Source organism: Sulfurospirillum sp. HTRB-L1 (genome assembly GCF_059415125.1).
In genome coordinates, this window is sequence record NZ_JCAHZR010000001.1 from 459,245 (window position 1) to 516,915 (window position 57,671).

Here is a 57,671-nt window from a genome sequence, read left to right on the forward strand (position 1 = left end):
TCATGCAAAACCACCTCGACATTGGGTGCAAACAGTTTTCCGATGGCTTCGCATACGGGAAGGTAGGGTTTAAGTGCTGGATTCATGGGCAAATGATAACACATCTTCTCGCAAGTCGCACTGACGCAAGGTGACTTTGAGCGGATTTTCGAGGACATAAAGCACTCAGGAGAGTGCTGTCCGAGAACCCTCGGAGGTTTGCCAAGGATGGCAAACCGAGAATGAGCGAAAAGTCACCTTGCGCCAATACCGTTAAAGTGCGAGAGATAAATTGACAAAGTGTCTAATTTAGACTATCATTCTAAAAACTTACATGTAAGAAGGGGACACGATGATAGGATTTATCGGACTTGGAAATTTAGGCAGCGCGATTGCCAAGCGTTTGGCAAGCCAAGGGCATGAGGTGATGGTCTGGAACCGCACCCAAGGCAAAGCCACCGCCCTTGGATTACCCGTGGCAAGCTCACCCAAAGCGCTCATGGAAGCGTGCGATACGGTACTGTTGTGTTTGTTTGACTCACCCGCGGTCAAGGCGGTGCTGAGCATGAAAGAAGGGTTGCTTGAGGGCGCAAAAGAGGGCAAAACACTCATCGACCTGAGCACCAACCATTTTGAAGCGGTGCTTGAATTTCACGCCCTTGCCAAAGAGGCGGGTGTGGCGTACCTTGAGTGTCCAGTATTTGGAAGCGTGGTGCCAGCAAGCAAAGGCGAAGTGACATTGGTGAGTTCAGGTGAGGAAAAAACCTTCCTTACATGTAAGCCACTCTTAGAAAGCTTTGGGAAAAATATTTTCTTTTTACCCACTGCTGGAAGTGCCTCAAAAATGAAACTCATCAACAACCTTTGCCTAGGCTCTTTTATGGCCACACTGGCCGAATGCACCGCTCTAGGCGAAGCGTGTGGAATAGAAAAAAAAGCGTTGCTTGGCATCTTGGGCGTAGGCGGAGGACAGTCCTTGGTTTTGGCGGCTAAAACCCAAAAACTCATCGACGAAGATTTCTCGCCCCACTTTAGCAACGCCGCCATCAACAAAGACTTGCACTGCTTGCAAGACTTGGCCTACTCCCTAAACCGCCCTCTTTACAGTGCCAGCGTCACCAAAGAGCTGTACTCAAAAATGAAAATGCTCGGCCGTGGCGAGGAAGATTTTAGCTCTATCTACCACTTGTTTAAATAGCACTTTCCCGCCTTCTGGCGGGAAAGCTACCCTTAGGGATTGGCGGGCTTACAGCCCTCAAAGTTTTCGCGCACTTCTTTGGTGATGACATCCAAATCCACCACACCCCCTTTTGCGCTTATCTCTTTTACAAGACGAATCATTTCAAGCTCCAAGTTACGGATACAATCTTTTGCATCAATCGCTAACTGAGCGTCTTTTTGTTTAGCCTCTTCCTCGCTGCATTGTTGGTCAAAGGTACGGCTGATTTTTTTGGTGATTTTTTCCTCAGACTCCCCTTTCATTTGGCCCGCATAAATAATGCTAATCATCTCATTTTGCAAATTGTCAATACAGTCATTTGCCACCAACCCTTGGTGCGATACAAGAAGCAAAATAGCCCCCGCCAACACAGATGCTTTTACACGTTTCATTTTACCCTCCTTATAAAGGTTATTTGCTTTGATTATAGCATAACCAAAAGATATAAGTATAATAATTTTATCTTTTAAAGTATAAGGAAAAGTAAATTTAACTAAAAGTAGCACTCAAGAGGAGGACCAAAATCCTTTACATGTAAAAGGCTTACATGTAAGCAACTAAAACAAGTGTTTTGGGAAAAACAGGGGAATCAAAAGAAGAAGGGGGCCACACCCCTTGTGAAGTGTGGCTTTTAAAAAAATCTACCAGTCTGTAGGGTCAAGTGCATCGTTTGGCGTAATTTTACAATCACTGCCTGCACATTTAATGCCTGCATCCAAGAACACCACGTTGGTGAAACCACCATTTTTAGCTTTCATTTGAGCTTCCATCGCACGTCCACCTGCGGCGCAGTGGAAGATGATAACGCCCTCTTTAGGAAGTTTGGCCAAAAATGCTTCGGTGGAGTTTTCTTCCAAAGAAACATGAAGCGTTCCAGGGATTGCCCCAGCGGCACGCTCATCGCTTCGGCGCGCGTCTACTACGGTTACGCCAGCTGGAAGATTTTTGTACACTTCAAGGAACCATTGGCCATCCACTGAACCCTCATCCAAGCCTTTTTTCACAGGGCCCATGAAGGGTTTTGTAAGGGTCACGGCACCACCTGCAACTGCCTCATCACTACCTTTGGTGGTCTTTAGGCCTGCTTGTTTCCATGCTGGAAGACCCGCAGAGTAGTTCGCCACTTTGGTGTAGCCAAGAGAAACAAGTTTTTGCGCAACAGCGTGAGACTTGTGGCATTCCCATCCCGCACAAAAGGTGATAATAGGCGTTGTTTTATCCACAGGGAAACGTCCCATAAGCTGAGGCATTTCGGTGTCGTTCATAGAGATAGCACCAGGAATGGTTTCGGCTAGGAACATTTTGTAAGGGCGTGCATCAATAATGAAAGCGGCGTTATTGTCAAAGGCAGCCTTGAGCGTACCTGTGCCTACTTCTGCGTAGTCTTTGGTTGCCCACTCAGGGTAGCCTGCTTGGTAAAGTTTAACATTGGTGTAACCCATCTCTTTGAGCCAACCTGCTACCTTTGGACTCTTAGCGCAATCCCAACCTTGGCAGAACACGATAATTTCTTTGTCTTTAGGAACATCTTTAATGCGCACTACGTGCTCTTTAAAGTCTGTGTCGTGAATCTGAATACTCGAAGGAATCGTAGCCGCATTGTAAAGTCTGTCTGGACGTGAGTCGATGAAAACAGCCTTAGCGCCTGAACGCATCCCGTTGCCAAGTTTAGAACGGGTATATTCGTAATCAACCACTTCGAGTTTATACTGGTCGATAAACTTCTGAACAGATTCAGAAGGCTTGGTTAATACAGCCTGTGCAGCTGCGGGGGAAGTGCTGCTAGAAGTGGTAGCACAACCTGTAAAAAGTAGAGCCGTCGTAAGTGCTAATGCACCAACAAATGTAGAACGCATTGTATCTCCTTTTAGTGTGTGTGTGGTTCGTCGTCTAGTTTAAATACTTTACTGGCAACATAATACATCATCAAGGCAATCCCAATTCCTCCAAAGCCGATGGCGAACTCCGTGGCTGAGGGGAAATAACTTACCATGCCCGGAGGCAATTGGTACTCGCGTACCTTGAGGGTTTGCATGGGGTACACCAAGGTGTCATGGACAAGATTGTAGCGCATGAAAAAGATGCCGACCATTCCAGAAAGTGAGGCCCAAACCAAAGGCTTGATGGCTTCGCCGTTAGAAAAAAGAATGATAAAAAACGGAATGAGCATCCCTAAAATCACCTCGCCGATGATGAAACTCGGGCTTTGGATGGCGTAAAAAATCGTCTCAGCACGTTCAGGTAGGTTACCATAAAGTGCCGTAATAATCTTCCAAAATTCAAAGAAAATCAAAATCGCAAGCAACATTCCCAAAATCTTGGCAAGCTTTTTAAGCATCGCAGCCACTTCTTCAGGGAAATTCATTTTATAGCGGTACCCGTACATCAAGTAAATCAAATAACATCCCGTAATCATCGCAGAGAGGATGAAATACACCGGATAAAACACCCCATTGGCCGAAGGGCGCGAAATCAAGAAGCCAAACACCGCCCCAAGGTTACTGTGGGCCGCAAGGCCAAAAAGCAAGCCGCCGATGCCAAAGATTTTAGAATATTTGTGGTCATTGCGCACCAAAAAGAAAAACTCAATGCTAATAAACACAAGATACGCCCCATACAAGGTTCCCATCCACCAAATCGCCGAGGCAAGGTTAGGCGTAAGGATGTTGTAAATCACCATGCGTACAGGGTGGCCCACTTCAAGGGCAATCACCGCAAAGCCAGAAACCAACGCGATAATCGCTCCGACAATGGCCCGCTTACCGATTTGCTGAAACTCTTTCACGCCAAACACGTGGCCGATGGAAGAGATGATACAAAGCCCCGTAGAAGAAACAACAAAAAAGACGTACATCACGATGAGCAAGCCCCAAGGGTGTTGGCGCGAGACATTAAAGGCGTGATGCCCGTGCAAAATAAAACTCACAGCACCCGCTGCAAATGCACCTAAAAGCACCACTGTCGAGATAGCAATAAGCAAGTTTAGTGGCGTTTTCTCAAAATTGATCAAATGTTTTAATGAAATTGGATTCATGCCTCACCCCCTAGAGTAGATAAAAAAGTTTTGGTCTTGTTCCCAAATGGGCTTTAACCTGTTTGTATTCGCGCCGTGATAAAAGCTGCGAAATCTCACTCAAAGGATCGTCCATGTCACCAAAAACACGCACTTTTGTCGGGCATGTTGCCTGACATGCGGTAGTGGTTTCCCCGCTAGCTAAACGCGTAGGTGAACAGAAATTGCACTTATCTACCGTCCATGTGCGGTCATCGATAAAGCGCGCATCGTAAGGACACGCGTTGATGCAGTACGTACACAAAATACAGCGGTTTACATCCACACGCACCACGCCATTTTCATCATAATACGTCGCACTAGTAGGACACACTTCCTTGCACGGTGCGTTAGAGCACTGTTGGCATTGGCTAGGCTGGTACGCTTGAGAAGCGATGGAGATGTTTGGAAACTCTCCCTCTTCTTCCTTTACCCCTACCCAAATACGAAATTGGTCCGCACCAAGTTGGACACCGTTTTCTTTTTTACAAGCCACTTCACATGCCTTGCAGTTGATACAGTTTTTATAATCAAGGGCCATTCCATATGTTGCCATGACTTACACCTTTTTAATGCTAACGATTGTGTCGTGAAGACAGGTGGATCCGTGTACAGGCTCTACGCTATCTTCCAAAATAGCCGATCCATGACCACCATTGTTGTGCGCCAAACGCATGTTTTTAGACTGCACGCCAAACCCGTGTACGAAAAAGAGGGTTTGTGGTCCGATTTTTTCCGTTGGGTACGCAGGAAGGACGGTTGCACCCACCTTGCTTTTAACCTCTACCATGTCACCAAATTTAATCCCGCGGGCTTTGGCTACACGCCTGTTAATCCACAAATAGTTTGTCGGAATCAAATCCAACAACGCGGGATTGTTAGCCGTAGCAGATTGGGTAAATTGCGCATGGCGCCCCGTCACAAAGCGAAACGCATCTTGCGGGGTAACCAATTGGTTCTGAGCATGCCAAGTAGGCATCGCATCAATGCCCCGTGCTGTAAGGGAGTCAATCCTGCACTCTACCTTGCCTGAGGGCGTATTGAGCTTGCCATTGCGCACAGAATAAAACCGTTTGTGGTCAGGGTAGTACTCGTATTCGTTTGTGTTAACTTGCTTAAAGTACGTGTCCATATTGGGGTAAAAGACCCCTTTTTCGGCCAAAATTTCCGCCGCGCCTGGGTAATTTTCCACCGCATGGGTGTTAATCTCTTCTTGGCTTTCTTGGAAAGCTTGGGCTAGGTCGTATTCTTCAAACACATCCTCTTCACCCATCTCTTCAATCTCCATCTGCACCATTTCGTCGTACTTTTTGGTGATTTCAAACAACGGCTTGCTAGCCACTTGCGTAAACTCTTTCAAGATTTGAAGAACGGACTTGCTCTCAAACATCGGCTCAACGGCTTTGTTGCGCTGAATCACAGCCGGTTCGATGCCCCCAAAGGCCGCTGCTGGGTCAGTACGCTCAAGGTAGGTACACTCAGGAAGCACTACGTCGCTTAACATCACCGTGTCACTTGGCATGGTTTCAATGGTCACCACCAAGTCAAGTTTTTTCAAGAATTCTTCAGTTTTTTTGCTATCGGGCATGTTGTGCATGAGGTTATGCTTGTAGACAAAAAGCCCACGTACAGGGTAAGGCGCACGGTTTTCTAAAATCATGTTTCTAAAAGGAACCCATGCTCCAGAAGCTCCTACAATCGCCGCTTCGTCTCGCTCAATGCGTGGTTTGGCATTATCGTAAAGGGGTGCTGGTGCATCATGGCCTTTGATGGCAATGTTTGACCCAAAGCAAATCCCGCCTTTGACGTCGATTCCGCCACCAAGGGCTGAAAAGATAGCCTGAGCACGGCGAAGTTGGAAGTCATCTTGACTCCATGTAGAACGTCTGCCTTGGTAGTAGATAGCCTGAGGGGCGTGGGCCATAAAGTCTCTAGCGACTTCACGGATGTCGTCTGCTTTGATGCCTGTGATTTTTTCCGCCCATTCAGGGGTGTAGTTGTTGGAAAGAATGTGTTGCTTGTATTCATCAAAGTTATTAAAGTGGTTTTGCACGTAGGCTTTATTGTAGCGCTCTTCAGAAAGAGCCACATATGTCAGTGCAAGCACAAAGGCAAGGTCGGTACCGACGTTGATGCCAAGGAATTTATCGCTTTTAGCAGCCGTGTTGGTAAAACGTGGGTCCACACAGATAAGCTTTGCGCCCCGTCCGTTGGTGCGTTTGAAAAAGTCCATGGTGTCAGGTGTGACGATAGCTTCTGCGCGGTTAGCGCCCGCCATGATGACGTATTTGGCGTTTTGCAAATCCGCTTGGCCATAACCGCCGATGGTGACCGCGTAGCCCGAAACAGCCGTGGCAAGACAAAGGGTGGAGTGGTTGAGCCAGTGGCCTGAACCAAAGGCGCCAAAAAGGTTTTTAAAGTTATGTTCCCCCATGCCCTCACCCGCACAAAAAGCGATGCTAGAGCGGTTGTCTTTTTCTTCTTCTAAGATTTTTACCATTTTATCGGTGATGTATTGGTACGCTTCTTCCCAACTGACACGTCGGAATTTTCCGCTTCCTTTTTCACCATCACGAATCATCGGGTATTTTAATCTATCGGGGTCATACAGTGCGTCAATCCCTGCATTCCCGCGAGGACAGAGCATATTGCGGGATTTTGGAAAGAGGGGGTTGGGGTCTAGTTTGGTGACAACACCGTTTTCCACATGCGCTATCGCTGCGCATTTATTGACACAAATCTCGCATACCGTTGCAACTTTCTTCGTCACGCCTTTGCCGTTGACCGAGTTTTTCTCTTTGGCACTTGCAAAGACCTGAGAAGAGGTCATTGAAACACCTCCAGCTATACTCAGGGCCACACTGCCCTGAAGAAATCTCCGTCGTGAGATCTCAACACTCATCGTCTCTCCTTTTAGATTTAGGGCTTAAGGTTAACTCGTAGAGAACTATCAAAAACCATAAATTGATACCTTCATTGTAGAAGAGGAGGCTTATAAATAACTTATAAAAAAGTTTACCTTTTGGGTTTTTTAACGTCAATATTGGCCAAATGCCTACGGATTGGGCCTTTTTACTTTGGAATTTTTAGTAAAAAATTCTTTACAATTGGTATTTTTTTACTTTCAAAATAAAAATAATTTACCAAAAATACTGTTTTTTTATCTTTTTAGCCGCAGTAGGCCCTTTTTTGGGCTTTAAGAATAGCTCTTTATTAGATTATCTTATATTATAAAAATATTTCGTTTTACTTATTTTATCGTCAGCTTTTAGCTTCAGACTCTAAAATACGATTTTTAGAATTACTATCTTTAACAATGAAATCTAATTAAGAAGGTTAAGGGAGTTTTCTTTACATGTAAAGGCTTACATGTAAGAATCCTTTACATGTAAAGAAATAAAGCAAAGCGTTTTAGGAAGGAAACAAGGAAGTTAAAAAAGAAGGGGCCACACCCCTTGCGAAGTGTGGCTTTTAAAAAAATCTACCAGTCTGTAGGGTCAAGCGCTTCGTTGGGCGTAATTTTACAATCACTGCCTGCACATTTAATGCCCGCGTCCAAAAAGACTGCATTGGTCATGCCAGCACTTTTGGCTTTCATTTGTGCTTCCATCGCACGTCCACCTGCAGCGCAGTGGAAAATAATGTAACCCTCTTTTGGAAGTTTTGCTAAAAATTCTTCAGTAGAATTTTCTTCCAAAGACACATGAAGCGTTCCAGGGATAGCGCCAACAGCACGCTCACTCGCCTTACGTGCATCCACTACTGTAACGCCAGCAGGAAGGTTTTTGTACATTTCAAGGAACCATTGACCATCCACTGAACCTGCATCTAGCCCTTTTTTGATTGGGCCAAGGAACGGTTTGCTAAGCACCACGCCACCAACGCTAGCATCGCCGCCTTTGGTGGTTTTGTAGCCCGCTTCTTTCCAAGCAGGAAGACCCGCAGAATAATTAGCTACATCGGTGTAGCCCATTTTAATAAGCTCTTGCGCTACCCAATGAGACTTGTGACACTCCCATCCCGCACAAAAGGTGATGATAGTCGTAGTTTTATCTACTGGCAATCGTCCTTTGAGGGTTGCAAAATCCGTATCAGGAATGGCAATGGCGCCTGGAATCGTCTCACCGATAAATTTAGCATAAGGACGCGCATCAATAATAAACGCACCGTTTTTATCATACGCCGCTTTAACCAACGAGGTGCCAACTTCAGAATAATCCACTTTAAACCACTCTGGGTCGCCCGCTTGGTAGACTTTGACATTGGTGAAGCCCATCTCTTTGAGCCATCCCGCTACTTGTGGGCTTTTGCCACACTCCCAGCCGCCGCAGAAGGTAATGATTTCTTTGTCTTTAGCTACCTTATCCAGTTGTCCTACAAAGTCTTTAAAGTGCGTATCAGGGATGTTGATACTTGAAGGAATGGTGCGCGCTTTGTATTTTGCAGCAGGTCGCGTATCAACAAAGAGTGCTTTTGCCCCTGTGCGCATCCCATCACCTAGTTTAGAGCGGGTGTAGGTATAATCCACTACCTCCAACTTGTACTTGTCAATCAAACCTTGCACTGAGGCGGAAGGTTTGCCTTGAACCGCTTTGGCAGCAGCAGGGGAAGTAGTGCTAGAAGTAGTAGCACAACCTGTAAAGAGTAGAGCCGTCGTAAGTGCTAATGCACCAACAAATGTAGAACGCATGTGTGTCTCCTTTTTTATCTAAAATACGCTTTTAAAACAAAGCTCCAAAAGCTACGCTAACGCTGAGTTCTCCTCAGCGGAGGGCTCGCGCACCTTTGCTTTTACTTTGATAACGCCTTTGAAGCAAAGCTCCAAAAGCTACGCTAACGCTGAGTTCTCCTCAGCGGAGGGCTCGCGCACCTTTGGTGCTTTGACCAAACATAGAATTCGTCGTCTCGTTTAAATCTTTAGTGCGTGTCGCGCAAAGGGGTTACGGAAAACAAGCTATCAAAAAGCTTATACACCGCCAAGACCACGCCGATTGAGCCTATGACAATGAACACTTCGCCAAGATGCGGGTGGGCGTAGTTAAAGGTGCTCGCTATCTCATACACGTCGTATTTTTCATAGCCCATGCCAAAACGGTTGGTCATCGGGTTAGCATTGCCGCCGTACACAAACAAGTAACGTCCCGCGTACCCACCAACGATGGTAAACACGGAAGCAAGGACAACCTTCCATGTGGAATTTGTCGGGCGGAAGGTTAAAAAGAAAGGCAACACCAATGCCAACAAAATATATCCAAAGAAATAGAGGTATTTAAAGGGTCCAAACAAAATCAAAAAGGCCCAATCTTTATCCACCACCATGTACGCAATCACTTCGTATAAGGCAAGCACAAACACAAAGAACAAAATCCCCCGACGCACAAGATCCATCAACTGTTTGTATTCAGGCTTGTTTTTATGCACCAAGTAACTGTACACGCCCATAATCCCCAACGAAGAGACAAAGGCTGAGATGATGAAATAAAACATCAAAAAAGGAAACTCTGTCCACAGGTGTCGTGCTGTATTCATGGAAAATAATTTGGCTTGGATGTAGTATTCCACCAAGTCCACGCCGATGCTCATGATTAAAATAGGCAAGGCAAGGCGCTTGGCCCACTCGCGTTTCTTGGTCAAGATAAGGTAAATCTCAAACAAGACAAAAGGAATATACGTAAAATACAGTGGCAACATCATCCACATCCCTGCTCCCATATTTGGGTCCAAGAACATCCAGTGCAAGTTGAGCATGTTCATATCTACCGCGATGGTAAAAAGTCCTGCAAAGACCATAGAAAGGCCCACAACCAAAAACCCAGCCGCCGCTTTTTCTACTAATTTAAAGTTCATCAACTCCGCAAGGGCAACCAAAAAAATCACCCCACTGCCGGTGTAGATCATGTACATGTAATTGGCAATAAAGAGCGTCCACGGCACCTCACGGCTCACTTCGCCCACCGTCCCAAACACCGCAAGACGCATGGCATCCACAAGGGCAGGATTGGTCGGGTCAAGTCCCGCAGCGTGCGCGTTGGCGGCTTCACTAAAATAGCGAATCTCATAAATCTCATAAATCCCCACAAAAGCCAACACCAAAAAGAGGTAGGCAAGTATCATGACTTTGTTGAAAAAGAGCCCTGCAAAGGTGACTTTGTTAATATCCAAACTGGCAAATTCAAATGTTTTCATGGTTTACCCCTTTACCTGACACACGGTGTTGTAGCTCGCCATTAACGACTCCCACGTGTGGATAGTCGTATCGTGCGATACGCTCTGACGCAAATAAGCCTCATCATTGGGCACAATGTAAAAAAGCTTAGGAAAGGTTCCTGAGCGCTCTTTTTGGACAAAAAAGCGTTTGGTTTTAAGCAGTTTTACCAAGTCACTATCGGGATCATCTAAATCCCCAAAGGTACGCACCTTGGTCGGACACGTTTCTTGGCACGCCGTCGTTCCTCGCTCTTCAATGCGGTGGTCACAAAAGGTACACTTATCTACCGCGACCGTCGTGTCGTCCACAAACCGCGCATCATACGGACACGCTTCCATACAGCCTTTACACAAGATGCATTTATGGGCGTCCACTTTGACAATCCCGCCAGGGGCATAATGGCTTGCGTTGGTAGGGCACACACTTACACAAGGTGCGTCAATACAGTGGTTGCATTGCGCGGGGTAAAAGTTGGCATAAGGTTTTCCAAAAATCGTCCCTTCTACAATCCCTACCCAAATGCGCTGTTTGTTCACGCCCAGCTGCACGCCATTTTCTTCCTTGCACGCGGTTTCGCATGCTTTGCAATTAATGCAGTTTTGATAATCTAACGCCATTGCATAATTCATGATTACACCTTTCTCACAGTCACAATCGTGTCGTGCATGTTGGCTGAACCAAAGGTAGGCTCAATCCGATCTTCGATAATCTCATTATCACTCGCCCCATTGCGGTACCCAAAGGTCAACCCCGTTGATTTTGCACCAAACCCATGGACATAAAACACGGTTTGAGGAACAATTTTGGCGGTTGGATACGCCTTAATGCGCACTTGGCCCACAGAGCTTGTCACCTCAACCCAGTCTCCAAAGGCAATGCCTAACGCCTTGGCTTCTTTGTCGTTAATCCACACAAAATTTTCACGCATAAGCTCTAAAAGCATAATGTTGTTTTGCGTAGAGTTTTGGGTGGTTTGCGCATGGCGCCCTGTGATAAACTTGAACTTTCCTTTTGGCACCGCTTTGTAGTGGTCTTCCCGCCAGGTTGGCATCGCATCAATCCCACGATTTGTCATGCTAGCCAGATTACACTCGATTTTATTGCTTGGGGTTTTAAAGGTACGCTTTAAGCACGCAACGTCATTAACGTTGATACACAAATCGTGCATGTACTGCACGGGGTCGTAGTCTTCTTCTAATGCAAGCATGGAGTAATACCGCTTGTCTTGTGGGTAAGTTTCGTAAGTATTGTTTGAAATCTTCCTAAAATAGGTGTCCATATGGGGGTAATACACCCCTTTTTCACGCAAGGTTTTCCACGCTTCTTCGCCGTACAACGGAGCAACCATGTGGTGGTTGATCTTTTCTTGGTCTTCCATGAAAGCATCGCTCAAATCAAACCCGCTCATGGCGTAGTAATCCTCTTCTTCCTCTTCCTCTAGGTCAAGCTGCACATCTTCGTCGTACTTTTTGCTTATCTCCCACAACGGTTTAGAGAGCACTTGGGAAAGCCCACGCATAATCTCCATCACTGGCTTGGTTTCATACATAGGCTCAATGACTTTTTGACGCAAAATAAGGGCGGGTTCAGACCCACCAAAACTTTGCACAGGGTCTTCGCGCTCAAGGTATGTACACTCTGGCAAAATGACATCTGCGTACATCGCTGTGTCGCTTGGCATGGTATCAATCACGACCACCAAATCCATTTTTTCAAACATTTGTTTGGTTTTAGCGGTGTTTGGCACGGAGAGCATGGGGTTTTGTTTGTAGACAAACATCCCCCTAATTGGATAAGGGGTGCGCTCTTCCACAACCATGTTGCGCCACGCTACCCATGAGCCTGTCGCGCCGATAATCGCCGCTTCATTACGCTCAATGCGCCCTTGGGCGTTAGCGTACATAGGGGCGTTAACCACGTGGTCTTTTAAGGGCAGTTTCTTGCCAAATAAAATCCCGCCTTTGATGTCGATTCCTCCGCCTAGGGCTGAAAAAATCGCTTGTGCCCGACGCAACTGGAAATCATTGGTTTCCCATGTGGTGCGGCGTCCTTGGTAGTAGATAGCCTGAGGAGCATGGGCCATAAACTCCCGCGCGATTTTAGTTATCACACTCGCCGAAACACCCGTGATAGGCTCGGCCCACTCTGGCGTGTAGCCATTGCTGATGATATGGTTTTTATAGGTTTCAAACTCATGGAAGTTTTTAGCCACGTATTCGCGGTTAAAAATCTGTTCTGAAATCGCCACGTAGGTCAATGCTAACACAAAGGCAAGGTCGGTTCCTGGCTTGATGGCCACATAATCATCCGCATGGGCTGCAGTGTTGGTGAAGCGTGGGTCTACCACAACAAGCTTCACGCCCCGCCCCCTTGTGCGTTTAAACAAGTCCATGGTATCGGGCGTCAAAATAGCCTCAGCACGGTTAGCGCCCGCCATGATGACGTATTTGGCATTTTCCAAATCCGCTTGGCCGTACGCTCCGATGGTTGTGGCGTACCCCGCTACTGCGGTTTGCAAACAGATAGTGGAGTGGTTGAGAAAGTTACTAGAACCAAATTTGTCAGACATAAAGGTTTTAAAGGTATGTTCTGCCAAGCCCTCCCCTGCGCAGTAGCCAATACAGGAGCGGTTATCGTGCTCTTCATCCACAATAGGCACGAGTTTTTCTTTAATATACGCATAGGCTTCATCCCACGTGGCACGACGGTATTTGCCATCACCCCGTTCGCCTGCACGAATCAAAGGATACTTTAGCCTATCGGGATCATACAGTGCGTGCACTCCCGCCACCCCTCTTGCACACAACATGTTGCGCGATTTTGGAAACAAAGGATTGGGGGAAAGGCTTTTGACGATGCCGTTGCGCACATGGGCGATGGCAGCACATTTGTTGACACACATTTCACAGACAGTTGGGATTTCTTGCATCAAGGGACTCTGTGGTTGCGGTGCGGTATCGGCTAGGATACTAGAGGTCGCAAGCGACGTTCCCCCAATCACACTTAGCGCCACACTTCCTTGAAGGAATCTACGCCGTGATATCTCTACTTTCATAGTACCTCCTCTGGCACATTGACGAATGAATTTTCAAAAAATCAAGATTTTGTAGTCAAATTGTAGGGGGAGTTTCTTTATATAATTATTAAACTAATTTATACTTATAAGTTGATTTTATTATAATAGTGAGCAAAGCCCTAATTTTAGGAGCTTATGTAAATTATAATTTATATTTATGTGAGTCAAAAAAGGGGAGTTTTGTAAAGTTTTTTTTCCTTATTTTGGCAAAAACTGGCCATTTTTGCCTTTTTAGGTAAATTATTATTTTACTAATTGCGGTAATTTTGAAGAAAAAAGAAGTATTTTTGGCAGTAAAAGTGCGCTTAAGGATACAAAATTCCACCCAAGGCCGTAGCCTAAGCGCGAAAGAAGTCCATCATAACTCTTCGTATCGTTTTAAAACCTCTTCAAGGGAAAGCCCTTGGTATGTTGTCGTGATTTTTTCTACACGCATTCCCATTCCCTCAAGGTTGCGCACCATCCCCTCGCCAATGGAAACACACAGCACATGGGTCGCTTCTTTGAGAAGCTCAGGAATCACCCGCCCCGCACCAAAGCCCATAGAATCTTCATCATTTTTAGGAACAATGCCTTTAGCTTCAAGCTTCGCCACCAGAGGATTGGGCAGATAAACGACCTTGGAAGCCACACCAGATTCCATAAACATCAAGGCAAAATAACGTGCTACGTTAAAATGCGACGAGAGGGTACGTTGGTCATCGGTGGGCAATGCGTACACCAAATGGCTCAACCGTTCCTTTACATGTAAGGCTTTTTTGAGCAGCAACATTTGCACACATTTTTTACGACCACCCTTTAAAAGCTTGGCAAAGGTAGGGCGCGAAACACCTAGCCGCTGTGCGCACTCTTCGTGGTAAAACCCTTTATAATCCGCTAGATACAGGGCTTCTAGCTCTTCGTGCAAAAGAGGGATTCCCTCAAGGCCTTGCGTTTCAAGTGCGCCAAAACGCCCAGCACAAGGTTTACATGTAAGGCGATGTTTGGGAGCTTTTGGCATTTGTTTTCCTTGTATATAAGCTTCTTTTTCAATAGCAAAAAAGAAGGTTGTTGCATTAAAGTGAAAATATACCATAGTCCTTAAAAAGAAAAGAAGAATTTTAATCTGACGATAAAAATTACTATTGACTTATTTTTATCGTCGTGCTATACTTCCACCATCTTTTGTGTAGGAGGTATCCCATGGGATGCGATACAGGTGTCAAACAACGACCAGAACAAAACGCAGCACAAGCTGCCCAACCCCAACAAACAACCAAGGAGAAGAAAATGAGTTCAAGTATGGTACTAAAGAAAATGCCAGAGTTTACAATGGATGCATACGATGCAAAAAGCGGTCACTACACCAGTGTTAAGAGTGAAGATTATGCTGGAAAATGGACAGTTGTGTGCTTTTACCCTGCAGATTTTACCTTTGTGTGCCCCACAGAGATTGCAGCTATGAACGCTAAATACGACGAGTTTCAAGAACTTGGGGTAGAGATTTTAGCCGTCTCCACAGATACTAAATTTTCTCACAAACGTTTCGTAGAAACTGAGCCTATTTTAAAAGGCTTGAAACTTACCATTGGTGCAGACACCACCCGCGTGGTCAGTGAAGCCTTTGGTGTGCTCATCGAAGAAGAAGGCCTAGCACTTCGCGGACGTTTCTTGTTTAATCCCGATGGCGTGTGCGTCGCCCAAGAAGTCCAAGCCCCCATGGTAGGCCGCAACGTCAACGAATTCTTGCGCCAAGTCCGCGCATGGCAACACGCCACTAAAACAGGTGAAGTGTGCCCTGCTGGATGGGTTCCAGGTAAAAAAACCTTGCCAGTCAATACCGACGTAGAAAAAATGACAGGCCGCGTGGGCGATTATATAACCATCGAAGAGATTATGGCCTAATTCCCCATCAAGGAAAGGGTGTGTGGCCCTTTCCTTTTTGATAACGCCTTTGAAGCGAAGCTCCAAAAGCTACGCTAACGCTGAGTTCTGCTCAGCGCAGGGCTCGCGCACCCTTGGTGCTTTTGATAACGCTCTTAGAGTGAAGCTCCAAAGACTACGCTAACGCTGAGTTCTGCTCAGCGCAGGGCTCACGCACCTTTGGTGCTTTGGCTTTTGATTTTTTGTTGCGCTTACTTCAAGATGGCTAATGCCTTTTTTTGAGTTATACTTTCACCCATGAAAACATCCCTTTGTGGCTGGCTTTTGCTAGCAAGCTTACTCCTTAGCCTCACAGGCAATCCCTCCCTTTATACCCTCGCAGGGTTTTTAGCGTGGAGTGCTGGACTGGTGTTGTTTTTCACTATCCCCTCCCCCAAACGTCGCCTTAGCCTCACCCTTTTTGTCCTTGGCACTGCGTGTTTTACCTTTGCCTACGTGATGGGCTTTGAGGTTACGTTGTGGCGAGTGTTGAGTGTCAACCAACTCATGTTAAGCCTACTCATCAGCATCAGCTACTTAAGGCTTGTAGCCCTTCCGCTCCCAAGCGAACACCCACTTCCTAAAGGCCCCAAAAGCTTTGTTTCAACCTTTTTTGGCGTGCATCTTTTTGGCGCCATCATTAACCTCTCCGCCATCTTACTTGCAGGCGACAGACTCTCCCAAAAAGCATCTCTTACCAAAATGCAAATCATCACCCTCTCGCGCGCTTTTTCCGCAGACGCCCTATGGTCGCCTTTTTTCATCGCCTTTGCGGCGGCAAGCATTTACGCACCGGGGGCTTCCCTTTTATACCTGTGGCAAAGCGGCATGGTGCTTGTTGGTGTGGGCTTTGTGCTCACCTATTGGGAATTTAAAGGAAAGCCCATGGAAGACTTTGTGGGCTATCCCATCGGCCCTGAAGCCTTGGTGTTGCCTGCACTTTTGGCAGCGCTTGTGGGGGCAACCCATTGGTTGCTTCCTGAGGTGCGGGTGATTTTACTGGTCTCTTTTTATGCCCTTGGCTTGACACTATGGTTTCTTTTTTGGCGCCAAGGCTTGCCCCAAGGACTCAAACATTTTGCCACCCACACCACCTCCCAATTGCCTCTTTTAAAAAATGAGTTAGCACTTTTTTTGGTGGCGGGCTACTTTGGCTTAAGCATTAGTGCTCTCTTGGAGGGCTTTGCCCTTGCGTTTCCTGTGAGTCACTTTACCCCCACCGTAGCCGCGGTAATGCTCCTTGGGATGGTCCTTGTCTCCCTCGTGGGCGTTCACCCTATCATTTCTATCGCTATTTTAGGGGGTTGGCTTGGGAATATGGAAGTCGACCACACCTTGCTTGCCATGACCTTTTTGATGTCGTGGTCACTGAGCATTGGCACGAGTCCTGTTTCGGGGCTTAACCTTGCCCTCTCAGGGCGCTATGACATCCCCTCTAAAAAGTTGTTTTTATGGAACGCACGCTACGCTCTTAAACTTTACGTGGCGTGTGTTGTTGTCTTGTTGCTTTATCAAGTGCTCATTTAGCCGATGCTACCTTTACATGTAACGATTTTAAAAGGCAACCCAAACACACCATGATCACACTCTCAACCCAAGACCTTTTACACCTTGCCACCAGCAATCCCAAAGAAGCCAAGGCTTTAGTAAAAGCCTTAGTAAGTGCACCCAGTGCAGAAATAGCCGTTGACAAATCCACCCCCAACACCATCCAAACTTTGCTCCAATCCCTTGCCTCCAACGCCATCGCACCCGCGGCAGTCAAACACACCCTTGAAAACGCTTCGTGGTTTAAAAACGCTCCTTCCTTGCCAAACCAGCTCCAAACCCTTGTCACCCTCACCCAGAATGACCCTGCGCTTAAACCTCTCGCAGAAACCTTGCAAGGGTTTTTAAAAGACATTGCCACCACTAATGGTGCGGAGTTAAAACAACAACTCGTACGTTCAGGCACGGGATTTGAAGCGGCACTGCGCACGGAAAGTTTGCCCGTGGATGTGGCGCTACGCCAACCCGTGCGCCACATCCAAGAAACCTTGCAACAGCTTCCCTTACCCAAAACCACCCAAGCAACCCTAGGACGTCTTTTTCAAGAAGTGCTCTCGCCACCTGCACCCAAAACCACCCAAGAAGCGTTAAAAACCGCAGTAGCAGAGGTTGAAAAACACCTGCAAACCCTTTCCAAACGCCCCTTGCTTCCCTTAGCCCAAAACATTGCAAAGCTTGAAAATGCCCTAGTAGCACTCAAAACCATGGGGGCCAAAGAAGCACTCCACTCTCCTTTAAGCGTACGCCAAACACCCCAACTTCCCCTGCCCCAAGAGACCAAGGCTTTGCTTGTATCCTTGCTTAAAGAGCTCAAAGAAAACCCGCTTCCGCTGCCCAAAACCACCCAAAATGCACCCCAGATTCAACACCTTGCCGCACAAACAAAAACCCACACCATCGCCCTCCTAGAATCCATCCTAAAGCAATCTGGTTCCATTAAACACGATTTCACCCCCGCCTTTCAGACCAAAAACGCTCCCCTGCCACCTAGTGCCCCCGCCACCCTTGCCGCCCAAGCGCTGCAAAAAGCCCTACCCCAAGATATACCCTCCAACACAGGAGCACCAACCCTCTTACATGTAACGCCAAAATCGCCGCTTTTGGGCAATGAACTCGCCTTGCTTGCATGGTCGGCGCAAGCACCCACTAACTTTTCACCCCTTCTAGCAACCACTACCAACGACACAGGAGCGCAACTCAAACGTGCCGTGCATGCGCTAAAAACCATCATCAAATTGCTAGATAGCGCCTCCCTTGAACTCCCCAAGACTTTCATGCAACTCAAAGGCCACATAGCCACCCTTGGGCAACAGCTCTCGCGGGCCGCCTCACCAGAACTCCCCCAAGCGCTCATGCAAGATGTAAAAAAAGCCCTCTTAGAGTTGCAAAATACGACTAGCACTTCCCACAAAGAGGTTCATCAGCTAGCCACCAAATCCTTAGCGCAGATTGAAATGCATCAGCTTTACGGCCATGTCAGCAACAGCTCTCACACGTATTTTCCCTACCTTTGGAGCGGGCTAAAACACGGAAATCTCATGGTTCAAAAACGCGAAGAGACTACCTATTGTCAAATCGATTTGGAATTTGAGCATTACCGCAATGTGCACATCATGCTTGTGTTGTTTGACACCCAATACCTCAATGTGAGCATCGCCCTTGAGAGCCCTCAGCTTAAAGAGCGCATCAGTGAGCACATCCAAGAACTCAGGCTCATGCTCTATGCGGTTGGCCTTACGCCTTCAAACATCGCAATTTTGCCCTACGAAAAACGTGAATCCCTCGAAAAAAACACATTGGAGGGCGACTTTGGCATCAACCTTACCGCCTAGGGAAACCCGCAAAAAAGCCGTTTCGCTCAAATACAACCTTGACAAAAAAGGCGCGCCCAAAGTCACCTCCAAAGGCCAAGGCGAAGTGGCCAACACCATCATCCGCCTTGCCAAAGAGCACAACATCCCCATCCGTGAAGATGCAGACCTTGTGGAGTTGCTTTCTAAAGTGGAGCTTGATAGAGAAATCCCCCCAGCCCTTTACAAAGCGGTTGCGGAAGTGTTTAGTTTTCTCTACAAAATGACCAATAAAAAATCATAATTATTTAACGTTCTTTTAAGTAAGGTATGATAATATTGACCTTTGAAAACCTAAGTGAACCAATTCTACGCTTCTTGTCTGACAAGCACGCAGGGGAACACGGAGGGCAAATCACACACAGGAGAAAAAAATGAGAAAATTAACCGCACTTGCGTTCGCAATTATGGTAGGATTAGGGTTGAGCGTGAGTACAGCATCCGCTGACCCAGCACGTGGCCAAAAACTTTTTCTTAAGTTTATGAAAGCCCCAACAGGTGTTAATGGTGCACAATTTGCCGCACAACACAGTATCGCAGAATGGAAAGAGCTGTGTGCCAATGAAGGTGCTGGTTTTATTACAGAGTACTCCTCAAAATACCCTGATGCAGCCGATTTTCTAGGTGGTGCTCAGTTTAAAAGGTTCCAATCTGATATCTGTGACTTTGTTATCCACTACGCAAACGATAGCGGCAACGTACCTGCCTGCTAGTCTTACATTCTCAAGGGGCTTTTTTAGGCCCCTTGCCTTTCTTCTTTTTCCCTTTTTTCTTTTTGCACTCCCTTTAGAATCAACCATTAAAGCCCTAGACCTCACCCCCAAAGAAGTCCAATGGCTTGCTTCCAATCCCGTCATTCGCTTAGGCTTTGACCACGCGCGCCCTCCTTATGATTTTGCAGACGAACAAGGGCGACACCAAGGGATCCTCTCTTCTTATTTTCGCCACTTTGAAACCGTGCTTGGCATCACCTTTGTTCCTGTTCACGCGACTTCGTGGGAAGCCTTGCTAGAGGAAGCTAAACAAGGAAAGATAGACGTCCTTTCTGGCATCATCCATACCAAAGAGCGCGCGAACACCTTTCTTTTTTCTGACCCTTTGTTTGACATCTCCCTCTCCGTCGTCACCAAGCGTGACAAGGTTGTCTTTGAATCCCTACTGGAACTGCACGGACAACGGGTCGGAATGGTCAAGGGCCATGCCACCATCCCTTTGGTACAACACCACTACCCCACCCTTCACATCACTGAAGTTTCAGACCTGAAAAAAGGGCTCGACCTTTTGCAAAAAGGGGAGCTTGATGCTTTTATTGGGGAGGATGTTGCCCTACAGTACTACCTTGGGACCTATGAATTTCGTGCTCTTTACATCGCACACCCGCTTTCTATCCGTTTTTCCGCCCACATCGGCGTACACCATGACCATCCCATCCTTTTTTCCCTGTTGCAAAAAGCGCTCCGCAACATCACCCATGAACAAAAACAAGCCTTTTGGCTGCCGTGGATTAAAAAAGAAAGTGGCGGTTTTCATGTGACAGGGTTTTTGTTTGCCCTGTTGGTACTGTCTCTCTTTGCACTCGCGTGGGCCTTGGTTTTATTGCGACGCCAACGCGAGAAAATCATCGCCATTCTTCACCGCACCAACATGGCACGAAAGCACTTGCATATCGCTTCAAATTTCCTAGGAATGGGCACATGGACGTGGTCTATTAGCAAAAATGCCTACACCATCAACCCCGCTTATGCCCGTTTATTGGGGTATGGGAAAAATGAATTTAACGGAACCTTTGAGCATTTTACTAGCCTCATCTCCCCCGAAGATTTGCCCCTTATGTTTACCGCCCTCAAACGCCATCTTGATGGCACAGAACCTTATTACAACGTCCAAATGCGAATGCGCCATAAAAATGGGGAGTACCGCTGGATTCGTTCTTGCGGCAAAGTGTTAAAACGAGACGCCAGCGGCAACCCCGAACTCCTTAGCGGATGGCACCTTAGCATGGATGAGGCTAACCACCAAGAAGAGCCGCTCTCACAGCATCTTGACCCTACCACAAGCCTTTTTTCCAGCCAACTTTACAAAGTCTTGGTACCCCTACACATGCGTCGAGCGCGCAGAGAACACAGGGGTGTTGCCCTGTTTTTGTTTGAATTTTCAAACCTCCCCTCTATCCAAGAAACCTACGGCACACACCAAGCAGACGAGGCGCTAAAGGCGGTTTCCTTGGTGCTTCAAGGGCAGCTCACCCAATCAAGCGGGATGCTCTTTCGCATGAACAGCACCACCTTTTGCATCCTTTTTTGGTTTAGTGTTTACAAGGAAACCAAAGAGTGGCACCATAAAACCAAAGAGCGCCTACAAAGCATCGAACTTTTTGCAGACAAAACGCCTCTTTCCCTTAGCTTTCACAGTGGCGAGGCATTTATGTTTCCAGGGTCTTACCTCGAAGAGGCAGATTTATACCAAAACGCCTATTCTGATCTTAAAAAACACCAAAGTGAAACAAGGGGTGCTTCCTAACTTGTTTCTTTGTTTCAAGATAGGCTACAATGCTTACATGTAAGACTTTTTTTGGTGACAATTTGGTTATTTTCCTAGACTATACTTTTTCAACGTGTTTTCCAAAGGACAAGCATGAGGGTTTTGCTTTTTTTATTGGCACTGCTTATTGTATTTTGGGCAGAACCTATTCGTATGTTCCAAAACCATGAATTCTTAGCATCTACAGCACAAGAAAACACCCTTCTTACTAACCTCACCCTCGAAGAAAGAGAGTTTTTAGCACGCCATCCTACCATCCCCATCGGCATGGACACCCAGTGGCCGCCCTTTGAGTTTCAAGAAAACGGCATCCAACAAGGGTATTCCATGGACATATTGCGACACTTGGAGCAGTCTCTTGGTATACGGTTTGAGCCTGTCATAAAAGACCAATGGAGCGACACCTTTGCGCTCTTTGAGCAAGGGGAAATCCCCGCGCTTTCCATGGCGGCTCCCACCAAAGAGCGTGAAGCTTTTACCCTTTTTGGCCTTCCAACACTTCAAGCAAACCTAGCCCTTGCTCTTCCCAAAACCACAACCCAAGTTACCTCCTTTGAGCAACTGTCTGGGAAAAAGATTGGGGTAATCGCCTCTTATTGGTACATCTCCTTACTGCAAGAAGAGTATCCCTCCATCACCCTTGTCACCTTTCCTTCGGTTCACGCGGCTTTTGAGGGATTGCTAGAGGGAAAAATTGATGGGTATTTGGACATCCAACCGGTCTTGCATTATTATCTTAACCGGTATTTTTCCAATGAATTTAAAATCTCCCTCCCCTTGCAATTTCCTTACCATTCTTTACACAACTACCACATTGGTGTTCACAAAAACTTTCCCTTGTTGCGCTCCATTTTCGACAAAGCCCTTGGAGCCATCCCGCCTCAAACCATCCTAAACTTACAGCAAAAATGGCTAGGCACCGCCCGCTCACCCCTTCTTTCTAGGCAATTACTCATGCGCCCTGAAGTACAACAGTTTTTAGCCAACCTTTACACCCTAAAGCTTGGTATTGACACAAGTTGGCATCCTTTTGATTTCGTAGACGCCAATGGCCACCACAGGGGTATCGTAAAAGAGATTGTTGATTATGTGTTTTTAGAAACGTTGGGCATCACCCCCTTGCCTGTTACAACACCCCATTGGAAAAACCATATTGAGGCCATTGAGGCCCGAGAGATTGATGTTATCTCAAGCATTGTTTACAGCGAAGAACGCGCACAAAAGATGCTTTTCACCAAACCGTACCTCACCATGCCCCTGATGGCCTTTGGAAGGCTTGATGGGAGGCTAATCAATACGCTGAAAGATTTAGAAGGGGAAACGGTTGGTGTTGTTGATGGCTACATTACCCAAAAAATTTTACGCGACAAACACCCTTCCATCACCCCTTTTATTTTTCCTGACTTAAAAAGTGGTCTCATTGCGCTAAGCCGCGGGGAGGTAGATTATTTTTTCGACGGGCTCTCTGCCATGAACTACACCCTTCGCACCGAAGGCATCACCAATCTAAAACTCTTGGGGCAAACAGGGGAAAACTATGCGCTAAGTTTTGGAGTGCGCAAAGATTGGCCCGAACTGGTTGAAGCGCTTAATTATGTCATCGAAACCACACCACAACAAACAATCAATAAAATCCTTAGCCCTTGGATTCGCATGGACGTTCAAGGCGCGGTTGATTATTCATTGGCATGGAAAAGCGTGGTGATTTTCACCTTCATCCTTGTCTTTATCGTCTACTGGAATCGCCGCTTACGCGCTGAAATTCTGCACCGTGAAAAAGTAGAGGAGCAACTCTTTCACGCCCAACTTAGGGCTGAAAAAGCTAATCAGGCTAAAAGCGAGTTTCTTTCCAACATGAGCCACGAGATTCGTACCCCCATGAATGCCGTCATTGGATTTGCAGAACTTACCGCCAAAATGGACCTCCCGCCCAAGGCCCTTCACAATATCCAAACCATCCAAAAATCCGCCAAAGCCCTTGTGGGACTCATCAACGATATTTTAGATTTATCAAAGATTGAAGCAGGAAAAGTGGACATTAAGCGCGAAGTGGTCAACATCGCCACCCTCGCCGAAGACTTGCACGCCATTTTTTCCTTGCGCGCCAAACACAAAAACATTTATTTTGAAACCATCATGCACCCAAACACCCCCAAAGCTTTGATTCTTGATGAATTACGCGTGCGCCAAATCTTGGTCAATCTCATCGGAAATGCCGTGAAGTTTACCCATGAAGGCGGTGTAAAAGTCTGTTTTGACGCCACACCAAACGCCCAAAGAGACAGCACTATTGACTTACATGTAAGGGTAAAAGACACAGGGATTGGCATCCTTGAAGCCGAGCAGGAAAAAATCTTTGGCATGTTTGAACAACAAAGCGGGCACGACAACCGCACCTATGAGGGAACAGGACTGGGGCTTGCTATCTCAAAAAAATTTGCCGAACTTATGGATGGGGTGATTGAGCTCACCAGCGCACCTAATAAAGGCTCCGTGTTTACCCTCACCCTCGCGCACGTAGAAATAGCCGCTAGCCTTCCCGTGCACCCTTCGTACCGCACAACGCACACTGTACATTTTGCTCCTGCAAAGGTGCTTGTTGTGGATGATATCACCGAAAACCTCGAACTTCTGAGGGATATTTTAGACACGTACAAACTTGACGTCATCACCACCCACTCAGGCGAAGAGGCCATCCACCTTGCCGAAGAAGAGCGGCCTGATCTCATTCTCATGGACATCAAAATGCCACAAGTAGACGGATGCACCGCCTCAAAGGCCATTCGCAACAATGTCCTCACCGCCCACATTCCCATCATCGCCGTTTCTGCCTCGGTTTTGGGTGAAGAAGAAGAGGCAAAAAAAGGCTCTTTTGATGGGTTTATCCCCAAGCCCATAGACATCGTCGAATTTGAAACCATGCTCACCCGTTTTCTCCCTCACAAGCAAGAGCCTTTGCTAAGCACCCCAAGCGCGCCTTCTGAAAATGCACTTTTTTCCCTCCCACTAAGCGCTTATCCCCCTCTTTTAAAAAAGGCAAAAGAAGCCCTTGATAGCGGGGATTTTGATGTGATGCGAGAGCTTATTCTTCTGTTGGAAGAAGAACATGGAAACGAAGCCCTTGTTCAAAAACTCAATCAAGCCTTAGAGCATATCGACATTGATATTCTTGAAGTAGAACTCATTGCCCTCATACGATTTCTAGAAGAAGGAACAGACCATGGTATTTAACGAAAGCACGGTCATGATTGTGGATGATATTGTTGAAAATATCAAAGTCGCGATGGGGCATTTGCAGGCCTTACATGTAAAGGTTGTGTACGCCACCAACGGCTTGCAAGCACTAGAACGCGCCGAAAAAACACGGCCTAATCTTATCCTCATGGATGTTATGATGCCCCAAATGGGAGGATTTGACACCGCCAAAGCACTCAAACAAAACCCTCTACTTCGTGAAATTCCCATCATTTTTCTCACCGCCAGAGCAGGGGTTGAGGACATTAAGCAAGGATTTGAAGCCGGCGGGGTGGATTACATCACCAAACCCTTTAACGGGGAAGAACTGCTTATGCGCGTTAAAACCCACCTCGAACTCTCCTTGCACCGTTGCCACCTTGAGAGTCAAGTGAGCAAACGCACCCAAGAAATCGAACTGTTGAAATCCAGCATCATTGAAGCCATGGGCTCACTAGCAGAATACCGAGACGGCGAAACAGGTGCACACATCAAACGCACCCAACATTACGTCAAAATCATGTGCGAACAGCTTGCCCTTTTGCCCAAATACACCGAGCAAGTTACCCCCAAATACACCCTGCTTTTGTTCAATTCCGCCCCCTTGCACGATGTGGGAAAGGTGGGGATCCGCGACCACATCTTGCTAAAGCCAGGCAAACTCACCCCCGAAGAGTTTGAAACCATGAAACAGCACGCCACCTTTGGCGAAGCCATTATTGACAAACTCATTGCCATCAACGGGCCGACAGATTTTCTTATCTATGCCAAAGAAATCACAGGAGGCCACCATGAAAAATGGGACGGCAGCGGCTATCCGCGCGGGCTTTCGGGCGAAGAGATTCCTCTCTCAGCGCGCATCATGGCCATTGCGGATGTGTACGACGCCTTGACGTCTGTGCGGGTTTATAAAAAAGCATTTTCTCACCAAGAGGCAGTTGCCATCATGCGCAAAGAAGCAGGGAAGCATTTTGACCCTACGTTGCTCCATCTCTTTTTACGTCTTGAGCAAGAATTTCTCTTTATTGCAACGACCCTGAAAGATTGAAAATCATTATAAAAACCCTTCGCGTTAATGGGCTACTGCTTTTGTAGCAATAATGCCGCCCTTCCTCGCAAAGGCCCCACAAAGGCCCCCAAACCCCCTACAATGGGATAATTTTAGTTATAATAGTGTTAAGTTTTATCCAAAGGACACTTCATGAACCTCTCAACGCGCATCATTGCCATGATTATTGGCTCTTTGATTATCCTAACCCTTCTCCTTGGACTGACAACACGTCATTTCATGATAGAGTCGGTTACATTTTTTACAGAAAACTACCATGACAAAATGGTACAAGCCCGAAAAGATGAACTCAAAAGTGAAATGCGCATCATCCACACCGTGGTTGAAAAAGTCTACGAAGAAGAAATGGCGCGCGGACATAGCGAGACTGAAATTAAAAAGGCTATCCTTCACAAAATTCGCGACATTCGCTTTTTTGAAGATAACAGCGGGTATATTTTTATCTACGACCCCGATGGCACCAATGTGATGCTGCCAGTAAACACCTCCCTTGAAGGGAAAAACCTCATCGGCCTCAAAGACAGTGATGGCATGTTTTTTGTCAAAGAACTCATTGAAGCAGCCAAACGTGGGGGAGATTTTGTCATTTACAATTTTCCAAAAACCAAAGACGGGGCCCCTTTTCCAAAGCTAGGCTACGCCGTTCCTTTTGCCCCTTATGGTTGGATGATGGGCACGGGAGTGTACATCGACAATATTGATGAAGATGTGGCTGTTCTTGCAGAAGAAACCATCACGGAAAACAAAAGAGGTTTGTTGCTCTTTTCCCTCATTAGTTTAGGGGTTGTGGCGGTTGTCTCCGCTTTGAGCCTTTTTCTCATTCGCCTTAAAATCACCTCTCCCCTGCAAAACCTCATCAAACGTGCGCAAAATCTCTCTAGCGGAGATGGCGACTTAACCCGCAAACTTGACATTGAAGGCAACGATGAAATCAGCCGTGCCAGCGAAGCCATTAACGCCTTCATTGAAAAAGTGCGCGTGCTCATTAGCGATGCTAAGCAACTCTCAAGTGAAAATTCTTCCGTGGCCCATGAACTTTCCACCACCTCCTTGCAATCGGGCAAACGCATCGAAGATTCTGCCGTTCTTGTGGGCAACACCACCAAAAAAGCCACCAAAATGCAAGAAGAGATGCGAGGTTCCATTCAAGAAGCCAAAGAAGGAAAAAGTGAACTTGAAAAAGCCAGTACTTTTGTGCAAGAAGCCAGCACTTCCATCCTTGATTTAACCGAACAAATCCAAGAAAGTGCGCACACCGAGATTGAACTGGCCAAAAAAATCGAACAGCTCAGCCATGACGCCGAACAGGTCAAACAAGTCCTTACCGTCATCAACGACATCGCCGACCAGACCAATCTTTTAGCCCTCAACGCTGCCATCGAAGCCGCGCGCGCAGGAGACCACGGACGCGGGTTTGCCGTGGTAGCAGACGAGGTGCGAAAGTTAGCTGAGCGCACCCAAAAAAGCCTCATCGAAATCAACGCCACCATCAACGTCATCGTTCAAGCCGTCTCAGACTCAAGCGACCAAATGACCCGCAACGCCAAACGCGTGGAAGAGCTCACGTATGTCGCAAGTGATGTTAAGGAAAAAATCACCCACATGGACGGAACCATGCGCCACGCCATCACCATGTCAGACAAAACAGCCCAAAGTTACATCACCAATGGTGATGAAATTGCACAGATTATCCAAGGGGTTTCTAGTATCAATACCCTCTCCATGGAAAATGCCCGCAGTGTTGAAGAGATCGCCAGTGCGGCTGAGCACCTTAACAAAATGACCGAAATGCTCAACAGCAAACTTTCAGAATTCAGAACCTAGTGTGAAAGAAAAACTCATCCTTATTGGGGCCTCAACCGGAGGCCCCGGGCACCTAAAGGCACTCTTAAATGCCTTGCCAAGTGCTCTAACCACGCCTATTATCATCGCCCAGCACATGAACGCCGTGTTTATTCCTAGCTTTGTGCAACAATTTCGTGCCGAGCTTAGAATCCCTGTTGTGCGCGCCAACGAACCCTTACATGTAAGCCAAGGTGGCGTGTATATTTGCGAGAAAAACTGCCTTCTTGCTCCTTCACGCCCTCTGAAACTTTGTTTTGAAGAAGCACCTGCGCAAACCCTTTACAATCCTAGCATTGATGATTTATTTCTCTCTGCTGTTCCCTTGTGTGAAAAGGTAGACATCTTGGCCATCTTGCTCACCGGCATCGGACATGATGGCGCAAGAGGCATCCAACAACTCCACGCAGCAGGGGCGCGCTGTATTGGCGAAAATGAGGCAAGTGCCGTGGTGTATGGCATGCCCAAACGCGCCAAAGAGCTTGTGCCCGAGCTTGAGATGTTACCCTTAGAAGAAATCAAACAGCGCATCGAAAGGTTTATCCATGTTCTTTTTTAGAAAAAAAAGTAAAGAAGCTTCCACTAGCGCTGCGCCGCCTGCTAAAATCGTCTTCGACGACCGCAACCTTGACCCCCTGCTTCACTACGTCGAACACTACAGCGGAGTAAACCTTGCGCCCAAAAAAGAGGTGCTAAAACAACGGCTTGTTTTATTTTGCGAAAACAACGACATCGTTAGCTTTGATGCACTGTTTGCGCGCATTAAAGCCGATGAAGCCATGCGGCAAAACTTTATCAACCTTATCACCGTCAATGAAACCTATTTTTACCGCGAAACCATTCAGCTTGAAGCGGCGGTGGCGTGGCTTAAAGAACGGGGCGGCAAAGCGCGCATCTTAAGCGCCCCTTGCGCTTCGGGTGAAGAAGTCTATTCCCTTTCTATGCTTGCTAGTGAGGGGGGATTTGCCCCTTTTAGTGTGAACATTTTAGGCATTGACATCAACTCCGAAGCTATTCAAAAAGCCCAAAAAGGTGTCTTTAGCGAACGCTCCTTGCACCGCCTTGATGAGCACTTAAAAGCTACCTATTTTATGAAAATTGCAGGGGAGTATACGATTGTTCGGTCAAAATTTTTAGGGGTTGATTTTCAGGTTTTAAATATTTTTGATGAGGCGTTCTTGCACTTAGAACCTTTTGACATCATCTTTTCACGCAACATGATGATTTATTTTGATGATGTGTTCAAACAAAAAACCATCGAGCGTTTTCACAAGCTCTTGAAAAATGGTGGGAGACTCTACACTGGCCACGCGGACTTAGTGCCCAGTACGCCCTTGTTTACCAAAGTCACCCAAGGGCGGTTGAGCTACTACGAGAAAGTCTAGCCTATCAGGCGAATCTCATCCTCAAGGTTAGGCACCATACACAAAAACACATAAGGCACGTCACCCTTGACGCGGTACCAGTGGGGAATGCCCGCAGGCACATACAACGCGTCACCCGCCTTGGCCTCAAAGACTTCATTGCCAATCCCTACGCTCGCACAGCCCTCTAGTACGTACTGCTCGTGCTCCACGCTGTTGGTGTGGTTTGGCATAAAGCCGCCAGGGGCAATGGTAAACTTGCGCATGGCAAAATGGGGGGCCATTTTGGGGGAGATAATCATCTGCATCTGGGCACCCTCACCCGCTTGCAACGGGGTAGACTCAATAGCACTCACATCAATCACTGGCATACACTACTCCTTGCGTTAAAGACGTTGAATGTTTTGCAGTTTTACAAACATCATCGCGGTCATGATAGCATCATTTACCGCGTCGTGCTTGCCAAAAATCGGCAATCCAAGTTCCCGCATTATTGTATCAAAACGCAGGTCAATTACCCCATCGGGGATGGCTTTGATTTTTTTATCGTGGTAAATACCTGAAACTTCAATCTGAGCATTAGGCAGCTTGATGCCAAGCCACGGTTGAAGGTAGCGGTTCACCATCGCCACATCAAATTCCAGATAATACCCCACCAAAGGCAAGGGCCCAATGAACGCCAAAAACCGCTCCAAGGCTTCCTTGGGCGCCAAAGCCCCCACCATGTCGATGTTGCGCAACTGATGGATAGTGATGCTCTTAGCGGCAATGTCCTTGCTGGGCCGAAGCAACAAAGAGAGGGTTTCTTGGGCGAGGATTTTATTGCCTTTTATTTTCACTGCCCCGATAGATAAAATCTCATCCTTCTTAGGGTCCAAACCGGTGGTTTCGGTGTCAAACACCACAAACTCATCCTCAAAAAAGGGGGCGTCAAACAAAAACAAAAACCGTGGGTCGCGCAACTTTTTTTTATTGCGCTCTTTAAAAAAGCGTGCAAACATCACTGTACCATGTTGATTTTAAAATGGTGGACCAAAAACCGTTTAAATTGGTCTACGATTTTAAAACTGTCTTTGAGCAGTTCGGTTTCGAGCTGATTGAGCTTGTCGGTGCGGATGAAATTGTGCCGCGTTTCGCCCCGTTCGGTTGAGAAAAGTTGCTCCTTAAGGCGCATGCCCATGAGCGTATCAAAGGCTTCAATAAGGGCGTCTCCAAAGTGTTCTTCAAAGATTTTTTTTGACTTTAGGGCGTGAATGCGCCTGATGGTCTCCGTCTCTTCCACGTGGTACTCTAACGCCAATGAGCGCACCCCTTGAACGATAGGGAAAATCCCTCCTTTTTTCACATCCAAGCGGTTTTCGTCGGCTTTGAGGTTGGAAAAAAAGCTAATGGGCGTCTCAAACAACAACGCCGCTTTGGCAAAATTGGCCATGAAAATGTCTTTTCCCATCATCTGCTCATAAATGCTTTCTTTGAGTTTTGCCAGCAACGTTTTATTGCCCGCCACCGCAAGGGCATCGTAGAAAATGGCTAAATGCATGTAATCATCCCTGCGTGGACTCTCCAAATAACGGGCAAGCTCCACCCTAAAGGCCTTAAATGACTTGCGCCAATAAGGGTTAGAAACCATGATGTCTCCCTCACACGCAGGATAGCCAAAATCAAGGAGTGTTTGTGTGTAGCGCTCCATTAGTTCTTTAAACGCTGCTTCGTCTTCCTCATGCTCAACAATCAGTGCATTGTCTTGGTCGGTTTTAAGCATCTGTTCCTTGCGCCCTTCACTTCCCATCACAATCAAACACGCTTTTTGCTGTAATTCCACAGGAATCATCATCTCGTAGAGCTTGCGGTACACTTGCTCATTAAGCTCGCTAATGAGTTGGGAGATGTACTCCACTTTCGTGCCCTTAGCGTGGAGTTTTTTGATGATGTGCACAAAATCTTGACTGGCTTTTTTAAGGGCGTCCACGTCTTTGGCTTTACGAATTTGCACCGAAACCAAGTAGGTGTGGTTTGCAAAATAACTCAGCAAATCCAACTGCTCCAAAATCCCCACAATCACCCCATGCCGGCTCACCACAATGCGTTTGATGGAATTTTTTGTCAACTGCAACAAGGCATTAAACAAAAAATCTTCCGCGTCAATGCTAATAATGGGCCGCAACGCAATGGGGCCGATGGGGCCAAACTTGTCATAATCCTCGTAAATCACATGTTTGCGAACCGTACTGTCCGTCACAATGCCATAGCTTCCTTGCTCTTCATCGTCCACGATGATGCACTTTGTGTCCAAGGCATCCATGCGGCGCAAGGCTTCCATGATGGAAAGCGTTGGAGGAACGATGCACGCTTTGTGCAAATACGAATCCGACACGCGTGCCAACATAAATCCCGAAAGCTGGGTGGCATACTCTTTTTGCTTGGCCGATTGCAAGCGGTTGGCAACATCGGTTAAAAAATACGCCTTAAACTGCGCGTTTGATTCTAAAAGTTGGCGAAAGGTTTCTTGGGTGATTTCAAAACAAATAAGCTCTTCGTGCACCAAAAAAGTGTCTTCTGTTTTACCATACAGCAGTGCATCCGCGTCAAAAGAGTTTTGGTTGTGGTAAATCTTAATCAGTTCATTGTCATGGTACTCACCCACTTCCCCTTTGATGATGATGTATAAAAATTCGGGAAGTTTTTGCGGAGAAATCATCACCGTGTCTTTCGTGTAATACGCGATGTTCATGGCGTTTGTCACGCGGGTGAGTTCTGTGGGGGTAAGCAACCCAAAGGGGTGGATGGATTTTAAAAAAGCTTCTTGGTCTTGAAGGCTCATGGGCACTCCTTACATGTAAAGGATAATTATGGCACATGTTGAAGAAAAAACACCAAAGGCATACGTGTCTACCCCTCAAAGCGTTGCCTTAAGGGGTAGGTTTAACCTTAGTGTGCGCTTGCCGCACCTGCACCGCGAGGAATACGGATGCTTTCCACAAGCGCTTGAATATGAGGTGGTGGTGGTGGTGTCATCTGCGCGACCACATACGCCACGATGAAGTGCAACACCATCCCGATGGTGCCAATACCCGTTGGCGCAATGCCCCACAGATAATCGGCCTTATCGCCACCCATGAACACGAAGTACACGATGTATACAAAGGTGAATGTCAAGCCCGTAGCCATGCCCGCAATCGCCCCTTCTTTGTTCATGCGCTTGTAAAAGATGCCCATAACAATGGTGGGAAAGAAAGACGCCGCGGCCAAACCAAAGGCAAAGGCAACCACTTGGGCCACAAAACCTGGAGGGTGAATCCCCAAATACCCCGCCACGATGATAGCCACCACCGCAGCAAGTCGCGCGGAGAGAAGTTCTGCTTTTTCACTCATCTTAGAGCGTCCCGTTTCCTTGTCTTTCATGAGCACCTTGCCCAAAAGGTCATGGGAAATGGACGTGGAGATAACCAACAAAAGTCCCGCCGCCGTAGAGAGTGCTGCGGCTAAACCACCCGCGGCGATAAAGGCGATAACCCAGTTTGGAAGCCCTGCAATCTCAGGGTTCGCAAGTACGATGATGTCATTATCCACGTACAATTCATTCACAAGCTTACCACTTGCGCGCATCTCATCCGCACTGGCGGTGTGCGTCGCAGCCGCGTTGGACACCAAACGCTCTCCGTGTGCCCCACGCTCTCCGGTGAAGGCAGGACGTCCTGTGAAAGCAGCACCCGCAGCGTATTGGATTTTACCATCGCCATTGCGGTCATTCCACGCCAAAAGGCCTGAATCTTCCCATGTCTTAAACCATGCACCATAATTTGTGCTGCCATCAAGGTGTTCCGCCTCGCCCTTAATAAAGGCTTGGTACTCCACGTTTTGGATGTTTTTAATAAGGTTAAGCCGCGCAAATCCCGCAACTGCCGGGATGGAAGTGTACATGATGGCGATGAACAGCAACGCCCATCCCGCTGAAATACGCGCTCCTTTTACCGTAGGCGTGGTAAAAAAACGCACGATAACGTGGGGTAATCCCGCCGTACCAAGCATGAGTGCTGTGGTTAGCATAAACACGTTCCACGTGCCTGAAATACTAGACGTGTACGCCGCAAAACCAAGGTCTTGGATAGACTGGTCAAGGGCGTGCAAGAGGTAGGTTCCCTTGTCAATCATCTGCACCCCGTTGTCAAACTCAAAGGCAATCTTAGACCCAAAGCCAAGCTGGGGGATAAAGGTGTCTGTCACTTGCAACGAAAGAAAGATAGCAGGTACCGTAAAGGCAAAAATCATCACACAATACTGCGCAACTTGCGTGTAGGTGATTCCCTTCATACCTCCAAGTACCGCGTAGACAAACACGATGGCCATCCCGATGATAACGCCCGTATTAATGTCCACTTGCAAAAAGCGTGAAAACACGATGCCAACCCCGCGCATTTGCCCTGCGACGTAAGTAAAGGAGATGAAGATAACACACACCACCGCCACCAAGCGCGCCACGTCGGAGTAGTAGCGGTCACCGACGAAGTCTGGTACCGTAAACTTTCCAAATTTGCGCAAATAGGGTGCTAAAAGCATGGCAAGAAGCACATAACCGCCTGTCCAGCCCATCAAATACGCCGAACCGTCGCTCCCGATGAACGAAACAATCCCCGCAAGGGAGATAAACGAAGCCGCGCTCATCCAATCCGCGCCCGTTGCCATGCCGTTGGCGATAGGGTGTACCCCGCCGCCTGCGACGTAAAACTCTTTCGTTGAGCCCGCCCGTGCCCAAATGGCGATGCCAATATACAGGGCGAAAGACGCGCCCACAAAAAGGTAGATTAAGGTTTGAAGTTCCATTGCCCGCTCCTATTCGTGGATATCGTATTTTTCTTCGATGCGTTCCATCATCTTTGCATATACAAAGATAAGAACCACAAAGGTGTACATAGCGCCTTGTTGGGCAAACCAAAAGCCCAGCTTATAGCCACCAAACTCAATGGCATTGAGCTCTTCCATGAAGATAATGCCGCATCCAAACGACACCACAAACCACACCACCAAGAGTTTGAGGATGGTTGAGATGTTTTCTTTCCAGTACGCTTGCGCAACTTCTGGGTTCATTCTGGCTCCTTTGATGAATTTACACGGTCATAGTAAAACCTCGGCGTAGCATTAGCGTAGCATTGAGGAAAAGTGACCAAAAAGGAACAAGGCTTTTGAAATTGCGTGTAAATTTGTAACGTTTTTTTGAAGTTCACGGAAAAAATGGGGGTAAAAGAGGAATTTCTGGCCCTATTATTAAAAATAACTGCAAAAAATACTATTTTAAGTTATTTTTAATAATTAAAAGTAAAACCATGTGTAACGATTTTATACATCTTTACATGTAACGCTTGCTTGTGTACAATTTCACTTTTTAAAGGAGACCCATGACACCAACACTTGAAGCCTATCTGGCCAAGGCTGACTCCCTAGCCAAGCTTGAACCCAAACACATGCCTAAACATATTCTCATAGAATTCACCAAACTTGACGCACCTGCCCTTTATAAAACGTGCACGCAGTTTGCCATCTTGCGTCACAACATCCCGCAAAAAGAAGCGGTGTTGACCCTAGAAGAAGAGGAAGTCGTGCTCTTGGCGCAAACGTACGCCAAAGAAATCATCGCCGTCCTCAAATCCTACGCTAACTAAAAGAGCGTAACAACACCTCATACAGCGCTTTTGCTAACTGTGCGTATCCTTCGTCATTAGGATGCACACGGTCGCTTAAAAGTGCACTGGTTTTGATGATGTTTGTAAGGGCATTTGGCACATACACCACGCCCGTTTCTTTGGCAATAGTGTCATAAAAATCTGCCGTGGAAACGCTAATACCCGTAAACAACGGCACACCCACAAGCACTACCTTCGCCCCCGAGGCTTCCACAAGCGTAATCATCCCACGCAGGTTTGCCTCGGTTTGCGCTAAATCCATGCGGCGTAAAATGTCATTACCCCCGTGGCACAAGATGACGATGTTGGGACGATGTGTTTCAAGCAAGCCGCCAAGGCGCGCCAACCCTTGCACACTCACTTCACCCGGTACGCCTGCGTTGATGACTTCCACTCTCAGCAGTTGCGCTAGCCTTGCGGGATACCCTGTTTCGGCCCCCGTTCCAAAGGTGAGACTATCCCCAAAAGCCAAAATACGCGTATCGTAAGGAAGTACCGCATTTTCGGGAAGGGGACGGGGTTTAACAAACACTTGGTAGGCTATCATTCCTAAAACCAATAGATAGATTGCAAATCGCATAACTTTCCTTTACATGTAAAGCACTTTGGCTATAATACGCGTCTATTTTACTCCAATTCCACTATGAAAGTATCCCGTGAGAGAACCTCTTAGCAATAAAACCCTTGGCACCATTGCCGTCGTCACCGCCACCCTCATTTGGGCAAGTTCGTTCATCGCCCTTAAAATCGCTCTGGACACCATGGGGCCCATGAGCATCATCTTTGGGCGTATGGTGGCGGCATCTTTAGTATTTTTGCTCTTTTGGAACTACTTTCGCGGCCTCACCTTTAGCGCCTCAGATATCAAATACCTCCTTGCCATGGTGCTATTAGAACCTTGTCTGTATTTTATTTTTGAAATCAAAGCCCTGCAGTACACCTCTGCCTCCCAAGCGGGCGTCATCACCTCTACCATGCCCTTGCTCGCCGCCATAGGTGCGGGGATTTTTCTCAAAGAAATCATCACCAAAAAACTTCTTCTAGGCTCAGCCCTTGCCATCATGGGTGCCATCTGGCTTAGCCTTGAAGCGTCCGCCGAAGCGTCCGCGCCTAACCCGCTCCTTGGCAACACCCTTGAGTTTCTTGCCATGCTCTGTGCCGCAGGTTACACCCTCATCATCAAGCACCTCACCAAACGCTTTTCTGCCCTTTTTCTCACCGCCATCCAAGCCTTCGCAGGGGCTATTTTTTACCTTCCCTTAGCCCTTTGGGAGTGGCAAGGTGCACTTCCTGTGGTAAGCATGGAAGGGATGCTTGCCATCGTGTATCTAGGTGTTGTCGTAACCCTTGGAGGCTACGGATTGTTTAACTTCTCCCTCACTAAACTCCCTGCGTCTAGGGCTTCGGTGTTTATCAACCTCATCCCCGCCTTTGTGGTTATCTTGGCCTACCTTGTTTTAGGCGAAACCCTCAACACCGCCCAACTCTTCGCAGCGGGGGTCATTTTTCTGGGTGTGTTTATCACCCAAGTCAATTTCAAACAAAAGGAACGCTCATGAATATTGCCGTTTTTTGTGGTTCTAGTGGCGGCAACAACCCCTTGTATGCCAAAGAAACCCATGTTCTTGGAGAAATCCTTGCTAAAGAAGGGCACGCTTTGGTGTACGGGGGTGGAAAAGTAGGTCTCATGGGAACGATTGCCGATGCGGTTCTTGGCAAAGGTGGACAGGTGATGGGCGTCATCCCTCACTCCCTAGAGCAAAAAGAGCTAGCCCACACGGGCGTGAGTGAATTGCACGTGGTGAATAACATGCACGAACGCAAAGCCATGATGGCCGCGCGGGCGGATGCCTTTGTGGCCTTACCCGGAGGCGTGGGAACGCTAGAGGAGATTTTTGAAGCGTGGACATGGGCCCAACTTGGCTACCATAAAAAGCCTATTGCTTTTTTGGACATCGGTGGGTTTTACACCCATTTGTTTGCCTTTTTAGCCCACGTCAAAAAAGAAGGGTTTATGTACGACATCCACCACGAGATGCTTATCATCGAAGCAGATCCTCATGTGTTATTGGAAAAAATAAAAGCCTATTTGCCACCGCGCAACAAGTGGGAGTAAGCCTTTACATGGTAAGGCTTACAGAGTAAGGTTAAACCAAAATCACATAACCCGATTTTGGTCCGTGCGCGCCGATGACTAAGGATTGTTCGATGTCCGCGGTCTTAGAAGGGCCTGAGACAAACACCCCATACCCCGCCTTTTCAAAAGAAACCCGTTCATACGCTTCGTGCATGGTGGGGACAATCTGCTCTTTGTCTACCACAACGACAATGTGCTGGGCCAAAAAGTAAAGGGCACGGTGGCGTGTTGTTTGTGCATGAATCCACACAGCACCGTTTTCTGCCACGGCAAATTCACCGCGCACGATGGCTAGGTCAATGTGGGCTAGGTCGTGAGGCGTGGCGTATTTGGAACCATCATCACTGCTTAAGTTGCATCCTGGCACATTGCACACGATATGCTCCGCCTCTGTTGCAATGGCGCGAATCGTCTCATCTAACTGGGTGCGATTTTCCAACAAAATCGCTTTACCACCCACACTTGCAAGTGCTGTTGAAAACTGTTCAAAAAGATTCTCAAAAGACATAGGCGCAAAGCCAAGTGCATCAGGAAGCGGCACCACGTTCTCTTTTTTATACTGGCGAATGCTTTGTAAAATGCTTTCTCTGCTACTCATGATTCTTTCCTTTTTTGACGCTCAACGTAGAGTTCTTTGAAGCTTTTTTCAGGGAAGTCCATCATCTCACGGTGTTCTCCCCACGCATTCATGGAAGTGTACATCATCCATCTTGGCAAAAACGGCACCACTTTACGCGCCATTTTTCCACAAAAATCTAACACTTTTGGATGCTGAAACAACCACCCTGCAAAACCCAACGCCCGCTCTTTTTTCTTGTCCAACAATCCCGCTTTGACCACATCTTGGCGGTGAAAATAGAGCTGATGGTGCAAGTCAATGCGAATGGGACACACGTTAGAACACGAGGCACACAGCGAACACGCATAGGGCAAGGTTTTGTGCTTAGCCAAATCTTTGCAAGGCTCTAGGGTTGAGCCAATGGGACCTGGAATGGTCGCTTCGTAGCTAAATCCACCACTGCGTCGGTACACAGGGCACGTGTTCATGCACGCTCCACAACGGATGCAGTTGAGGGCTTGAGAGTAATGTTCTGAGCCCAAAATAGGCGAACGGCCATTATCGACGATGATAACATGCAACTCGCCCCCTTCGACTGGGCCGTGAAAATGGGAAGTGTACGAGGTAATGGGCTGTCCCGTCGCACTGCGCGCTAGCAAACGGGTAAAGACCGCCAAATCTCCAAGGCGGGGGATGATTTTCTCAATCCCCATAGAAGCGATGTGCACCTTAGGAATAGTCGCGCCCAAATCCGCGTTGCCCTCATTAGTACACACCACAAACCCGCCCGTGTCGGCGATGGCGTAGTTCACCCCCGTGATACCCACGTCTGCGCCCAAAAATTTCTCGCGCAAGTGCGCGCGGGCCGCGCGGGTTAAGTAGGTAGGGTCATTGTTGCCCTCTTCCGTGCCAATGTGTTCATGAAAGGTTTTACTCACGTCCTCTTTTTTGAGGTGAATAGCAGGCAACACGATGTGTGAGGGGGGCTCTTTGCGAAACTGAATGATACGCTCGCCAAGGTCAGTATCCACCACTTCGATGCCGTGTTTTTCCAAATAGGGGTTAAGGTGGCACTCTTCGGTAAGCATGGATTTGCTTTTAACGACTTTTTTGGCGTTGTGCAGGTTTAAAATCTGAAGCGTGATGCGGTTGTGCTCTTCGGCATTTTTAGCCCAATGCACCTGAATCCCCTTAGCCTTCGCGTTTTTCTCAAAATCCACAAGGTAGGTATCGAGGTTTTGCATGGTGTGGGTTTTAATCTGTTGGGCTCTACGTCGCAAGGCTTCCCACTCGGGCACGCTCTTGCTAGCGCGGTCGCGTTTTTCGCGCACAAACCACAGCGCTTTGTCGTGCCAATGGGTGCGCTCTACGTCTTGGGTAAATTTAGCGGCTAACTCTGGGTGTCCCATGGGGGTCTCCTCCGTTTAGAATCTGAACAATGTGGATAATCCGTAGCGGTTTACCCTGACGGCGAATGAGTCCGTCCATGTGCATCAAGCACGACAAATCTGCCCCTGTGATGATTTCTGCACCCGCTCGCAAATGGTCGTCGATGCGGTCTGTGCCCATAAACGCCGAAATAGCACTTTCGGTGATGGCAAAGGTACCACCAAAACCACAGCACTCATCCACCCGCTCAAGCTTCACAAGCTCAATGTCATCGACCTTAGCAAGCAGTGCTTCAAGTTTGTTAAAGTAGGGAATATTGCGCTCACTGGGCGCACCCAGTCCCGCGTCGCGGTGGGAGTGGCAACTGTTGTGCAAACCTACTTTATAAGGAAAGGAAACATTGAAGGTTTCGGGTTTAATGATGTCGTGCAAAAACTCGCACACTTCAAAGGTTCTGGTTTTGATGCGCTCAAAGTCAGGGTCGCCTGCTAAAAACTGAGCGTAGTTGTTGCGCACCATGGAAACACAACTCCCGCTTGGCCCTACCACGTAATCATAGTCTTTAAACAGCTTCACAAACCGTCGTGCTAGCGTTTCCATGTCTTTGGTACAACCCGTGTTGGCCATGGGTTGCCCGCAGCAGGTTTGTTCCAGCGGATATTCTACATCAAGTCCCTGTTTTTCAAGCAATTCCAGTGTCGCCATCGAAGCGCCTGGATACAACTCGTTCATATAACAGGGGATAAAAAGCCCTATTTTCATGCGCGCCGCTCCTGTAATAAATAGTATATTTCTATTGTAACAAAGGCGTCATGAGATTTGGATGAGAAAAGCGCAGTGAAAAAAATCTTACGCTTTACATGTAAAGGATTGGGGCATTTTTTAGGGCGCTTCGTACAAAAAACTGACCTCAACCGTTGTCCCCTTCTCGCTCACCAGTGTGCATTTTCCTCCCAGTTGATGTAACACTATCCCTTGAATGAGTTGCATGCCAAGGGTGGCTTGCGTGTGAGGAGAGAGGCCTTTGGGCAACCCTTTGCCATCGTCTTTGATGCTTAAAAAACACCACCCATCCCGTTTGTAAAAGCGTATCACAATGCGCCCCCCCCTGTGGGAAAAGGCGTGTTTTAAGGCATTGATAATGCATTCGTTCATCACCAATCCGCAAGCTAAAGCTTGCTCAATCCCAAGCTCCACCGCCTCTGCTTGCACGTCAAGTTCTATGGAACGGCTCTCCACGTGATAGAGTTGGCGAATATTGTGCGCAAGGCCTTGGAGGTACGCATCAAAAGAGATGTGTTTAAGGCTACGGGACTGGTACAACTGACGATGGAGCAACTCAATGGCATAGATGCGCTCTTGAAGCTCCACAAGCAAGGCCTTAGACTCTTCTTGGGTGGCGTGGTGCTCTTTGAGTTGCATCAGTCCCACGATGATGGCAAGGTTGTTTTTCACGCGGTGATGGATCTCTTTTAGGAGGATTTCTTTTTCCTCCACAAGGTTTTCTAACTCCTTCGTGCGCTGGGCCACCTTGCTATCTAGCGTCGTGATGTTTTCTTGCAAAGTATCAATCATCGCATCAAAGGTTTCTGCCAACACCCCCACGTCATCTTCTCCCTTAATTCCACTTCGTGCGCGCAAATCCCCGCTTTTTACCGCCCTTGCCACCCACGAAAGCCGCTCCACTGCACGGCCAAATCGGCGAAAAAAGACCCAACCTAGCCCAAAAGCACACACCAGTGCACTCAAACCTGCGGGGATAAACTTGACCACCATGGGGTCTAGGGCGCCGTAAATATCTTCTTCGTATAAGGTGATAGCAAACACAAAGGGATACTCGCGTTTACTGTCAAACAACCGCACCCACGTGATGGCGGCTTTTCCTTCCAAAAGATGGTGCAAGGGTTCCTTGGTTTGCGCGGCATGGAGGTAATCCGCAGGGGTCAAGGTGCCCGTAAGTGGTTGGTCGGTGGGCGAAGATTCACTCACACAGCACCGTGCGTTAAATTGCGAGGGCGATGCTTCGGGGATTTTACGGTAGCGCGCGTCATGGTCGCACGGTTGCGTGCCCCCATCCACCCACATCATGTACGCAAACCCTTTACTGTCTTGCTTAACAGATTTGAAGCTTTGCTTTAGCATCGCGCCGATGCCTTTTTCAAACTCTGTGCGGTAGCGCAAAAGTGCGTCTGATTCACACTGTACCCCAAGGGCATACCCCGTCTCCCCAATGGGCTTGGCAATAAAATGCTCCCGCGCGCTTTTGGGGCAAATGTTGATAGATTTGGTTTTATCAAGGCTCTTCCACGTTTCCCACTCCCCAGAAGGCACGGAAGCAAACAAAGGAGAGGGCGATACTTCTTGGGTGCTATAAACCACCTCCTTGTTGTGAAACAAAAGGGCGTTACATGTAAAGCCTCCAAACACCGCTTCCACTAAGGCAGGAAAGGCCTCTGGTTGAACCTTTTCTTGGGCAATACGTTCCAAAAAGAGGTAAAATTTGTTGCGGATGGTTAAGTCGATTTTTTCCCAATTGGAAGTGTTGTAAAGGATGTTCATCTCAACGGTGAGACGCACTTGGTATTCCATCTTTTCTAGCAACCGCTCAATAGTCTGGGCTTCTTGCAAAAAGCGCTCTTTTTCAAGTTTAGGAATCACCACAGCCATCATAACCACGAGTAAAAAAACACAAACCCCAAAAAAGGTGGCGGCAAATTTTACCGAGAGAGAAAGGGAGCGTAGGTTAAACATTGAGGCGGTATCCCGCTTCAAACACATTTTCTAACAATTCCCCATGGACTTTTTGGCGTAGCCTATAGATAAGGTTACGCAAGCGTGAAGGGTCGATGTAAGGCTCCCTCCAAATATAGGCACTGATGTGCTCAAAACTCACCGTATTTCCAGGCTGTTCGCTCAAGATTTGAAAAAATTTAATCTCATTGCCCGTGAGTTTTACCGCCTTGCCTTCTTGCAAAAGCACCCCTTGGATTTTGTCAAACCGGTACCCAAAAGGCAGGGCAATATCGCAGTTTTTGTGGCGCATCACCCCTTCTTTGCCCGCGCAAAAATAGGTGTGTTTACACCATGCCGTGTGCAATGTGGTTTTCAGTTCGGCATCTCGAAACGGCTTACTAAGGTACCCGTAAGGCTCCGAGTGCATGGCTTCTTTTAAGGTAGCATTGTCACAATACGAGGTCAGATAGATGATGGGAATGCGGTGTGTTTGCCAAAGGTACCGTCCTGCCTCTAGGCCACTCTCTTCCCCGCGAAGGCGAATGTCCAAAAGCGCCATATCAGGAAAATGGGCATCCGCATGGGCCATCGCACCTTTGGCGGTGGATTCGATACCGCTGACTTCATAACCAAACTTTTGCAGTGCCATTTTAAGCTGTAACGCCAAGATGGCTTCATCTTCGACGATTAAAACATGAATATGTTGATTTTTTTTGCGCATTGGGTTGTTATTTTCCACAAATGAGATTTTGACGAGATTTTTAGTGACTATGATAACAAATATCATTTTAAAACACAATGAAAGGATGTTTGTATGCCAACTTCTCAAACCCTAAAGCGAGGCGTGGGACTCTCGTTTGCTGTTGTCGCCTTTTTGGCCAATACGGCTTTTGCTCAAGAACAGCAGCTTGAAGCTGTTGAAATCTGGGAGACATAAGTGGTAAGTTCTTCTCTTAATGTCGCCAGTGGCTCCATTGAAACCAAGCAGGCCAACCACTTAAGCGACCTTTTGCGCACTTTGCCTGGCGTGGATGTGGGAGGTACTAGCTCCATTAATAACCGTATTGCCATTCGCGGTATTGAGGATGAAAACCTAGACATTACCATCGATGGTGCCAAGGTTTCCAACGTCAACATGTTTCACCACATCGGCAACTTGCTCATCAACCCCGACATTCTTAAAAAAGCCGAGATTCAAGTGGGAACCAACTCCGTGGTTAGCGGAAGCCTAGGCGGTTCGGTAGCTTTTGAGACCAAAGACGGCAGGGACTTGTTGCAACCGGGCAAAGAGTATGGCGCGCGGGTGCAAGGTAACTACAACTCCAACGACAATCTTGGGGGTTCTGTTGCGGGGTATGGCAAGATTAACGAGATAGCGGACGTGCTTATTTACCACCGTCATGTTAGTAAAAACGAATGGAAAGACGGAGAGGGTGAAAAAAGTTTTGGCACCAAAGGGGACATTGACAACACCCTGGTAAAACTTGGCCTCAATGTGGGTGACACACAACGCCTGAGCTTTTCTTACGACCGCCTCAAAGACGAGGGCGATTACGCCCCACGACCTGATTTTGGCAAAGCATACAACCTTTTTGCCACAGGAAATTACCTCTACCCTACGGAATATTTGCGCGAAACCTTTACTCTTAAACATACGCTAGACTTAGGAGATGCGCTCTTTATGCAAACCTCCCTTTACCTCAACGAAAACACCCTTCAACGCTACGAAAAACGCGATGGCATCACCCAGCGTGTTCGCCCCGTTCCAACAGGCATGAATCCATACGAAGGCTTGCTAGATGGTGAGGTAAAAACCCAAGGCATCAACCTCAAAGCCCGCACCAACCTCACCCTTGGAGAAGTGTACAACACGCTCACGTACGGGGGTTTGTATGATGAGCAAACCAGTAAAGTAAAGTGGAGTGGCGCGCAGTACGGTAAAAATGAAAAAGCAACAACAGGCGCACTGTTTGTGGAAAATGCCATGGCCTTTAACAATGGTCTTGTAATTACGCCTGGCATTCGTTACACCAACTATAAGCTTGATGGCGCTTATGGCAAAATCAACGACAATGCCTTTACCTACGGCCTTGCCGCAGAATACGCCCTCACAGAAACCTTCACCCTTCTTGCTAGCGCGACAAGCCTTTATAAAGGGCCAGAGATGGTGGATGTGCTTGCTAGTAACAGGCTCTTTCTCAGCGAAAACACCAATTTAAAAGCCGAGACGGGGCTCAATAAAGAAGTGGGTTTTAAATACGAAAACAGAAATATCCTAGGTGCGGACAGCTTTGGTGTTTCCTTCAAGTATTTCGACACAAAAATTGATGATTACATCGTAACCACATGGACCTCTGGCACAAGTGCCATCATGTCCAACGAGGGCACCCTTGATATTAAAGGGTTTGAAGCTAGCGTTGCCTTCACCAAAGGAGCCCTCTCCTCCTTGCTCACCTACTCCAAATCCGACTCCAAATTTCGAGACACAGGACTTAGTACCGTACGTGAACCTGGGGATAGCGTTGGCATTAACCTCGAATATGCCATCTTTAGCAACCTTTCTCTCACATGGGATTCACTTTTTGTGATGAAAGAAAAGCGCAAATACATCGCCGCGCAAAACACCAAAGAAGCTTATGACGTCCATGACATCGCTATCAAATGGAAACCCAAAAGCATCAAAGGCTTAACGCTTATCGCAGGAGTTGATAATATTTTTGATGAAACTTACACCTCCCACGCTTCCGAAAACCGCACCCTTAGCGATGTCAACCTTGCCGATTACGAACCTGGTCGCAACGTGAAGCTCTCTTTTGCTTATGAGTTTTAATCCCTCCCATGAAACACCACACCCTCAGTACGTGGATAGCAGCCCTCTTAGGAGGGCTTGTTCTTGGGTATGGCAGCATGATGGCGTTGGCACTTTTTCTTCCAGGAACCCCCGCTGAACAAGTGCTTTTTCCTCTCCTTCTCACCCCTTTAGCGTGGGCAGGATGGAGCTTGTGGATTTTTCACTCGCCCACGTCCGCCGTTGCCCTTAAAAAAACCGTTCTCGCCACGGCACTTGTGAGCGTCTTAACACTTGGAGGCTACTATGCCCCTTTCTAAAGCACAAACCCGCGATATTCTTTTTCACACCCACGCTTACATTGGCATCGGGGTAACGGTTCTGTTTTACATCGCCTTGTTTTTTGGAACCCTAAGCATGGTGGCGCCCTACATCGCCTTGTGGGAAAAACCCTCACGGCACCTTAGTGCTCCCGCACACTACGACATCGACGCCCTTGTGGCACCCTTGCTCACAGAAAAAGAGTGGCCAGAATACGGTGTGCGCATCACCTTGCCAAGCCACAAAGACCCGCTACTCTCCCTTGGACATCGCCTCATGGATGCCATACATGTAAACCCCTATTCGGGTGCAGTCGTAAAAGACGAAGGAAGCGCGTTGCGGGACTTGGTGGTGGATTTGCACTTAGGAAGAGTACTAGGACGCCCTGGGGTGTTTCTCATGGGTGTAGCCTGTGTGGGCGCACTGTTTTTGATACTCAACGGGTGGTGGCTTAGCTTTAAACGCAACAGTAGCCGCGCGCCCTTGTGGAAACTGCGTCCCAAAAGTCAAGAGCGCCTTCACCGCCTTTTTTCCCAAATCCTCTCACCCCTTATGCTAATCCTAGCCCTTACGTCGGCTTATTTTGGAGTGATGTTTACCATCGGGGGCGGCTTGGCATACGGGGTTACCAAGGGAGAAGCCACGATGATTCAGCGCGTCTTGGGCCCTGTAGTTTTTCCTAAAGTTGCTCCCCTTCCCAAAAGCGACACCCCTTCTTCCATGCACTCTTTGAACACCTTGCTTGAAAAAGCGAGAGAAAATCACCCGCACATCACGATTCAAACCCTCACCCTAGACCGCTGGGGCTTTGAAGATGCCAAGGTGACCTTTAGTGGCCCTTTAACCCAAAAACCCTACCTCACCGAACGCATCAATCACCTCTCCATCAGCTTCAAAGGAAGCGATGGCACCTTGGTGCACAAGCAAGAAATTGAAGCCGTACATTGGATTAAAAAAGCCCTTTCGGTCTTTTATTTTTTACATTTCATCAGCGACACGGAAGCTTTTTTTCGGCTGTTTTTGTTTGCCCTAGGAGTAGGACTGTGTGTATCGGTTGTGGCGGGTGCGTGGGTCTTTGTACACAAACGGCTCAACAACCCTCACGCCCAAGGAGCGGCCTACCTTTGGTCGCTGCTTTTTATGGGCACCTTTTTAGGCGCACTCATCGCCACAGCGGTGGCTTTTTTAGCCCAATGGCTCTTGCCTTTTGGGATGGAAGAGCGCTCTGCGTGGATGGAAGGACTTTTTTACCTCAGCTGGCTTGCCACCTTTGCCTACGCTAGCCACACGCGTCACTTCCGCACATCTTTGTGGCAACTCTCCTGTCTTAGCGGCGTGCTTTTGTGTGCCGTGCCACTAGTACACGGGATTCAAAGCGGGTATTTCTTGCCCCAAGCCCTAAGTTCTGGACTGATTGGCATTGCCCTTGTAGATGGCCTCATGGGGGCGTTGGGCCTTTCTATGCTCTTTTTTGGATTGACACTCAAAAGGAAAACATCATGAAACAGTGGTTTATGTTTTTGTTATGTGCTAGCTTTCTTCACGCGCACACCCTCATGCTCCAAACAAACGACGAAGGGGGCGGAAAACTCCTCATCAAGGGAGTCTTTAGCACGGGCGAGACTGCCGCAGGAGCCCTTGTAAAACTCAAAACCCTGCACGATGGGCAGATTGTTTTTGAAGAGCGTTTGCCCACCCTTGGCGAAACCACCGTTGCCATGCCTAACGTACCTTACGAAATCATCTTAGATGGTGGTTCAGGGCACACGGTAACACGCCAAGGCATTGCGCCGCCTGAGGGGTTTAAAGAGGTTTTTCGCGCCGCACCTGCCCAGTCTGCCACCTGTGGCGCTGTGGCTTTAGTATGGGCGCTTAGTGGTCTTTTGCTAGCCATTACCTTTGCTTTTGCTACCTACCATCTGGTGCGCCTGCGGTACCGCAGCAACGCACCTTAAAAAGAGTTTGCATGGCGTGTTGTGTGCTACAATACGCCAAACCACACGAGGAACTTCTTTTATGCCTTTTAGCACCCTTGGACTCTCGCCTATTTTTAACGCCCCACTCCTAGAAAACGGCTTCACCCATCCTACGCCCATTCAACGCAAAGTCATCCCTTTGGTCCTTGAACACAAGGACATCATCGCCCTTGCCCAAACAGGTAGCGGTAAAACAGCCAGCTTTGTTTTGCCCTTGCTACACGCCCTCTCCAACGCGCCAAAAACCCGCGCCCCAAACATCCTTGTGCTCACCCCCACGCGCGAGCTTGCCCTTCAAGTGGCACAGGCGTTTTCCCTTTTTGGAAGCGCACTTTCCCAGCCTCCACGGGTAGTAAGCATCATTGGCGGGGAGGAGCTAGGAGAGCAAATGCGCTTGGTGCAACAAGGGTGCGATGTGGTCGTAGCTACACCGGGACGCTTGCTTGAAATCCTCCAAAAAGGGCAAATTTCCCTCCACCATGTAAAGACGTTGGTGCTAGACGAAGCGGATAAAATGTTAAGCCTTGGTTTTAGTGAAGCCCTTGCTTCCTTGCTTCACGCCCTACCAAGCACGCGCCAAAACCTGCTCTTTTCCGCGTCCTACCCACCCTCCATGGAAACCCTCGCGCGCACCATTAGCGACAACTTTTTGTGGGTCAGCCAAGAGAGTGCCCCTACCGTCCAAGAGCTTGTCCAGCGGGCCATCAAGGTAGATGTGCACAACCGTGGGCCGCTTTTGCGCCACCTCTTATCTACCCACAAATGGGCACAAGTGCTTGTCTTTATGGCCAACAAAAGAGCGGCGGATAATATCGCGGCAAAATTTCACAAACATGGCTTCAACACCACCTCTTTTCATGGAAACCTCTCCCAAGAAGAGCGTGTTCAAACCCTAGAAGCATTCAAAACCCACAAGGTGGCCCTGCTTTTTGCCACCGACATTGCCGCGCGCGGACTGGACATCAAAGGCATCGAATGTGTCATCAACTTTGACCTTCCCCGCTCCACTGAGGATTACATCCACCGTGTGGGAAGAACGGCTAGAGCGGGGCGCGGGGGCGAGAGCATCACCTTTGTGACCCCCGAAAACCACGCCCATTTTGCCCTCATTCAAAAGCGCTGTCACACCTCCATGGCACTTGAATCCATCAGTGGATTTGAAAGCACCACGCCGTGCGCGCACCCACCAAAAGGCCAAGCACCCGTAAAGGGCAAGCGCAAAAGCAAAAAAGACAAGCTTAGAGAAAAGGCGAAAGAGGCGTAAAAATCCTTACATGTAAAAGCCTTACATGTAAGGAAAAATGTTAGCGGGAAAGGGCTTTGTACTGCTCCCATTGTTCAGGGGTTAAGATGCCCTGTACGGCGTTTAAAATGTCGATTTTAATCTCTAGGGCTTCTTGTTTAAGGCCGGCAATCTGGGTCAACAACGGACGCACCTCTTCTTTGGTTTTGCCCTGCAAGATGAGGCGTTGGACACGGCGCTCCAAGCCAAACACTTCGTTCATTTTGGGGTTATATTGGTCATGCATGAGCGGGCGGGCCACTTCGATGATCTGGGCAAATTGCTCAGGGGTTGCCTCGATTTTGCCTTTTTTAATGAGTGGCATGGGTATATGCAACCGTACAAGGTCATCTAGCATAGGCGTTTTTGGCGCCTCTTCAGCGGCCACCAACAGTAAACTCAACACACACAATAAACTGACTACTTTTTTCACGTTATCTCCTTAAAATTTATACTGTACACCCGCGTAGTACTGGTGTTTTTGGATAACACCTAGTCCCTCGGGGATGCTTTTGCCAAAGAGGTTATGTACCCCTGCAAACACATCTAGCCCTTTCGCTGCACCTGAATACACCGCGCGCACCCCTGTGACGCTAAAGCCGCCCACTTTTTCCGTGTCGGAGAGGGTTTGTTTGCCCGTGTACTGGGTGGTACTGCGCAATTCGAGTTTAGGAAGTGGGAAATAGCTTAGGGTCAAGGTCGCCAAAGACTCTGGCGTGGAAGTTAGCTTGGTGTTGTCGGTTTTGTTTTTAGCGTCCAGTGCTGTGTAGCTTAGGCGCGTTTTAAACGTGGGTGAAAAACGCACGCTCACGCTTCCTTCCACCCCTTTAATCTCGCTTTTAGCAACGTTTTCAAAGGTATTGTACGCGGTGGTGGGTTGCACTTGGGTGATGCGGTCTTTGATGCTCGTGTGAAACACGGTTGCCTCCGCACTCCACATGCCCCCCTTAACAAGCACACCCGCTTCGTAGGTTTCACTGGTTTCAGGTTTTAATTCCCACGCCGTGGTTTTGCCCGCGGTGGTATCGATGACCGTGGAGCCTAGCATCTTGCGCCCTTGAGGGTTGTATTGGTCGACGTAAAGCTCACGGTCATCGGGACTGCGGAACCCTTGGGCGTAGTTGGCCTTTAGCACGACCGCTTCACTAAGGGCATAACTGGCCCCCACGCTCACTGACGTGGCGTCCTCGCCGATGGAATCTTTGTCGTACCGTGCGCCATACACGAGATTTAGCCCTTCAAACACACCGTATTCGTGCTGTAAAAACACCGCTTTGGAGTTGCGTTTTTTGGCGTACGCGGAGGAAGTGGTGTCGGAGGTTTTGTATTCTGCCCCACCAAGAACGCGGTTGTTTGGCGCGATGGTGTAGGTTGAGAGAATGTCATGGTTAAGTTTTTTAAGGGTAGATGCATTAAAGCTTGAAAGAGAAGCTTCCTTAGAACTGTACCCAAGCTCTTGCCACAAGTCTGTGTAAATGCGGCGCTCTTTTTCGTACTTAGAGTAAGCCAACGTGTATTCAAGTTCCCAGTTTTCCAAAGGCGCGTACCCTACACCCAGGTTTGCTTCCAAGCGCTTGTTGTCATCAAACTGATGGGTAGGAATGTAAGCGGCCATGATTTTGTTGGTACCTTGGGTGTACGCGGTTGCGTAGCGGCTAGCAACAGAACGCCCTTCTTTGTCTTCTTTGAGGTAACGCACTTCCACGTCTGCCCACAGGTTGTCCGCAAAGGTATGCATCACACCCGCGCCCACACTTTTAAGCTCTAGGGCATCTTGATAGTCCCTTGAAATGGCGTAGCTGTCACTAAGTGCTCCGCGTAGCGCCGCCCAATTGCCACTGCCCGTGAGCGCCGAAGGAGTTGTTTCTGCACCCCCTTGCATCACTTTTACCTCCGTGACGCGGTCTTTACGAAAGGCTTTGCGGTCAAGGTAACTGGAGTACAAACGAAACGAAGTCGCTTCGTGGTTGGCGTAGACAAAGGCGTCCGCGCTGTTTTGTTTGGCGCCGTGGGTGAGTTGCACGCTTCCCCCCACACCTGATTTTGGCTTTTTGGTGATGATGTTTACTACCCCACCCATAGCATCGCTGCCGTAGAGTAAACTGGCACTGCCTTTGACAATCTCAATGCGCTCAATCATCCCCACGCTAATGCGGTCAAGTTCGTAGGTTTTGCTCGGTTCTCCATTGACCCGCTTGCCATCGATGAGAAACAGCGTGTCACTCACCGCCATCCCACGGATGCTTAACGTCGGGCCATTGCCGCCCGTTTGGCTTACATGTAAGCCGTGCGCCTCGCTTAAAATATCCGCAAGGTTCACCGCGCCTGAGTTTTCAATCTCTTCGCTCGTGATAACACTCACCTGCATAGGAAGCGCGCTTGCCAAGCTCTCCGTACGCGTTCCTACCACAACCACTTCTTCGAGTGTTTCCACTTCTGAAGCACCAAGCACACACACTGCCACAAGGCTTAAGCCTATCCAACGCTTCATTTCCATACACACACCTTTTTGAACCTTTGGCTGGCTACTGACACATCTTTGCTGGCTATATGGTTTTGATAATGAATGTCGGTATTGTAGCTTTGGAAAGCTTTTGTGGTGATTAAACCACTAAAAAATGCCTTTACCTCGTCACTATCCTTGGGCTTGGTGGACCTTTTTTAAGATCTGTTTTGTGTTTTTCGCGCTAAACATCAGCCCCAATCCAAACAGTACCCAACTGGCACCAAAGAGGAAAATCACGGGCATGCTCCACTCCTCATTTCCCTCTTTGGGCTGGGAGAGTTTTGGGGCATTTTGCGCATCCACGCTCACACTAAACCCTTCTTTGGGTGCAATGCCGCGTCGCACTACTTGGTGTCCTGGGCCCCCGTCTAACACCACCTGGTACGGCTCGCTTGGGATAGGCAAGGTCAGTTCACTCTCTTCTGGCAAGCGTTGGCGAAAGAGCACTTCCCCACTCACAAGAGATTCAAGGCGGATAAGGGCACCTGCGGCTAGCTCGCCCGTACTAAACTCTCCGACAACCGTCATGGTGTCATCTCCGTTGTCAATCACGTTCACCAAAAGCGTATGTGCATACAACCATGACCCCATGAGCACAAGGATTAAACCTATCTTTCTCATCTGTTTCCTTTTGTTTTTTTCGTCCACAACGCCCGCACCGTTTCAGGCTCTTGGGGCAGTTTCCACCCCACTAAAAACAACACACCACCAAGCACAAAAAGGCCGATGTCTACACTAAGTATCACCCCCATCCCCTCGCGCCACAAATCCAAAGGCCAAAACCCGCTACCGTAAAAGTGCACCAGGGGGCTTAACATAAACAGCACCCCGCCAAGGCGTAAAAACTCTTTGGCGGCCTGATAGGAATTCACGCGGTAAAAAGCCCACGTAAGCGTCGCCATCCATGCCACCCCAAAGCACGCTTTTTGCCATGCTACGCGCTCAATCATGTCAAAAGGCAAGACCCATTGCAACACAAACAGCAAACCCACCGCAGGAAAAACGCCCACCATCACAGCCAAAGAAAGTTTGCCCATCCAGTGGTAAAAAGGGATGCCTTTGGGAAATTTGCGGGCTTGTTTTTCAAGCCACAAAAGCACCCCAAACCCTAGCCCAAAGGTGGCGGTTACCATCAAAAGAGCAAGAAAAAGGCGCGTGAAGGTATCCACGCCAAAGAGAAAGTGCAAGAAAAAAAGGCTGTCAAACACAAGGCCCGACCAGTGTTTATCAAGCACCCGAAGGTCACTGAGCACTTGGCCATCTAGCCCACTAAAGGTGATGCTAGGTTTGTTGGAAATACCGTTTAAAAAAGGCATGTAGGGGTTGTAGCCCTCCACCTTGGCTGTCGCACTGGAATCTCCCCAATTGGTCAATGTAATCTTTTGCACCCACAGCTTGGGGTTTACCTCTTTGGTTTTTTCCAGCAAAGTGTTGATAGGCAGCATCTCCACCGTGTCGTTGTGCTTAGCAATGCGCACAGGGGATGGGAAAAGCACAGGGCCAGCAAGGTCCCACACCTCGTAGGTTTGCCCCTTGGAGGCGATGTAAGCCATGGGCGCGGCTCCTTTGTAGCCGATGTTCATGAGCGCACCGGTGAGGGTGATGAGGATAAAGGGGGCAAAGAGCCATGTAAAGATTCTGCGGTGCCACAGGGAAAACCTGTTTGCCGCGCTCTTGCCGCTGTTTTTATAGGGAATCTTGACCACCTGCATCAAGCCCCCGATGACCAAAAACAGTACCGCCACCGCCACAAAACCAAAAAGAAGATACCCCGCGTCTTTAAAGGGGCGGCCATAATGCATGGAGTTTAAAAACCACGCCAGTTGAGACTGGTCTCCTTCGTTTTCCACACGTTCTGTGGTGTTTGGGTTAAACACCAAGGTTTCCATGAACATGGTCGAGATGCGCAAGGCGGGGTCTTCCATGTGCCCTGGAAGAGTGATGGTGATGCCATTGACCTTGGGGTAGTCTGGGTCGGCTAGCACGGGTTCTATCATGGCGGCGTAATCAACCGTACTAAGCTCGGGCACGGAGTAGTGACGGGAGGGCTTTTCCCATACTTGGACATAGGGAAGCAAGATAGCCCAGATGCCAAAAAAAAGCGCGACATACATCAGCAAAGCAACGCTAATGCCCGTAACCGTGTGCACCCGCTGTAAGCGTTGGCGAAAGTGGGGATTTGGCGTGCTCATTGTAACCCCACAAAGGCGATGAGCGCCACGGCAAACCCAAGGCTAGGCACAAGGGCGCGCAGCAAAGCGCTAAGTTTGGTGGGCGCAAGGACAATCCACAACGCCGCCACTGCCCATGCAAGGGTGTTAAAAAGCAAGGGCACCAAAATGGATTCTCCTGGACCCCCAGGGATGAGAAACACCAACACACTCATGCCCAGATACGCCACGCACAAACCGCCAAAGATGGCACAGAGCGTGCGAAACCTGCCAATACGCTTAGCGTTTTTCTCAGGAATAGCAAGGTGAGAAAAACGTTGTTTTAAAGAAAAAAACATAGAAAAACATCCTTTACATGTAAAGAGGCTTGAGGGCCTCTTTAGGGGTTAAAATTCCATTTTCATGGACAATGAAATGGTTCGAGGGTCACCTAAAGAGTTGCTACTTGCCCAGTAGTCTTTGTCGGTTAAGTTGGCGACATTGAGCCTAAACGTCGTTGGGTATTTGTCAATTTTTGTTTTGTAGCGTACCCCTGCATCGAGCAAAGTATAAGCAGGGATTACATCCGTGTCTAAAGTATCGCCATATTTTTTTCCTGTATAGTAAGCGCCACCCGTTAAAACCAAACCGTTAATGCCTGGGATTGTATATTCAGCATAGAGTTTTGCCATAACCGAAGCGGCGTTGGTCGGTTTTTTGCCTTCTAGGCTGGCATCGTTTGATTTTTCTACGCTCAAATCCATCCACGTGCCACCTCCCATAATCGTTAGATTGTCTGTTGCTTTTCCTGTGATAGTGAATTCCACTCCTTGATGCACTTGTTTGCCATCTTGAACATATTTTGGCAGAGGCGTTGCATTGTCTGAGTATTGATTTGCTTTTTCGATTCTAAATAAGGCTGAACTTAAAAGTAAATTTTCTGCAATAGAGTATTTTGCTCCAACTTCATATTGTTTACTTACAAGTGGGTCTAAAATTTCACCAGCATTTGAATAAGTATCTCCTACAATAGTTCCTTGCTCTAAACTCTCTATATAAGTCACATAAGTTGTTAAATCTTCAAAAGGTTTATACAGCAAAGACAATGTAGGTGTTAGTACTGATTTATCATATTTTGAACTTTTTACTCCATTGCTATAACTTGTACTTATTACTGTTGCATAGTTTGCCCCAACCAGAGCACTCCATTGGTCGTTAAAAGTTATATCATCACCAATTAAAATATTTTTATATTGTGTTCCAATATATGGTTTTCTTTCATTATTTGTGAAAGTTCCAGGAGTATAAGAAGCATTATTCACTTCATCCAATGTTACACCAGTTAATGTATCATTTAATACATACCAATCTTGTGTTCTTGAATATAAATATTTATTCGCTGAATAACCAATAGTTAAAAAATGTCCTACATCAGAGGTTTCAAATTTACTATCTAAGTATATACTCCCAGAATAATTCTCCATTTTTTGTCTTTTAGGATTATATTGATATAAATATACATCATATAAACCATCAGCTCTCTTGTATGCTAAAGGCCCTACATTAGATCCTTGAATGGCTTTTTCATACAGAAGAGAACTTCTAAGAGTAAAGATATTGTTTATATCCCATTTTAAATTTGTAGTTATCCTATCATTGTCTTCTTTGCCTTTAGTATATTCTGGAGAATAGTTTTTACTTGTATCTATTGCAGAACGTTCCGCCCCTGATTGCATATAGATAAAATATTTTTGCTCACTTCTTTCCAGTTCCCTATGCGCATAGTTCAAATCCATAGTGAAATTATCTGTAGGCTTATAATCAAACGCCAAACTTACAAATTTTTGCTCTTTTCCAACACCTGCTACACTGTCACCATCTTGATATAAAACATTTAATCTATAACCAAAAATATTTTTTTCATCTATTTGTCCACTTAAGTCAATATGTCCGTAGTATTGCTCTCCACTGTAATTTCCAATAGTAACACTTCTTTTATCTTCAAGTGTTGGCTTTTTAGATACATAATTTACTGCACCACCAACTCTTCCTCCACCATATAAAAATCCAGTTGCACCACTAATTGTTTCAACTCTTTCTAAATCTTCCATTGTTGTAAAACTGTACCAATCTGCAATTGGCATACCGTTTACTACAGCATTATTTGAAGAAAATCCACGAATAACTGTATAGTAATTTCCTATAAACACATCTCCCCCATCTTGTGTTAAAGGGTTCATCTTAAAGATTTGTGCCATATCATTGGCTTGAACATTTTCGATTAAATCTTCTGAAATCACTGTCATCGAATAGGGTGTATCTTGCAGGCTTCTTTGTTCCCATGGCCCAACGCCTGTGATATTTTTTACCAAATATCCCTCTTCCGCTTTGCCTTCTGCTCGACTTACTGTAATAGAAATCGCATCTAGTGCCACGCTCTCTTTTTCTTGAATGATAATAGCGCCATCTTCCATGCGTGCTTCCAAGCCACTCTCTTGCAAGATTGCATCAAGGGCGTTTTTTGTGCCTTTGATGCGCGTGATTGGTTTGGATGTTTTGCCCTCCAAAAGCGCCCCTTTGACGATGTAGGGAGTGTTGGATTGCTTAGAGATAAGCTCTATGGCGTCTTTGAGAGACTGGCTTTGAAGTGTATAGCTTATCTCGCCAGCGTACGCGTGTGCGCAAACGAGTAAAGCAACTGCGGTACTTAAAAGTCCCTTCTTAAATGGATGCATTGTGTTCTCCTCTTTGTAGTTAAGAACAATTCTCATAATTATTCTTAACACTATAAGAGAGCAAAACACCAAAAAAGCGGACATCGCTAGCGACTTTTTTTAGAGATTTCTACATGTAAGCCATTTTTTGTCACCTTTACGGGGTAAATTTTCGTCAAGGTGTTTAAAAAAATGTCCAATTGATGAGAGAAAAACACGCCTGTTACCCTGTAAGTTTCAACTTCTGGCGACGTAAAAGAAAAGGTGGCATTGGTGTATTTGGAAAATTCCTCCGTGGCGTTTTTTAGATTTGTTTGGTCAAAACTGATGCGGTTTTCTCGCCAAATGGCGATGGTGTTTGGGTTGATTGTTGTGTGGTGAACCGCCGCCCCTTCGTGGGCATACGTAATGGAATCTGCACTGGTCAAAAGAGCCGCATCTTGCTTTTGAAACCACGCGTCCTTATAGTACGTTCGCACAACCCCCTCTTCTACATTTACCGTTGTGCTTTCTGGGGTGCGAATCACCTCAAACCTCGTGCCAACAACCTCCACATTTACCTTGTCGCTTTGCACCACAAAGACTTTTTTTTCGTCCTTGGCTACATCAAACATTGCCGCCCCGTGCAACAAGGAAACGACCCGCTTGTTTTTATAAAATGCAACGCTCATCTGGGTTTTAGCATCATAAGAAACCACCGAGCCATCGGGCAAGACCTGCTTAGTCACAGGCTGGGTGTCAGCAACATACGTTTGCGTAAAGGTGGGCACATAAAAGGTGTCATGCGCAACAAAAGCACCTGTAAAAATCACCACGACAAGGGCCGCAATACGGGCGAACTGTTTTGTCTGCTCAACACGTTTTGTTTTTTTAGCTCCCTTGTGGGCAGCAGCACTGAGGTGTTGGGCTTGTGTTTTAGAAAGGGAAGAAGAGAGAGTGTGAATGTGTTTGATACGCCCGTACGCTTTTACATGTAAAGGATTTTTAGCAAGCCATTGTTGCAATGCCCTTGCCTCTAAAGGGCTCAGACCCTCCTTCTCACAGGTCACCCAGTAAGCCGCTTCTTCGTTAATCGTTACTGCGTCGTTCACTTAAAATCCCTTCTTGGCAAGTTCTTCTTCGATGGCAACCGTGGCCCGCTTGATGAGCTTTTCAACGGCATTGGGGGTGACGCCCATGAGCGTGGCAATCTCCCTTCGGCTGTACCCATCCACCGTGTGCAACACAAAGGCTTCTTTCGCGCGCGGAGGCAAGGCGTTGACCGCTTGCACGAACGCGGCTTCTTGCTCTTCTTTGACCAGCATCTCTTCGGGGTGTTGCGCGCGAGTGTCAACGTGAATCTGCTCTTCAAAAACGATAGTCTCCATCTTGCCCTTGTCGATGGACTCTTTAGTGGCTATATTTTTAGCAACTTTGTACAAATAGGCACGCTCGTTGATGATGTCGCTTTTGCCTTTCATGGCAATGGCCCTGCTGTACGCCTCTTGAATCAAATCTCTCGCTTCGTCTTGATTTCCAATGAGCTTTTGAGCAAAACATAAAAGTTCATTATAATACTTGAGCATTCGCCCGCCTGTTTATTTTTGATACAGATTATCATGATAATACTTAAAAAGTGTAAAAATTTGACCTTTAAAAACGCCCACTCTCTTACATGTAAAGAGACCCAAAAAGGGCCTCTTTATCATTGGGTTAGAAGGTGTATTTAACCGAAGCCATCACATTAAGTGGCTCGCCATAGGAGACTTGACTGTAGAATCCTACATTGCTGTAATATTTTTCGTCAAAGAGGTTATTAACGTTTACTTGAAAGGAAAGGTCTTTAGACGCTTGGTAACGCCCCATGAGATTCACAAGTGCGTATGCACTTTGAGAGATTTTCTCAGGAGTGCCCGTTATGGGATTGGTTGCATCGGCATAGGTCGTGCTCTCCCAGTTTACGCCGCCACCTAAGGTAAATTTGCCAAACGTGTACGTTGAGTAGATTTTGGCAATTTTTCGCGGATGGCTCGTATTAACTTTGGCATCATCTGCATCTTTAGCTTCAAACTGTGACCATCCAAGGCTCACTCTCCACCCTTCAGTAATTTCTCCATTGATGTCGATTTCATACCCTTTACTCACCGTACCAGAAGCGCCATAATAGGCTTGGTCAGGTGTTCCTGGAACAACATTTAGTCCATCAGGTTGCGCGACGTTGTCTTGTTCTATACGAAATACCGACAAAGTGGCATTAAGCTTGCCATCAAAATACTCCCCTTTGACACCTGTTTCATAGTTTTTCCCCTCGATAGGATCAAGGTAACCTCCTGATTTGTTGCGATAGTTTTGGGGTTGAAAAATCTCCGTATAGCTTGCATACACCGCATGGTTCGCATCCACATCGTACACAACTCCCGCATAAGGCGTAATAACGTTGGAGTGGTCATAAGAGTACGTACTGCCGTACGAATAAACATTTGTTTTCCAATTACTTACGCGCGTTCCTGCTATCAATTTCAAGCGCTCTGTGAGTGAAAACTTACCCGCCGCATAGCCACCAAGTTGTTTTGTT

52 protein-coding genes (2 of these 52 running past the window's edge) are annotated in these 57,671 nt (G+C 47.5%); 21 read left to right on the forward strand and 31 right to left on the reverse strand.

Translation table 11 applies throughout. The features are described 5' to 3' along the window. On the reverse strand, window positions 1–86 hold the 5' end (the start) of the coding sequence (locus AC5SLM_RS02225) for a helix-turn-helix transcriptional regulator (protein WP_495249292.1). 523 nt of this gene lie to the left of the window's left edge; only the first 86 of its 609 coding nucleotides appear in the window; its start codon is at window positions 84–86; the stop codon falls past the left edge of the window. A 245-nt stretch (window positions 87–331) separates the two neighbouring features. On the opposite strand from AC5SLM_RS02225, the gene AC5SLM_RS02230 reads away from it, so the two are divergent. After that, on the forward strand, window positions 332–1,177 hold the full coding sequence (locus AC5SLM_RS02230) for an NAD(P)-dependent oxidoreductase (protein WP_495249293.1): 846 nt from the start codon (window positions 332–334) through the stop codon (window positions 1,175–1,177). A gap of 32 nt (window positions 1,178–1,209) precedes the next feature. On the opposite strand, the gene AC5SLM_RS02235 is transcribed toward AC5SLM_RS02230, so the two are convergent. From AC5SLM_RS02235 to AC5SLM_RS02280, 10 genes are all read right to left on the reverse strand, one after another. Beyond that, window positions 1,210–1,590: a hypothetical protein gene (locus tag AC5SLM_RS02235; protein ID WP_495249294.1), complete on the reverse strand. Its 381-nt coding sequence runs from the start codon at window positions 1,588–1,590 to the stop codon at window positions 1,210–1,212. Between the two features lie 249 nt (window positions 1,591–1,839). Continuing rightward, window positions 1,840–3,054 carry a rhodanese-like domain-containing protein gene (locus AC5SLM_RS02240; RefSeq protein ID WP_495249295.1) on the reverse strand — a complete coding sequence of 405 codons (1,215 nt, stop codon included), beginning with the start codon at window positions 3,052–3,054 and terminating at the stop codon, window positions 1,840–1,842. Window positions 3,055–3,065: 11 nt separating this feature from the next. Beyond that, a complete protein-coding gene (gene nrfD, locus AC5SLM_RS02245; protein WP_495249296.1) occupies window positions 3,066–4,232 on the reverse strand; it encodes an NrfD/PsrC family molybdoenzyme membrane anchor subunit in 1,167 nt (388 codons plus the stop codon). Window positions 4,233–4,242: 10 nt separating this feature from the next. Next, complete coding sequence (locus AC5SLM_RS02250) at window positions 4,243–4,806, reverse strand: 4Fe-4S dicluster domain-containing protein (RefSeq protein ID WP_495249297.1); 564 nt, start codon at window positions 4,804–4,806, stop codon at window positions 4,243–4,245. Between the two features lie 3 nt (window positions 4,807–4,809). Further along, complete coding sequence (locus AC5SLM_RS02255) at window positions 4,810–7,152, reverse strand: molybdopterin-containing oxidoreductase family protein (RefSeq protein ID WP_495249298.1); 2,343 nt, start codon at window positions 7,150–7,152, stop codon at window positions 4,810–4,812. Window positions 7,153–7,731: 579 nt separating this feature from the next. Then, window positions 7,732–8,940 carry a rhodanese-like domain-containing protein gene (locus tag AC5SLM_RS02260; RefSeq protein ID WP_495249299.1) on the reverse strand — a complete coding sequence of 403 codons (1,209 nt, stop codon included), beginning with the start codon at window positions 8,938–8,940 and terminating at the stop codon, window positions 7,732–7,734. A 227-nt stretch (window positions 8,941–9,167) separates the two neighbouring features. Beyond that, on the reverse strand, window positions 9,168–10,436 hold the full coding sequence (gene nrfD / locus AC5SLM_RS02265) for an NrfD/PsrC family molybdoenzyme membrane anchor subunit (RefSeq protein ID WP_495249300.1): 1,269 nt from the start codon (window positions 10,434–10,436) through the stop codon (window positions 9,168–9,170). Between the two features lie 3 nt (window positions 10,437–10,439). Further along, the gene (locus AC5SLM_RS02270) at window positions 10,440–11,087 is read right to left on the reverse strand and encodes a 4Fe-4S dicluster domain-containing protein (RefSeq protein ID WP_495249301.1); all 648 of its coding nucleotides are present in this window, start codon (window positions 11,085–11,087) and stop codon (window positions 10,440–10,442) included. A gap of 2 nt (window positions 11,088–11,089) precedes the next feature. Next, on the reverse strand, window positions 11,090–13,513 hold the full coding sequence (locus tag AC5SLM_RS02275) for a molybdopterin-containing oxidoreductase family protein (RefSeq protein ID WP_495249302.1): 2,424 nt from the start codon (window positions 13,511–13,513) through the stop codon (window positions 11,090–11,092). A 379-nt stretch (window positions 13,514–13,892) separates the two neighbouring features. Next, a complete protein-coding gene (locus AC5SLM_RS02280) occupies window positions 13,893–14,534 on the reverse strand; it encodes a DUF134 domain-containing protein (protein WP_495249303.1) in 642 nt (213 codons plus the stop codon). A 182-nt stretch (window positions 14,535–14,716) separates the two neighbouring features. Between AC5SLM_RS02280 and AC5SLM_RS02285 the strand changes: the two genes are divergently transcribed. The 11 genes from AC5SLM_RS02285 to AC5SLM_RS02335 all read left to right on the forward strand — a co-directional run bounded on the left by AC5SLM_RS02285 (window position 14,717) and on the right by AC5SLM_RS02335 (window position 28,905). After that, complete coding sequence (locus tag AC5SLM_RS02285; RefSeq protein ID WP_495249304.1) at window positions 14,717–15,418, forward strand: peroxiredoxin; 702 nt, start codon at window positions 14,717–14,719, stop codon at window positions 15,416–15,418. A 276-nt stretch (window positions 15,419–15,694) separates the two neighbouring features. After that, window positions 15,695–16,963, forward strand: a complete 1,269-nt coding sequence (locus AC5SLM_RS02290) for a tellurium resistance protein TerC (protein WP_495249305.1) — start codon at window positions 15,695–15,697, stop codon at window positions 16,961–16,963. A gap of 50 nt (window positions 16,964–17,013) precedes the next feature. Then, entirely contained in the window at window positions 17,014–18,816 is a 1,803-nt protein-coding gene (locus AC5SLM_RS02295) for a hypothetical protein (RefSeq protein ID WP_495249306.1), read from the forward strand. Continuing rightward, the gene (locus AC5SLM_RS02300) at window positions 18,794–19,078 is read left to right on the forward strand and encodes an EscU/YscU/HrcU family type III secretion system export apparatus switch protein (RefSeq protein ID WP_495249307.1); all 285 of its coding nucleotides are present in this window, start codon (window positions 18,794–18,796) and stop codon (window positions 19,076–19,078) included. The genes AC5SLM_RS02295 and AC5SLM_RS02300 overlap by 23 nt, the downstream gene beginning before the upstream one ends. Before the next feature lie 130 nt (window positions 19,079–19,208). Then, window positions 19,209–19,547 (forward strand): hypothetical protein, encoded by a 339-nt coding sequence (locus AC5SLM_RS02305; RefSeq protein ID WP_495249308.1) that lies wholly within the window; start codon window positions 19,209–19,211, stop codon window positions 19,545–19,547. Further along, window positions 19,495–21,354 (forward strand): PAS domain-containing protein, encoded by a 1,860-nt coding sequence (locus AC5SLM_RS02310; RefSeq protein ID WP_495249309.1) that lies wholly within the window; start codon window positions 19,495–19,497, stop codon window positions 21,352–21,354. The genes AC5SLM_RS02305 and AC5SLM_RS02310 overlap by 53 nt, the downstream gene beginning before the upstream one ends. A 114-nt stretch (window positions 21,355–21,468) precedes the next feature. Next, window positions 21,469–24,606 (forward strand): transporter substrate-binding domain-containing protein, encoded by a 3,138-nt coding sequence (locus AC5SLM_RS02315; protein ID WP_495249310.1) that lies wholly within the window; start codon window positions 21,469–21,471, stop codon window positions 24,604–24,606. After that, window positions 24,596–25,657 (forward strand): response regulator, encoded by a 1,062-nt coding sequence (locus AC5SLM_RS02320; protein WP_495249311.1) that lies wholly within the window; start codon window positions 24,596–24,598, stop codon window positions 25,655–25,657. Before AC5SLM_RS02315 ends, AC5SLM_RS02320 begins: the two co-directional genes overlap by 11 nt. Before the next feature lie 153 nt (window positions 25,658–25,810). Continuing rightward, complete coding sequence (locus AC5SLM_RS02325; RefSeq protein ID WP_495249312.1) at window positions 25,811–27,502, forward strand: methyl-accepting chemotaxis protein; 1,692 nt, start codon at window positions 25,811–25,813, stop codon at window positions 27,500–27,502. Between the two features lies 1 nt (window position 27,503). Then, window positions 27,504–28,079, forward strand: a complete 576-nt coding sequence (locus AC5SLM_RS02330; protein WP_495249313.1) for a CheB methylesterase domain-containing protein — start codon at window positions 27,504–27,506, stop codon at window positions 28,077–28,079. Next, the gene (locus AC5SLM_RS02335) at window positions 28,066–28,905 is read left to right on the forward strand and encodes a CheR family methyltransferase (protein WP_495249314.1); all 840 of its coding nucleotides are present in this window, start codon (window positions 28,066–28,068) and stop codon (window positions 28,903–28,905) included. The genes AC5SLM_RS02330 and AC5SLM_RS02335 overlap by 14 nt, the downstream gene beginning before the upstream one ends. On the opposite strand, the gene AC5SLM_RS02340 is transcribed toward AC5SLM_RS02335, so the two are convergent. The 5 genes from AC5SLM_RS02340 to AC5SLM_RS02360 all read right to left on the reverse strand — a co-directional run bounded on the left by AC5SLM_RS02340 (window position 28,902) and on the right by AC5SLM_RS02360 (window position 33,969). Then, window positions 28,902–29,255, reverse strand: coding sequence for a cupin domain-containing protein (locus tag AC5SLM_RS02340; protein WP_205459639.1), 354 nt, complete (start codon window positions 29,253–29,255; stop codon window positions 28,902–28,904). The two genes, AC5SLM_RS02335 and AC5SLM_RS02340, sit on opposite strands and share 4 nt — an antisense overlap. Window positions 29,256–29,270: 15 nt before the next feature. Next, window positions 29,271–29,885: a 3'-5' exonuclease gene (locus AC5SLM_RS02345; RefSeq protein ID WP_495249315.1), complete on the reverse strand. Its 615-nt coding sequence runs from the start codon at window positions 29,883–29,885 to the stop codon at window positions 29,271–29,273. After that, entirely contained in the window at window positions 29,885–31,705 is a 1,821-nt protein-coding gene (locus AC5SLM_RS02350) for a putative nucleotidyltransferase substrate binding domain-containing protein (protein ID WP_495249316.1), read from the reverse strand. Before AC5SLM_RS02350 ends, AC5SLM_RS02345 begins: the two co-directional genes overlap by 1 nt. 107 nt (window positions 31,706–31,812) lie before the next feature. Then, entirely contained in the window at window positions 31,813–33,705 is a 1,893-nt protein-coding gene (locus AC5SLM_RS02355; protein ID WP_495249317.1) for a sodium:solute symporter family protein, read from the reverse strand. A gap of 9 nt (window positions 33,706–33,714) precedes the next feature. After that, on the reverse strand, window positions 33,715–33,969 hold the full coding sequence (locus AC5SLM_RS02360) for a DUF4212 domain-containing protein (protein WP_495249318.1): 255 nt from the start codon (window positions 33,967–33,969) through the stop codon (window positions 33,715–33,717). Window positions 33,970–34,277: 308 nt separating this feature from the next. On the opposite strand from AC5SLM_RS02360, the gene AC5SLM_RS02365 reads away from it, so the two are divergent. Then, a complete protein-coding gene (locus AC5SLM_RS02365) occupies window positions 34,278–34,541 on the forward strand; it encodes a hypothetical protein (protein ID WP_495249319.1) in 264 nt (87 codons plus the stop codon). Here AC5SLM_RS02365 and AC5SLM_RS02370 read toward each other — a convergent pair. After that, window positions 34,534–35,142, reverse strand: a complete 609-nt coding sequence (locus tag AC5SLM_RS02370) for an arylesterase (protein ID WP_495249320.1) — start codon at window positions 35,140–35,142, stop codon at window positions 34,534–34,536. The two genes, AC5SLM_RS02365 and AC5SLM_RS02370, sit on opposite strands and share 8 nt — an antisense overlap. Before the next feature lie 76 nt (window positions 35,143–35,218). Here AC5SLM_RS02370 and AC5SLM_RS02375 point away from each other — a divergent pair, with 76 nt between their 5' ends. After that, window positions 35,219–36,121, forward strand: a complete 903-nt coding sequence (locus tag AC5SLM_RS02375; protein ID WP_495249321.1) for a DMT family transporter — start codon at window positions 35,219–35,221, stop codon at window positions 36,119–36,121. Continuing rightward, window positions 36,118–36,678, forward strand: coding sequence for an LOG family protein (locus AC5SLM_RS02380; protein ID WP_495249322.1), 561 nt, complete (start codon window positions 36,118–36,120; stop codon window positions 36,676–36,678). Before AC5SLM_RS02375 ends, AC5SLM_RS02380 begins: the two co-directional genes overlap by 4 nt. Window positions 36,679–36,709: 31 nt before the next feature. Here AC5SLM_RS02380 and AC5SLM_RS02385 read toward each other — a convergent pair whose 3' ends face one another. The 5 genes from AC5SLM_RS02385 to AC5SLM_RS02405 all read right to left on the reverse strand — a co-directional run bounded on the left by AC5SLM_RS02385 (window position 36,710) and on the right by AC5SLM_RS02405 (window position 42,101). Beyond that, window positions 36,710–37,297: a LutC/YkgG family protein gene (locus tag AC5SLM_RS02385; RefSeq protein WP_495249323.1), complete on the reverse strand. Its 588-nt coding sequence runs from the start codon at window positions 37,295–37,297 to the stop codon at window positions 36,710–36,712. After that, a complete protein-coding gene (locus AC5SLM_RS02390; protein WP_495249324.1) occupies window positions 37,294–38,667 on the reverse strand; it encodes a lactate utilization protein B in 1,374 nt (457 codons plus the stop codon). Before AC5SLM_RS02390 ends, AC5SLM_RS02385 begins: the two co-directional genes overlap by 4 nt. Next, window positions 38,642–39,409: a (Fe-S)-binding protein gene (locus AC5SLM_RS02395; protein WP_495249325.1), complete on the reverse strand. Its 768-nt coding sequence runs from the start codon at window positions 39,407–39,409 to the stop codon at window positions 38,642–38,644. Before AC5SLM_RS02395 ends, AC5SLM_RS02390 begins: the two co-directional genes overlap by 26 nt. Window positions 39,410–39,529: 120 nt before the next feature. Then, window positions 39,530–41,398 (reverse strand): sensor histidine kinase, encoded by a 1,869-nt coding sequence (locus AC5SLM_RS02400; protein WP_495249326.1) that lies wholly within the window; start codon window positions 41,396–41,398, stop codon window positions 39,530–39,532. Further along, window positions 41,391–42,101 (reverse strand): response regulator, encoded by a 711-nt coding sequence (locus AC5SLM_RS02405; protein ID WP_495249327.1) that lies wholly within the window; start codon window positions 42,099–42,101, stop codon window positions 41,391–41,393. Before AC5SLM_RS02405 ends, AC5SLM_RS02400 begins: the two co-directional genes overlap by 8 nt. A 93-nt stretch (window positions 42,102–42,194) precedes the next feature. Here AC5SLM_RS02405 and AC5SLM_RS02410 point away from each other — a divergent pair, with 93 nt between their 5' ends. From AC5SLM_RS02410 to AC5SLM_RS02435, 6 genes are all read left to right on the forward strand, one after another. Continuing rightward, window positions 42,195–42,317 (forward strand): hypothetical protein, encoded by a 123-nt coding sequence (locus tag AC5SLM_RS02410; RefSeq protein WP_495249328.1) that lies wholly within the window; start codon window positions 42,195–42,197, stop codon window positions 42,315–42,317. Then, window positions 42,318–44,210, forward strand: coding sequence for a TonB-dependent receptor domain-containing protein (locus AC5SLM_RS02415; RefSeq protein WP_495249329.1), 1,893 nt, complete (start codon window positions 42,318–42,320; stop codon window positions 44,208–44,210). 8 nt (window positions 44,211–44,218) lie between these two features. Next, complete coding sequence (locus AC5SLM_RS02420; protein ID WP_495249330.1) at window positions 44,219–44,488, forward strand: hypothetical protein; 270 nt, start codon at window positions 44,219–44,221, stop codon at window positions 44,486–44,488. Next, complete coding sequence (locus tag AC5SLM_RS02425; RefSeq protein ID WP_495249331.1) at window positions 44,475–45,992, forward strand: PepSY-associated TM helix domain-containing protein; 1,518 nt, start codon at window positions 44,475–44,477, stop codon at window positions 45,990–45,992. The genes AC5SLM_RS02420 and AC5SLM_RS02425 overlap by 14 nt, the downstream gene beginning before the upstream one ends. After that, the gene (locus tag AC5SLM_RS02430) at window positions 45,989–46,444 is read left to right on the forward strand and encodes a hypothetical protein (RefSeq protein WP_495249332.1); all 456 of its coding nucleotides are present in this window, start codon (window positions 45,989–45,991) and stop codon (window positions 46,442–46,444) included. The genes AC5SLM_RS02425 and AC5SLM_RS02430 overlap by 4 nt, the downstream gene beginning before the upstream one ends. Before the next feature lie 61 nt (window positions 46,445–46,505). Then, window positions 46,506–47,729, forward strand: coding sequence for a DEAD/DEAH box helicase (locus AC5SLM_RS02435; protein WP_495249333.1), 1,224 nt, complete (start codon window positions 46,506–46,508; stop codon window positions 47,727–47,729). A gap of 40 nt (window positions 47,730–47,769) precedes the next feature. Here the strand turns inward: AC5SLM_RS02435 and AC5SLM_RS02440 are convergent, their stop codons facing one another. The 9 genes from AC5SLM_RS02440 to fhuE all read right to left on the reverse strand — a co-directional run. Further along, complete coding sequence (locus tag AC5SLM_RS02440) at window positions 47,770–48,180, reverse strand: hypothetical protein (RefSeq protein WP_495249334.1); 411 nt, start codon at window positions 48,178–48,180, stop codon at window positions 47,770–47,772. 9 nt (window positions 48,181–48,189) lie between these two features. Next, window positions 48,190–50,244, reverse strand: a complete 2,055-nt coding sequence (locus AC5SLM_RS02445; RefSeq protein WP_495249335.1) for a TonB-dependent receptor plug domain-containing protein — start codon at window positions 50,242–50,244, stop codon at window positions 48,190–48,192. A 138-nt stretch (window positions 50,245–50,382) separates the two neighbouring features. After that, window positions 50,383–50,874 (reverse strand): hypothetical protein, encoded by a 492-nt coding sequence (locus tag AC5SLM_RS02450; protein WP_495249336.1) that lies wholly within the window; start codon window positions 50,872–50,874, stop codon window positions 50,383–50,385. Further along, window positions 50,871–52,445: a PepSY-associated TM helix domain-containing protein gene (locus AC5SLM_RS02455; protein WP_495249337.1), complete on the reverse strand. Its 1,575-nt coding sequence runs from the start codon at window positions 52,443–52,445 to the stop codon at window positions 50,871–50,873. The genes AC5SLM_RS02450 and AC5SLM_RS02455 overlap by 4 nt, the downstream gene beginning before the upstream one ends. After that, window positions 52,442–52,762: a hypothetical protein gene (locus AC5SLM_RS02460; RefSeq protein ID WP_495249338.1), complete on the reverse strand. Its 321-nt coding sequence runs from the start codon at window positions 52,760–52,762 to the stop codon at window positions 52,442–52,444. Before AC5SLM_RS02460 ends, AC5SLM_RS02455 begins: the two co-directional genes overlap by 4 nt. A 48-nt stretch (window positions 52,763–52,810) precedes the next feature. Then, window positions 52,811–55,138, reverse strand: coding sequence for a TonB-dependent receptor (locus tag AC5SLM_RS02465; RefSeq protein ID WP_495249339.1), 2,328 nt, complete (start codon window positions 55,136–55,138; stop codon window positions 52,811–52,813). Window positions 55,139–55,224: 86 nt separating this feature from the next. Continuing rightward, window positions 55,225–56,208 carry a FecR family protein gene (locus AC5SLM_RS02470; RefSeq protein ID WP_495249340.1) on the reverse strand — a complete coding sequence of 328 codons (984 nt, stop codon included), beginning with the start codon at window positions 56,206–56,208 and terminating at the stop codon, window positions 55,225–55,227. Further along, window positions 56,209–56,682: an RNA polymerase sigma factor gene (locus tag AC5SLM_RS02475; RefSeq protein ID WP_495249341.1), complete on the reverse strand. Its 474-nt coding sequence runs from the start codon at window positions 56,680–56,682 to the stop codon at window positions 56,209–56,211. It abuts the gene before it with no gap. A 127-nt stretch (window positions 56,683–56,809) separates the two neighbouring features. Further along, on the reverse strand, window positions 56,810–57,671 hold the end of the coding sequence (fhuE, locus tag AC5SLM_RS02480; RefSeq protein ID WP_495249342.1) for a ferric-rhodotorulic acid/ferric-coprogen receptor FhuE. It continues 1,502 nt past the right edge of the window; the window shows 862 of its 2,364 coding nt (coding positions 1,503–2,364); its start codon lies off the right edge, out of view — the gene reads right to left on this strand; its stop codon occupies window positions 56,810–56,812.

What these genes read in the sequence shown, in the direction of transcription:
- AC5SLM_RS02295 (WP_495249306.1), top strand. Translation starts at nt 17,014, where the DNA reads ATGATCACACTCTCAACCCAAGACCTTTTACACCTTGCCACCAGCAAT.
- AC5SLM_RS02325 (WP_495249312.1), top strand. Translation starts at nt 25,811, where the DNA reads ATGAACCTCTCAACGCGCATCATTGCCATGATTATTGGCTCTTTGATT.
- AC5SLM_RS02305 (WP_495249308.1), top strand. Translation starts at nt 19,209, where the DNA reads ATGAGAAAATTAACCGCACTTGCGTTCGCAATTATGGTAGGATTAGGG.
- AC5SLM_RS02285 (WP_495249304.1), top strand. Translation starts at nt 14,717, where the DNA reads ATGGGATGCGATACAGGTGTCAAACAACGACCAGAACAAAACGCAGCA.
- AC5SLM_RS02320 (WP_495249311.1), top strand. Translation starts at nt 24,596, where the DNA reads ATGGTATTTAACGAAAGCACGGTCATGATTGTGGATGATATTGTTGAA.
- AC5SLM_RS02425 (WP_495249331.1), top strand. Translation starts at nt 44,475, where the DNA reads ATGCCCCTTTCTAAAGCACAAACCCGCGATATTCTTTTTCACACCCAC.
- AC5SLM_RS02395 (WP_495249325.1), bottom strand. Translation starts at nt 39,409, where the DNA reads ATGAAAATAGGGCTTTTTATCCCCTGTTATATGAACGAGTTGTATCCA.
- AC5SLM_RS02355 (WP_495249317.1), bottom strand. Translation starts at nt 33,705, where the DNA reads ATGGAACTTCAAACCTTAATCTACCTTTTTGTGGGCGCGTCTTTCGCC.
- AC5SLM_RS02335 (WP_495249314.1), top strand. Translation starts at nt 28,066, where the DNA reads ATGTTCTTTTTTAGAAAAAAAAGTAAAGAAGCTTCCACTAGCGCTGCG.
- nrfD (WP_495249300.1), bottom strand. Translation starts at nt 10,436, where the DNA reads ATGAAAACATTTGAATTTGCCAGTTTGGATATTAACAAAGTCACCTTT.
- AC5SLM_RS02230 (WP_495249293.1), top strand. Translation starts at nt 332, where the DNA reads ATGATAGGATTTATCGGACTTGGAAATTTAGGCAGCGCGATTGCCAAG.
- AC5SLM_RS02370 (WP_495249320.1), bottom strand. Translation starts at nt 35,142, where the DNA reads ATGCGATTTGCAATCTATCTATTGGTTTTAGGAATGATAGCCTACCAA.
- AC5SLM_RS02405 (WP_495249327.1), bottom strand. Translation starts at nt 42,101, where the DNA reads ATGCGCAAAAAAAATCAACATATTCATGTTTTAATCGTCGAAGATGAA.
- AC5SLM_RS02435 (WP_495249333.1), top strand. Translation starts at nt 46,506, where the DNA reads ATGCCTTTTAGCACCCTTGGACTCTCGCCTATTTTTAACGCCCCACTC.
- AC5SLM_RS02460 (WP_495249338.1), bottom strand. Translation starts at nt 52,762, where the DNA reads ATGTTTTTTTCTTTAAAACAACGTTTTTCTCACCTTGCTATTCCTGAG.
- AC5SLM_RS02445 (WP_495249335.1), bottom strand. Translation starts at nt 50,244, where the DNA reads ATGGAAATGAAGCGTTGGATAGGCTTAAGCCTTGTGGCAGTGTGTGTG.
- AC5SLM_RS02315 (WP_495249310.1), top strand. Translation starts at nt 21,469, where the DNA reads ATGAGGGTTTTGCTTTTTTTATTGGCACTGCTTATTGTATTTTGGGCA.
- AC5SLM_RS02350 (WP_495249316.1), bottom strand. Translation starts at nt 31,705, where the DNA reads ATGAGCCTTCAAGACCAAGAAGCTTTTTTAAAATCCATCCACCCCTTT.
- AC5SLM_RS02430 (WP_495249332.1), top strand. Translation starts at nt 45,989, where the DNA reads ATGAAACAGTGGTTTATGTTTTTGTTATGTGCTAGCTTTCTTCACGCG.
- AC5SLM_RS02280 (WP_495249303.1), bottom strand. Translation starts at nt 14,534, where the DNA reads ATGCCAAAAGCTCCCAAACATCGCCTTACATGTAAACCTTGTGCTGGG.
- AC5SLM_RS02270 (WP_495249301.1), bottom strand. Translation starts at nt 11,087, where the DNA reads ATGAATTATGCAATGGCGTTAGATTATCAAAACTGCATTAATTGCAAA.
- AC5SLM_RS02345 (WP_495249315.1), bottom strand. Translation starts at nt 29,885, where the DNA reads ATGTTTGCACGCTTTTTTAAAGAGCGCAATAAAAAAAAGTTGCGCGAC.
- AC5SLM_RS02420 (WP_495249330.1), top strand. Translation starts at nt 44,219, where the DNA reads ATGAAACACCACACCCTCAGTACGTGGATAGCAGCCCTCTTAGGAGGG.
- AC5SLM_RS02250 (WP_495249297.1), bottom strand. Translation starts at nt 4,806, where the DNA reads ATGGCAACATATGGAATGGCCCTTGATTATAAAAACTGTATCAACTGC.
- AC5SLM_RS02235 (WP_495249294.1), bottom strand. Translation starts at nt 1,590, where the DNA reads ATGAAACGTGTAAAAGCATCTGTGTTGGCGGGGGCTATTTTGCTTCTT.
- AC5SLM_RS02360 (WP_495249318.1), bottom strand. Translation starts at nt 33,969, where the DNA reads ATGAACCCAGAAGTTGCGCAAGCGTACTGGAAAGAAAACATCTCAACC.
- AC5SLM_RS02475 (WP_495249341.1), bottom strand. Translation starts at nt 56,682, where the DNA reads ATGCTCAAGTATTATAATGAACTTTTATGTTTTGCTCAAAAGCTCATT.
- AC5SLM_RS02365 (WP_495249319.1), top strand. Translation starts at nt 34,278, where the DNA reads ATGACACCAACACTTGAAGCCTATCTGGCCAAGGCTGACTCCCTAGCC.
- AC5SLM_RS02400 (WP_495249326.1), bottom strand. Translation starts at nt 41,398, where the DNA reads ATGTTTAACCTACGCTCCCTTTCTCTCTCGGTAAAATTTGCCGCCACC.
- AC5SLM_RS02240 (WP_495249295.1), bottom strand. Translation starts at nt 3,054, where the DNA reads ATGCGTTCTACATTTGTTGGTGCATTAGCACTTACGACGGCTCTACTT.
- nrfD (WP_495249296.1), bottom strand. Translation starts at nt 4,232, where the DNA reads ATGAATCCAATTTCATTAAAACATTTGATCAATTTTGAGAAAACGCCA.
- AC5SLM_RS02290 (WP_495249305.1), top strand. Translation starts at nt 15,695, where the DNA reads ATGAAAACATCCCTTTGTGGCTGGCTTTTGCTAGCAAGCTTACTCCTT.
- AC5SLM_RS02340 (WP_205459639.1), bottom strand. Translation starts at nt 29,255, where the DNA reads ATGCCAGTGATTGATGTGAGTGCTATTGAGTCTACCCCGTTGCAAGCG.
- AC5SLM_RS02450 (WP_495249336.1), bottom strand. Translation starts at nt 50,874, where the DNA reads ATGAGAAAGATAGGTTTAATCCTTGTGCTCATGGGGTCATGGTTGTAT.
- AC5SLM_RS02385 (WP_495249323.1), bottom strand. Translation starts at nt 37,297, where the DNA reads ATGAGTAGCAGAGAAAGCATTTTACAAAGCATTCGCCAGTATAAAAAA.
- AC5SLM_RS02465 (WP_495249339.1), bottom strand. Translation starts at nt 55,138, where the DNA reads ATGCATCCATTTAAGAAGGGACTTTTAAGTACCGCAGTTGCTTTACTC.
- AC5SLM_RS02390 (WP_495249324.1), bottom strand. Translation starts at nt 38,667, where the DNA reads ATGGGACACCCAGAGTTAGCCGCTAAATTTACCCAAGACGTAGAGCGC.
- AC5SLM_RS02275 (WP_495249302.1), bottom strand. Translation starts at nt 13,513, where the DNA reads ATGAAAGTAGAGATATCACGGCGTAGATTCCTTCAAGGAAGTGTGGCG.
- AC5SLM_RS02255 (WP_495249298.1), bottom strand. Translation starts at nt 7,152, where the DNA reads ATGAGTGTTGAGATCTCACGACGGAGATTTCTTCAGGGCAGTGTGGCC.
- AC5SLM_RS02410 (WP_495249328.1), top strand. Translation starts at nt 42,195, where the DNA reads ATGCCAACTTCTCAAACCCTAAAGCGAGGCGTGGGACTCTCGTTTGCT.
- AC5SLM_RS02380 (WP_495249322.1), top strand. Translation starts at nt 36,118, where the DNA reads ATGAATATTGCCGTTTTTTGTGGTTCTAGTGGCGGCAACAACCCCTTG.
- AC5SLM_RS02260 (WP_495249299.1), bottom strand. Translation starts at nt 8,940, where the DNA reads ATGCGTTCTACATTTGTTGGTGCATTAGCACTTACGACGGCTCTACTC.
- AC5SLM_RS02455 (WP_495249337.1), bottom strand. Translation starts at nt 52,445, where the DNA reads ATGAGCACGCCAAATCCCCACTTTCGCCAACGCTTACAGCGGGTGCAC.